Genomic DNA, 54,786 nt, shown 5'->3' with positions numbered 1-54,786 from the left:
CTTGAACCGTTCCAATCGTCTGCGCCCGTTGCACATCCTTCATATCATCCCGGAAAAAGCCCTTTAACCGCAACTGCTCAAAGCCCCAGTCGCCGACAATGTAATCGTACTTATTCAAAATTGGGCTAAAGCGTTCAACGAATTTATCCAAATCAAACGCTTGCCGGTAATCCAGAACGATTTCGAACGGATGCTTATTAACTTCAACGTGGGTCCGGTCAACCCGAAAGCCGTGGTACAAGTTGCGCCGCCGTTCAGCCTGCTGTTCAGCTAACGCGTCAATATGTTCACGATCCACAGTCTGACCCTCCTTTCTCTATTGTGCTGGCCATTGCGACTTTAAGTAGTCGCCAACAACCGTTCTTAAAAATGCTTTAAATAAGATTTCCGTTTGACCACTAATGTTTAGCGTTGGGAAAAACGGAATAAACAGATGGTGATCTAGTAACGCAATCGTATACAGCTGCTGAAAATCAACCAACTGACCTTGAACTAATAACTGGTGGCGTTCTGGTTGCCAAGTCAGGCCTTGATACTGAATATAGCCAAAGACTTTACCCCGGAACCCCATGCCTTGAATCTGATATTTATTTAAAAACGGCCGAACTAATTCCATTTCATAAATGAGCCGCCACAGGTCTCGTCCACTCAGCGTCACACGAATGACGTGCATCGCGTGCGGTAACATCGTATGCAGTTCATTCTCGCTGACCGGCCCCGCCGGTAAATCACGCAAAAAGAGGCCGCCGTTTAGCATCCCCAAGTCGGTCCCCGCATAACTCGTAATTGCTCGCAATCCTAACGCCGTCAATTCGCTTTGATGGTGCCAACGTGGTCGCAACTGTTGCGGCACCTCCGCTAAAATTCGCCGCTGTAAGAGCTGCTCACCAGTCCGTTGCCAACCCACAATCTGTTTCTGATCCGTTGCTAAACTTGGCAACGTACTCGTTGCCACCGTAGTCGCCCGGGCGGTAACCACCCGGTGTTCCTTTAATTGTAGCTGGATTTCACCGACATACTGACCATACTTTCCCGCGGCCGCGACGAGCACCCCGTGATCCGTTTCACCATTAACTAACAGGTGGTGGGTATGGCTCCCAATGATCACGTCAATGGATGGGAAATGCTTTGCCAGCCACCGATCAGTTGGTAACCCGAGGTGGGACATCACAACTAACACATCGTACTGCTCTGCGTAGTGCGCTAACAACCGGGGTAAGGCCGTTTTAACACTTGCTGGCGTCCAGCCATTCAACGGATACGTCGCGGTAAAGGGCGCGGTAAACGCAAGCAGTAACACCCGGGTCCCCTGCGGCGTGGTGATCAGCTTACCAGTTTGAGCCCAACGCGGCACCGCATTGGTTTGGGTATCGCAAAGGTTCCCCAGCACCACGTCAAAATTAGCGTTTTGATAAAGCTGATTTAACGCCTGGTGCGATAACCCCAAGCCCTCATTATTGCCAATTGTCACCGCATCATAATAAATTTGATTAAGCATCTCAACGTTGGCGCGTCCCAGCGTCGCTTCAGACAACGGGTGCGCTCGATCGACTGCGTCACCAAGATCAACCGTCAGGACCGTCGCGCCTTGGCGTTGTTGCGCCGCCCGCTGTGCTAACAGGTAGCGTTTAATTCGCGGCCAGTTTTCGAAATGCGAGTGAATATCATTCGTGTGTAAAATCGTTAGCGTTTCTACGTTTGCTTCAACCATCCCGTTGCCCCTATTCTTAATCTTTGTTAATCCTAAAGCATTCCGCGAAGCCGGTCAAGCACCGCTCAGTGCCGTTTGGCAAAGTCAGTCGCCTTGCCTTCGACCATCTGTTCAATTTCAGCCAGTGAAAACGGCGTGCCAAACGGTAGCGGGTGGTCCAAATACGCGACTTCCGGCATATCCACCCCGACATTAATGTTTTCCTTCACGTTAACCGCGTAATGATGAATGTGGCCGTGCAAGTTAATAATCTGCTTAACGATGCCCATCATCATCGGGTAATGGGTCAAATAGTATTGGCGATGATCATACTTGATCAACACGCCCACGTCATGGAATTCAAACTTGGGCTGACCGTTCAGTTGCGGATCATGCGCAGCTAAATACTTGAAAAACGCCCGCGAATCGTGATTACCCTTAATAAAAATAATTTTACCGTTCAGTTGACTTAAAATCGCGCAGACGCGTTCATACGATAACTTGGCTGGGCGTGTAAAGTAGAGCGCCACGTCACCTAGGTGGTAAACCGTATCGCGGTCAGTCACCCGCGCGTTCCAATGGTCAATAATCGTTTGATTCATCGTTTCAACGTCTGGAAACGGCCGGGGCGCAAAGTCGTGGCTCCCCAGTAGGTCGGCATGGTAAAAATGCGTATCAGAAGTGAAATATTGCATGGTTTAACCTCATTTAATCCTGAATTCAAGTTAACTAATATTGTACTCTTTCGCCGCTCAAAAGACACACTTCACGTTCATTCAGTTGCTCGCGGTTCACCCGTTTCCTCAAGGTCGGGGCGTCGTTGAGCCTTGAACTGAACACTAAAAAAACGGTTAGCTGGTTGCACGCACCAGCTAACCGTTTTTAGTCATCCACTCCTCAACCACCGACCACGAACAAATTATGCGGCAGTTGCGGTTCTAGTTATTTTCATCGACTTCTTCCAACGTTTTAATTCGATCGCGGGCCACCTTAATGCCGTACATGACGGCCACCCAGATAACCGAAGCAATTAACGCAACCAAGGTCTCCATCTTCAAGCACAGCACCACGGCAACGAACGCCAAAAAGGCCAAAATCAAGTAATCCGAAAACGGGTATAGGGGCAATTTAAACTTAACGTTAGGCCGCGCCCCCACCTGCTTGCGGTACTTCATGTGGGCCAACACGATGGCACCCCAGATGAAGATGAAACAAGTCGTTGACACACTCGCAATCAGTGAAAAGACTTTGCCAGGCATCAACAAGTTCAAAATAACGGCTAATCCAATAACCAGCGTTGAGAACCAGAGCGCATTTCTCGGCACTTGGCGCGACGACAAATGGCCCATCTTCTGAGCAAAGCGCCCCTTGCCGCCGTACGTCAGTGAAAACAGCATCCGTCCCGTACTAAACAGCGCACTATTACAGCTAGAAGCCGCCGCCGTTAATACGACGAAGTTAATGATTGCCGCCGCGGAACGAATTCCCAAGTTCGTAAAGACCTGCACGAACGGGCTGTGGGCCGCTGAAAAGTAGCGCCACGGATACATGCACATCAAGAAGAACAGCGAACCCACGTAAAATAAGATGATCCGCACCGGAATATCATTAATGGCCTTCGGAATCACCGTTTTCGGGTTGGCCGTTTCAGAAGCCGTCATCCCGACCATTTCAATCCCAATAAAACTGAACAGGACCATTTGAAACGATAAGATTAACCCTTTAAGACCGTGGGGCATAAAGCCGCCGTAGTTCACCAAGTTGTGCACCCCGGCGTGACCGACCGGCGTTTTAACACTGAACAACACCATGCCGATTCCGACTGCAATCAACGCAATGATCGCCGCAATCTTAATAATCGCAAACCAAAATTCCGTTTCACCAAACGCTGACACGTTAATAGAGTTCAGGGCTAACAACAAAATCAAGATAACTAGCCCCGGTAACCATTGCGGCAACTTCGGCCACCAGAATTGCATGTACTCACCAGCCGCCGTGATCTCAGCCATGGCAATCGTTATCCAACAAACCCAGTATGTCCAGCCGGCAACAAACCCCGTCCGGTCACCCAAGTATTTCTTGATAAAATCAATATACGAATGTGTATTTAAATCTGACAGTAATAATTCACCGAGCGCCCGCATCAAAAGGAAACAGACGAGCCCGGTCAGTAAATAGGCCAAAATAATCGAAGGCCCTGCGAGGTGAATGGACTGACCGGCCCCCAAAAACAGACCAGTCCCGATGGTTCCACCAATCGCAATCAACTGAACGTGCCGACTTTTTAGGCCCCGCGATAATTGCGGTTGTTCAGTTTTGATATTTTCTTTAGTCATAACAGCACTCCCCTTGCGATTCATTATACCGGCGCATACGGATGCGTTCAAAAGGGTGCGCTTTGTGTTTTGTCACCATTGGTATAGTCCATTGATAAAGGGGAACCTAAAAGTCTAGCTAGACCGGGGTTCACGGATACGCCCCCACCGCGGCTTACGTTCAGTTCAGTGGATGTTCACCCAACCAACCGGTTTAACATGAATCTGATGAAGCTAACTCAAATTTAGATGAACAAGTTTCATTTTAACGTGGCGATAGGTACCGCTGCCATTAACCCGATTACGCTGACTCGTCACCCGGAGAATGACAACTTGACGAATTCGCTACTTCGTTATACTATGTACCAGTACTTAGTAATATAAAGTACCGAACAAACTTTGTTGAGAGGTGGCAGCACATGCAAGGCATGACCGAACTACTTAAAGGCGTCTTAGAGGGCGCGGTTTTACAGCTGATTCACGACCGGGGTGAAACTTACGGTTACGAAATCACCCAAACGCTAAATCAACTTGGCTTTGAAGATATCGTTGAGGGAACCGTTTATACGTTGCTCCTACGGCTAGAGCGCAAGGGGCTCGTTAACGTGGAAAAGCGCAAATCGCAACTGGGGCCCGCCCGTAAATTTTATCGGCTGACTGCGACCGGCGAGACGGCCCGCTCAGCATTTTGGCAAAAATGGGCCTTCTTAGTCACCCAGCTCGCAAACCTAAAACCAACTAACGAACCCGACGTTACCAATAAGGAGGCATAAATTGATGAACTTATTCGATCAACTGACCGGCCATGATATGACCCGGCAACAACGCGCTTTTCAAACTAAAATTGATCAGTTACCCGCAGATTATCAACAAACTTGGCAGCAAATTAACGCCCAGATTTGGCAATTCAGTGACTTTTCCGGCCGTAACCTGTACCCAATTCTTGAGGGGCTCGTTGATCTATTTACCGAAAGCGCCGCTGAAGGGCTAACCGTGACGGCCGTCACCGGTTCTGATCTAACTGCCTTTTTAACGGAAGTCGCCCACGTCACCGGTGCTAGTAATTACCGTGACCGGCTGCGCCAACAACTCAATCAATCAATTGCCAAGCAATTAGGAAAGTGAGGTCTATCATGGGACTAACCAAAGCATTCCAAGAAAAGCGCACTTGGCGCCAACTTCAAAAACGCGCAGGGGCCCTGCCCCGCGACTACCGCATCGTCTATCAAGCCATTCAACGATACTTGTTAAAAATCGCCCCAACCGCAGTCACAACTGATATGACAACGCTAGCCGACCTCCTAGCACTATTCGAAGCCGGTGCGCAACGGGGTCAAAGTGTCCTGCAAATTACGGGGCAGGACGTGGCCAAATTTGCCGATGGGCTAATTACGAGCGATGCGGACCTTGCTTTCGAGCAACGGGCCAATGCGCAGGTCGCCCAGGCCATTCAGCACCATTTCAGTTCCCGTTCCAAATCTTGATGACCATCAAAAACGGCAACTTAACCGAAGAACTCAGTTTGAGCTCACCGGTCAAGTTGCCGTTTTAATTAATGTTTCCGTTAATGCTCCGGATGACCGACGCGTTCGACATCGCGTGCAATCATCAATTCTTCATCCGTCGGAATGAGAACGAACCGGATTTTGGCATCCGCCGTACTTAAATCCCGTTCAACCCCGCTCACGCGGTTCTTATGTGGATCAAGCTGAACCCCAAAGTAACTGAGCTTATCAGCAATCCGCTGACGCATCCGGGCATCACGTTCACCAATACCAGCCGTAATCACGATGGCATCCGCGCCCTGCATTTCGGCCAGGTAAGCTCCCACGTACTTAACAATCCGATTGACAAAAATATCAATGGCGAGCTGTGCTTGCGGATCATCGTCGCAGCGCTGTTCAAGTTCTTCCATGTCCGCCGAACCCGCGATTCCCAATAAACCTGAACGGGTGTTCAGAATCTTCAGCATCTCATCAGGGTCCGTTAAGTGCAGCTTCTTCATCAGATATACCAGTAACGACGGATCCACGTCCCCCGAACGGGTTGCCATGGTGATTCCTGAAACTGGCGTAAAGCCCATCGAGGTATCTAAACTTTGACCGTTTTGAATCGCGGTAATCGAACTGCCCGCCCCAAGGTGCAACGTAATTAAACGTAACTCCGATAACGGCTTACCTAAAAGTTTGGCAGCCCGCATGGCCACGTACCGGTGACTCGTACCGTGGGCGCCAAACTTGCGAGCCCCGTACTGCTCATAATAAGCGTACGGTAACGAATACAAGTAGTTCACTGGTGGCATGGTTGCGTGAAACGACGTATCAAAGACTGCCACCGCCGGAACGTTGGGTAAAACCTTCTTAAACGCCCGAATACCAACCGCATTAGCCGGATTATGCAACGGGGCGTATTCCGCCAAATCCTCAATTTGTTGCAGGACGTGATCCGTAATCAGGACCGAGTCATGAAAAATTTCGCCCCCCGCAACAACCCGGTGACCAACGCCCGTAATTTCATCATACCGTTCAATAATGTGAAGCTTAATTAATTCATCTAAAATAATGTTAACCGCAGTCAGGTGATCCGGCACCGTTTCAGTCTCCCGATACTTATGATCAAGACCGTAACGAATGTGGACCGGTGACTCGTTAAAACCAATTCTCTCAATTGCCCCGCTCGCAATCACTTGCTCCTGCGGCATTTTAAATAATTTAAACTTTAACGTGGAACTACCCGCGTTAATTGCAATTGTTTTCCCCATTATGCCAAGCTCCTAACGACTAATATTCTGGCTAACCCACGCATCAATCTGGGCGGTAAAGGCTTCAAAGGCCTGCGTGTCTTCAAACGACGGAAATTCACCTAACAGGACTTTTCCGGCCTGACGCGCTTTAGCACCCCGTTTTTGCAGGACAACGATTGATTTCTGCGACTTTGCATCTAAAAATAGGTTAGCGGGCAAGTTTAAGAGTCCTTGAAGATAAGCTGCCGAACTCATCCATTTCAAGAGCCCCTGCGCCTCTTGGGATTTAAAAATCGTGGTTGGGACTAAGAAAACACCCCACCCGCCAGGCTGCAAGTGGTGCATTGCCTGTTCCATCATCAGATGGTGCACGTAGGAATGGCCGTTGGTCGCCCGCGTTTGAAACTGGGTCACCCGTTCGTCCAACGGATAGTAGCCAACCGGCAAATCGCCAATGGCAATCGTCGTTTTGGGCATCAACAACGGATCAATTGCATCTTGATGAAACAGCTCAACCGCGGACCGCTGTAAATCCATGCTCATCGCGGCAATCGCCAGTTGATTATCATCGTTATCAACGCCGTAACCCTTGAGCGCTTGCTTGCGGGTTGGTTGCAACTGATTGATGACGGTTGTCAGTAAATTACCCGTTCCAACCGCCACGTCTAAAATCGAGAGCGGTTGATCAGGGCCAACCAGCTTAGCAACTAAATACGCCGTTAACAACCCAATCGAGTCCGGCGTCATTTGATGGTTCGGGTCGACGCGGTCGTTATGGATGGCCTTCAGGAGCGCTAACTGCAACGCCCGCCGAATTGTTTCAGCATCCGTCTGTTGCACGTTCACCTGCTGATACAGCTTCTGTAAGCTTGCAACCGCTGCTTGATCCGGCTGACCATTTTCGACGTGGACCGCTTGACTAAGGAGGTTATCCCCAGTTTCAATCAACGCATCGACGTAGGAAACGGATAATTGTTTCATTAGTATGGTTACTGATTGATCTAAGACGTGAAAGAACGCCTCAGTTTCTGTTTGTGCCAGAATGCTCACCCCTTCGAAATTTCTTGAATCCTGCTATATCTTACCGATTTTAGCAAGTAAGTTCAAGTTTCGACCCGCCGCGCCAATGCGCGCACGCGGTTTAGGATGCTAATACTGGTGAAGGTACGCGTTACGATCCGGGGCACTTGCACCGTAGTCCAGCTAGGATGACTCGGCTTGCTGACTAGCCGTGGTTGGTGGCGGTGGCGTCGTCTGTTGGGCACCTGATGGCGGCATCGTTCCTGCTTCTAGACCATTCGCTGCCGGTTGTGATTGGTTCGCCGGCCGGTGCGGACGACTCGGCTTTTTAGGGGCCGGTGGTTGGTAAGCCGGGTACGGATTATCGTACGACTTTAAAATCAACTGGTATAATTCTTGACGTTCTTGAAACCGTTGGTAGCGGGTCGTCTCAAACGCCCCGGCAATCAGCAAAAAGCTAACCACGGAGATGAGCAGACTCCCCCTGCGCCGGCGCATTATGTGCCCTCCTTGGTCCGGGGAAGCAGTAGCCGGGCTTTAAAATTCTGACCATCGTGTGTTGACATACCGATGCTACCATCTGATTTGGCACTAAAGCCATAAATATGATCAATTAACACCACTGCAGCACGACTACCACTGACCAGACTCAAATTGCCGTTATAATCCACCAACCAATATTTCTCTTTTGTCAACGTGTTCGTCAATCGAATATGCGGGTCAAGATCCTTTGTAGCCTCGTCTCCCCGTTGCTTCTCGTAACTATACGTAAAATGGTGATCCGGATTTTCAATTTCTCGTAACGCTAAGTACCACTCAACTGCAGGAATGGTTTGTCGCTCATTTCGCTTCATGAGCCACTGGCCTTCGTGGAGCAAGCTCAAAACTACCAGGCTCACCAACAAGGCTAAGAGCACCTCAATAATCGTAAATCCCGGGCGCCTAACCATCGGCTTGACCAGTCAGCATTCGTAAGCGATGCTGTTCATACTGGGTGCGTTTTTGGACAATTTTTCGAACAGTTCGTCGTTCACTACGGACCATTAATATTTCAAGGCCCTCCACACCGAATAACCCGGTGCACAATAAACTCAGCGCAACTAAGCTTTCCATTAGCACAAACCCGTGATGACGCTGACTTTTACACATAGCGGTAAGCCCCCCATCCCATCAAAACAGTCAAATGGTGCCATTCATTAACGGACTGCTTTTTTATATTTAGTCGAAACGGCCGACTATGTCCATTTCGCCCCAATTTAACAATCGTTGGTGGTTGCTGCTTTATCTTGGGCTTTAAATTAGCTGGCCAGTATAACGTTTCCGTAGCGGGGGTTCGGTGATCATTCGCCCGAAAGATGACCCGGGTGGGCGTAAACTCGACCTCCTGTGACTGCCCCATCGCCGCAATTAATACCCGGCGCTCCCACATTGCTCGAAATTGGTGCCAAAATTGAGCTTCGGACATAGCCGGTGCGGGGGAAATGCGTATATTAGTAATCAAAAGCACCGTACTGATTAAGCCCAGCGCAACGATTGTTTCAACCAGGGTCACCATCCCGCTATGCCGACGCATTGGCTACGTTCTGTTGCGCCGCACCATCCGGCCACTTAATTACGAGCCTGTTTTTTTGCGCCGCCTTCTGCTGATCAGCCGTCAAGTAGCCGGCGTTTACCAGGTTCGCGATTTTTTCCTGATCGTCGCCACCCTTTAACGTTTCCCCCTTATCCAACTCGTACAATTCGGCCTGGCCCTTAATCACCCGGGCGAGCGCTTCGTCGGATTTATGGTTTGCCACCTGTCGATTATTCGATAAGTTGGGCATGACAATCAGCATTAGGACCGAAATGATTAGCAACACGACGACCATCTCAATCAGTGTCTCTAAAACTCATATAATCGATGAATAAAATTGCCGTAATCCCTTTTGTATCGAGGATTACGGCAATTTTGATTTAGCGGGCGCTTGTTTGGGCTAGATCCTTGTATAACTCACGACGGGCGGTAAAAATGCTTACTCGTTTGCCATCAATTTCTCTGCCGGTTATATCTCTTGCCGAGGCATGGCGGCAAAACTCTTCAGCAAGCTCTTTTATGCTATCGGTCAATTCTTTTTTTAAACCGTTAAAATCGGCTTCATAATCATCATCAGGCGATACCCCGGCGAGCCAGCTTGATAGTACCGCTTTGGCAACTATTCCCGCTTTGTCGGCCTCACCAGCTAAAGCCTGTGAATTCGTGTTTCGGACTTTTGCGACATTGGCGATAAAAGTACGATACTTAACCACAGCATAGCGGGCTACTTTGGCAGCTTCGCAAACCATCTTTTGACCTTCTTCGTCAAAAGCAACGGCTGGGTCTAAGGTGATGTCGTCGCGATACTCAGCAACCGGCCTTCTTGACATGACGTTACCGTCACTGACTAGTGCCATGGTCGTTAACTGCACGGTCTTGCCTTTAAGCACACCTAACTCATAAATCTTTTGCAGATTTTGAATTACCCCCGGGCTCGGTACTTCGGTATCGGCCTTGCCTATCAGGGCTTCATCTAGGCTTAGTATGAGCGGCCGGTTGAGTGTCTCTTTAGTCTGTATCTTCGGTACCATAGCATTGAACCGCTTGCTATACCGCCAGAAGGTCATCGGCTCGATAAGGGCATTTAGACTGCCAAACATTGGGATGCTAGCACTAAAGATGGTTGGCTTGCCATCGTTGCCCCACTCGATGTGTAAGATACGGGTACCAGTCGTGTACAGTGCGGCTAAGTTATCCGGAACCTCACGCTTGCGACGTTGCTTGATATACGCGCTTGCCGTGTCATAAGACCAAACGGGTGTTTCCTCCCCCGCGTCGCCCAATACAAGGTTCAGCATCAAGGTTTCAAACAGGTTTTCGCCCTCGATGAAGGTTGGCTTTATCTGGTACAACCAACCCATGTTAGCCGCAAATTTTTCGTCCATTGTAATTTTGGTCTTGTCGGTCGTGCCAGAATAGCCTTGGTAAGTAATAATCCAGCGAATCAGGCTAGGCAGCGGTAACTCGTCCTTGTGTTCCTTTGAACGCGGGGAGAAAAGATCCACACTGTTCCCTGATTCACTGATGGTGCGGTCAATCTGGCGCACGGCAACCTTTCCGGAACCCGACTCAATCCGCTTTTTAGCTGGCACCAGCTTGTCATACTCGGCGGCGGTTACTTGATAGAACGGGCGTTCGCCGAAGAAATCGAAGCGGTCGATGTTAGCTGATAAGTAATCATTAACGGCTTCCGGAAACACTTTACCTTCATAGATATCGCGCCAATCTTCATAGCTCATGCGATGGGTATCTAAAGCAGTATGCAGGATTGCCAGCAGTAGCCGTAGCATCGCAAAATCTTGCGTTGCCATATCGCCCGCCAGCCTGTATCTGGCCGCGTTAGCAAACAAACCTTCAAGTGATACTGTCTCCTGCTTCATCGTCTTTACGTCAAAAGCTTCAAGCCACGGTTCCGTCACTAAATTAAAACTTCTTTTCATTTTTATCTCCCCCATTAGACCAACTTGCGGCCCAAATCATCTAAAAATTCGACACTGTCTTTAGCAATCGCTTGATACTCTGGTACAAACATTTCTGGTTGTAGGTCTTCCTCATGGTTAGTCGGGTAAAATTCGCCGTCGTCTTCATGGTCGTAATCGCGTAAAGCGTCAGCCACGCCGCTAATCAACTCTGCCTTGGTCATCTTAGTATCTGGTAAAAGGTTGATGCCAATGCGAACCGATTCGTCGTCAATGTTTGGTACATCAACCGTGATAATCACTTGGTCGTAGCCCATGTTTTCGGTGTCAAAATCAATGGTCTGGCCTAAGGCTTTGAAGCTGTGGGTTAAGGTTAAAATAATTTCATCAGTAGTCATGTTGTTTTCCTCCTCGATTTTAACTAGATCATCTAAAACTTGTCCGGCAGTCTTGCCAGTTGCTAGGCTCAACGCCCAAAGCACTTTTGAGTTGATTGAAAATGCGTCTTTATCGTTTGCTCGCTGTAAGGTGGTTGCCTGTACACCGCTAACCACGCTTACCCGGTTGCGATTCAAATTCATTTTGCTTAAGTATGTGTCTAATAATTTTTCCATCTTTTATTTCCTCCCGCTTTCTTTCTACACTTATAATATACCACGATTGACTATATATATCAACACAATTTGTACACAAATTTAAAAATGTTTTGTCTATAAATAAAAAAGACGCCCGATAAAGGGCGTCACCCCCACATACGTGGGGAAAATTATAAATTTCCCAATTTTTAACACAACAGTAATTGGGTCACCCCGGCATACGCCGGGAATACGCTTTTATCGTACCGTACTATGATATCGGTTTCAACCATCAATAAAAATTTTTATACAAAAAAATAACCCACACCAGCCGCTAAGCCAGTGTGGGTAAAAAATTACTTGATTCTGATTTTGTCGCCCGGGTGAATCACGGTATCAATCGTCGCCCCGTTTAGCTTGGTGAGATTAGCGATGGTTGTGTGGTAGCGTTGAGCGATTACCCACCATGAATCACCCGACTTGACCTTGTAGTACACCTTAGCGACACTACTTTTTACATAGGCCAGAGTATTCGACTTCGGACCGGTTGCCATGTAAGCATAGCCACCCGATCGTGGTTGACGTGCCCACCGATATCCGCCCTGAATAATGGCTTGGTCAGTCTTAATTGTTGAGCCTGCCGGTAACACTGCAATCACGCTAGCGCCTGTAGAAGCACCTGTATGAAGCTTGACAGCCGTCTTAAGTGTGTAAGTCTTAGTTTCCTTGACCCACTTAGGTCCCGCCGGCTTAGACTTTGAGACGGGCTTACTTGATTTAGTTGCCTTAGCATACTTATCCCAGGCGGACTTGTCACCGTAAAACACATCAAAGTCAAGGTTGCCATTCCAGCCCGGTAACCGTCCAGTACTAGTATATTGGAACATTACCGCTGTCTTCCAGTTCTTCAAGCTACCATATAAGTCTCGTGGTTGATAGCCATTCACAACGTTGTAGTTGTTATACTGAGCAATCCATAACCCATAGTTGGCCTTGACCACGGATGACCAATCCAATGAGTTCTCACAGCTAACCCCCGTATAAAGCACTGATCGGACACCAGTCTGTTGATAAACGTAATCTAACCATTGCTTCGCTAAGCCGACGCCTGTTTGGTTTTGAATGGTTGAACCTGTCGTGTTTTCAAAATCAAGAACCAGCATTGCTTTACCGATATATGGCTTAACAACCGTTAAGAAATAATCAGCCTGCTGCTTAATATCCGAGTCGTTTCGAATAAAGTGGTACACGCCTAGCTTCTTGCCTGCTGACAAAGTCTGCTTTACGTGTCCATTAAATTCTGGGTTAGTATAATCAATACCCTCGGTTGCTTTCACCAACACAAAGTCGCCTGTAACTTTTCCCACATTCATACCAGCCTGATAACTGGCTACATCAAATCCATTTAAGCTCATTATTTTGCACCTCCATTAAACATGGTGGCAAGCGATTTAGCTAACTCATTGCCACCTACACTAACCGCGCCAGCAATCACACCATCAACTAAACCAGCTACCCACTTAATATCGCCATTCGCTACACCAATAAAGACGCCAATAACCGCCCCAATACCAATTGCCAGCATTGGCAGGTACCGATTGTTAACCTTCGTTTGCTTGATAGCCCATACTACCACAAACGTCACAACTGCGATTGCCGCAATCGTGGTACCGTTAATAAATTGGATTAATTCCATCATTATTTATCACGCTTTCTATAATAGTCAATTATTTCTTGCTTCTTATTATTTTCCCTTTTTAAAGCCTCATTTTCCTTTTTTAACTTGGTTTCAGAATCGCTGCTAGCAGCCTTGTTACTGTTCCAAATCGTTAAGATCGCAACGAAAATTGAACCCGCTGTGGTAATTAAGGCCACGATAACAGCATCGCTCACCCCTAATCATCCCCAATTACAATTTCAAAAATGGTTGATCCTAAAACAAACATGGCATACATACTTTCAAAACTTACATAACGTTGCATTTCAAAATCATGAACACCAAACGCTATCATGAAAAATAACCAGACAAACGTAAGTAATCCAGTCATTAATGGCTTGTAATAATGTGTACGCAAGTTCCACAAAGAATACACCAGAGCAAGCGTTCCAACCACCGCCAGCATAAAAATCATAGGTGGATCATCAAGCACATCAAGCAGCGTTGGCTTTGGTGGCTCAAATGCAAATGTGTTGCGCTTAATAATAAAGTAAATTCCTAAGCCATATGTTTCCATCGCTTTCCAAAACCAGAATCTATTTTTGGCTAAATGTTCAAACATCACATCACACTTCCATTCATGATGTCGGAAATTCTTTATTGAGAATAGTTTTTACTGCAGCTTTTACATCTTCATAACCGACTGATCCGATAGGCTTATCTGTGAAATCGGACTGGTCGAGAGTTGAATTTACTGTAATGTAACTGCCGGTATTGCTTAAATTTGAGTACGCAGTTACTCGAACCGGCGCATCGTTTTGAACGAAAAATTGATAGTTGGTATATGTCAAGTGGGGCAAAAAATCAGGAAGCTTAGCAGTAGCCAACGTAAATAGTTCTCGCTTTGAAAGGTCGTCAAGCGTAGATCCTTCAGCTAAATCTTCTGGATAAACGGTAATATTTGCCGTTACGGTCAATCGGTTTTCTACTTCACCACGGATACCTGCAATTACAGAAGTCGTATTACCTGCTCCATCGATACTATAAGAAATGCTAGTGTTTAATAAGTCCATTTTTATTCCCCTTTTCCATATGCTTTATCAAACTGATCAAATACCAATGCGTATACTAAAGCTGTTTGCCCTTCCAGCTCGTATGGATAGTCCTCAAGTGCATGATATAAAGCTTTCATTCGTGCAGAATATGAACTAATTTCAATACTTACTGGTTCATTCACTAATTGATCAAACTCTTTTTGAGCTTCATCCATGGTGTAGTCATCTTTCAGAATTAGCGTCTTTTTGTCTTCCTTATAAACAAAATCCCCATCTTTATCCGTTTTAAAGAAATTCTTTTGGGTTGCTAATTGATCAGCATTAAATTGCTTGTTAAGCTTCTCAAGGCGATCAATTAACCATGTCCGCCCAAGCGAAGCTCGACCTTTAAGCTTGAACTCCCCTAAAGTATTTCCAATAGTTACCAGTTGTCCATTTGTAAACGTTACTTCTTCTTTTCTTGCTGTCATAATTGACTATACCTCTTTCATTTGTTTGACTTCAGTTTCTAATTCAGTTATACGATCCCGATAGTTACGAATCAAGGGGATAAGAGCTAGTGCGACCCGGTCATACTGAATACCATGGACATCCCCTTTGTCATCATACGCAACAAGCTCATTCAGACCAGCCTCATCCAGATCATCGGCAATCATTCCGAAATAAGTTTCTGGATTTTTAGCAGTAGGATCGAGAGTCTTGTTTAATACCTCTTCTTTGTCTTTCCAGTGTGCAACTGGAACTTCTAGAAGTTTGTCGCCCATTCCAGTTTCAAATGATCGAACAATGTCGGTTTTGTATTTAGCAGCGGAAGTCGACTCAACTAATTCCCCATCGGGGGACATATATGCGTTTGCACCTTTAGATGTTGTATGAGGAGATTTTAGATAGATATGATTACCCATCACAGTGATGTTAGAACCGTTCGTACCGGTCCCTATATAACCGTTATCGCCAACTCTTATAAATGGAGAAAAGCTAGTGTAGCCATCACTATATTTTTGACCCCCAGATATAAATACACCCCGTTCGGCACCACCAATCTTGGTTGGTTTCCACGAGCCATCGGTTGCATGACCTCCAGAAATACCTGCAAACCTTTCTTCCCCAATTGGTAAGGAAGAGAAAGAAACATCATTAGCTCCGTTAGTAACCACAAAATAGTCACGTCCCCAGAAAGTTGCACCGCCCCAAGATGCCCCTGCCACAGCGTTACTGATACGAACGTATGGGGTAGTTTGACGGTCTAAAAATGTCGGTTTGACCATTTGGATTTCCCCACCAGATATGAGTATACGGTTATCATTGTCAGCGACTGACATATACTTGCTGTTAACATTAATATCAATCGCATTATCAGACGAATGGATACGTCCTTTCTGGAACTCAACGTTACCAGTATCTAGACCAATCGTTAAATTAGTGCCTCTAATCGTACCAGCTGTTATATTGTCAGCGTTTAAATTGATTATATTGACGTCGGTACCATTAAGTGTACCAACTTTAATTTTTGTTGCATCGATGTAATCTATCATCGAATCCTTGATAACTGCATTATCAATTGTCGTTTGGCCAGTGATGTGGACGGACTTACCAGTGATAAGCACCGTCCCGCCGCCATCAGCAGACAAGCTCAAAGCTGCCGCTATTTTACCGTCGACCATGACGCGCGCATCAATCCTGTCTTGCAGTTGGGTGATTTGACTATAACCAACCGTATCAGGATGATATGGTCCAATCGTCGATGAAGCGACCAGCATCGGATTGGAAAGCCCGACGTGTCCAGAACCATTAATTTCAAAACTTACGCGCACATATTTCGCTTTTGCATCAGGAAGCACATTCTCAGTAGCAACTGTTTCAAGCTTTGCACCCATATACCTTTCATACTTGGTCGATGATCGATTGTAATTTTCATCTAGAAATTCAACCGCTACAATTGCTTTGGGCACCGTTGACTTATCCGTAACAAGCTGTCCAGAGCAACTGTAAGGAATGCCTTGAACGCATGGAACTGGTTTGGATGTTATCCGTGTCCAAGTACCTTCGGCTGCTGTTGAGTTAAAAACAACGTGATTTGAAAGCTTATCGTACCATACAGCGTTAGAGTAGTAGGCCGCATTTACAGGTACGCTTGGGATCATCCATCCTTCAGCTTTGTTTGCAAATTCAGAATTATAAACTAAATTAGGCTGACCAAGTCCACCAACAACGCTAGTGATTTGATTCGACAGTTGTGTTACTTGACTTTGGTTGGCTTTATCAGCCACTGTCAACTGAATTCCATTTACAGTTTGATTGATTGCACTCATCTCAGTGCTGGTTGCCATAGAGGCAGTATCCAATTGTAGCGAAAGGCCGGCAAAGACGAACGTCATTGACACGCCATCTGGAACTGCACCAGAATTCAATGTGAGCACATCATTACCTTTAGCCAGGAAACGCAAAACATAGCGCTTGTCGTTACTCCCAGGGCTAAGTGTCACGGAACTTCCAGCAACGCTCAATCCAATACCTTCATAAGGGTATGCCGCATTGCTTGTGGGCGTATAGTTTGGTGAGGTATGAACAATACTCAATACATATTGATTTCCTGCCTTGGTTGGAAGCGTGGTAGTCATTTTTTCAACGCTACTGACGCCTTTGTATGCACAAGTGTTGACACCATTTGCATAAGAGATTTTTGCCGCAGATTGCATAACATCGTTTAGCGTCCAATTAGTCATATCATCGGAGATCAGCGTAGAAGCCCACGGCATTGCTTGGTTGAATTGAAGTTGTTGTATAGTCGAATTGAATCCCTCGGCACCACTCTTCAACGACGAAATTGTCTCACTCTGTTTGTCTTGCTTATCCGTTAGCGACTGGATCCCATCGGTCGCGACCTTGAACTTGGTCGTAAGATCTCCTAAATCTCCTTGTGTCTTTGCAACCTTTGCACTCCATTCCTCCAAGTCTTGCCTAACGGTACTCATTTCGGTCGATGTCACTTGCGAAACAGCATCTAATTGAACTGACAGATTCGCAAAAACAAACGTATTAGACACGCTATCTGCAACATTACCGAACTGAAGATAAAGCGTATCGTTTCCTGACGCCACAAATCGAAAGATGTACCGTTTATTGTTAGCACCTGGCTCAAGCGTTACAAAATGGTCTTGATCAGTTCCAAAGTCAATACCTGCCCCCCAGCCAAACCCCGTATCAGTGGCAAAATTTGGACCAGTGAAATCAATTGATACAACATAGCTATTTCCTGCAACAGTCGGTAATGTGGCACTAATACTTTCGATGCCGCCAACACCAAGATAGCTCATCGTATTCGTACCGTTTGAAAACACATTATTTTTGATCGCTTCTTGAGCCGCCGAATTCTTAACCCAGTTATTGATATTTTGCAAGCTTTCGGTAATCAAATTTGGTCGATCATCGGTATTAAGCCGTTGTGTGACCGACGAAAGTTGAGTTTCCAAGCCAGTAGCAGTTGCCGTAATCTGGTTCTGCGCCCATGTCTGCGTGGCGTAGCCAGATAGGCTATTGGTCAAGTCTGACTGCGTCAGTTTTAGTTTTAGCTCACCCTGTGCCGCCTTGAGGTCGATGCCTTGCTGTTCGACGGTATCAGACAGAGTGTCAACAGTTGAGCTGTCAGCTTTGAGTGCCAACCCGTCAGCCGTCTGTTCAGCCAATGATTGAGCCTTTGTGACTCGACCAGACACAGCATCCACGGATTCCGACGTAGCCAAGGTTTTGATTGTGCCAGAATTGTCATCGACAATCTGTTTAAAGCTCGTGTAGTTATCACTCACACCATTAGCAGTGTCCAGTGCTGACTTAGCTTGGTCTAAGGCTGTTGATGCATCATTAGCCGCTGTATCCGCTTGCGATTGCACTGTGACAAAACTGTTAGCCGTAGAAGTTGCTAAGTCTTTCGCCGCCGTGGCCGCATCATTGGCTGCATTGGCAGTCGTAGTTGCAAGGCCAGACGCTTCAACAGCTTGATTAGCATTTTTGACTGCGGTGTTGGCATTTTCGACCGCGGTATCAGCCGCCTGCTTAGCAACACTAACTTTTGCGTCTATCTCACCTGGGTTCAACGTAAGCTGTTCCCAACGCCCGTTTGCCCATTGCTTGATAGTCCACTTGTCAGGATCGCTATTGCTTTGATCGAACCATAGATCACCATCATTTGCACTTGCAGGTTCTTTTGCACCATAGTAGTTTGAACTCTTGCCATTAGCGCTAATAGCTACATTGTCAACGCTTTCTTGAATACGCTGAACCTTGCTATCCAAACTGCTTTGAATATTTGTGTACTGATCAACGATATTCAAATCACCACAAGTAGCCGTATATCCGATACGCTTACCTTTCGCATCGAACTGCTCTTCTAGCTTGATAATGCGAATCTTGCGTTTGAAATTTAACGCTTCATCAATCGCTAGAATCCAGTCTCCGACTTTAGGAGATTCATAATTCGGGTAACCAGCATTTTCTAGGTCATAGATGTTCATAGTCATTGACACGGTATAGGTCGCATCTACCTTGGCTTTTAACGCGGCAATTAAATTACTAGCCACTTTATACCGTTCGTCAACGATTGGGTCCATTTCGAGGTCCCCAAACTTCTTGGCGAGTTCACTGCGGTATTCAACTTCTAACCGGCCTTGGCTTGGGTCTTCGGAATTGTTGAAAGCACCATACCCGCGCGCGTAAGTTACGAAGTCCGAAATTTTCATCTCTTCGGCGAGGTCGCTTAAGTTGATACCCTTGCGAACAAAGCTAGTCAGGTCGCTACCGATTTGCGGGGCGATGTGAACTTTCTCGTTGTGCACTTCAAACTCTTGGTTAGCCTGTGACATGATGTCGTTAAACAGGTCAAGCTTGTTCTTGTAACCCCAGTTTTCCTTTTCAAACGCTGGTACTTCGACGTCATAAGTGTACGTATAACCGGAATCTTGGAAGATTTGACCAAGGTAGAACCGGTACTCATGACTACCGGTGTACTGAGCGTGCAAGGCTGACTTGGCGAAGTCCCAGAAGAACTGCTGCACGGCGTCGAACTGAATCGTGTTGGTTTCGTCGTTCAATTGCTTGTAAGTAACAACGTATTTTTCATCGTCAAAATTCAGCCACCAGCCATAATCCAAGCCAGTTAGTACCTCGTCACCGGTAAAGATTTCACCGCTTAGTGACAGCCCACCATTAACGCTGGTCGTACGGGTAATTGTGGCCTGCCCGAAGTGGGCAGCACCCGCTGTGTCATAAAATTTAATCAAATAATTTCACCTCCTTACATATATAGGTCGCATAAATTCTTGATTTGAATCGTGGCGTCAATCGAGCAAGCAACTTTGTTGGCCGCGCCGGGTTTTAACACAAAGTAGCCCGCGTTGGTCTTGTCGTTGATGTTTTGATTCCCACGCAGGTTATCCATCCCGCTTAGCGTGTACACGTCGCCCACAACCACCGGTGAATTAACTTCCAACAGTTGGCCGTCAACCTTAAGTGTGAACCCGGTATCAGACGCCGCCTTAGCCGTTACGACAAAATAAAAGGGCTGTTCGAGTTGCGAACACGCCACCGTCCCGTTATATGTGATTGCTTGCCCGCTGGTCAGCGTTTGTGAACGGGGCTTGCTCTCGCCATACGGAAGCTTGACTGTTTCAAATTTGAGCTCCCACGAGCTTAGAAGCCCAGCCCCAGTCTTGCCTTTAAAATCGGGAACATTGCTATCTGACCGGTAAACTAAAAACCGCTTGTAGGTCGCCGTACCTGTCGGTAACCGCACGGCCCCAGCTTTATCGCCGGGCCGCTCATACCCGTATATGTCCCCATCGCCAATCATTTGGGTTATATAGTAAGGATCTATGCCCGATAAAAGCCCATTAATCCGTTCCTGAATTCGTTGGTCGTCAGTAATGCTGTCGGCTTGGTAGATTCCGGTAATCTTAACGGTTTTTTTGGCATGACGGCCGCCATAGTCAAGCGACCCATTACGGCCTGCGAGCTCTTTGCTGGTCCGCTCAATGCTTGGGGAAGACTCTTCAAAGGACAGCGTCGTAAACCCCAAATCACTTAGTTTAGTTGACTTAGTATCATCAACGTTCGTCACCAAAACGTCCAAAATTATCCCCTCCTAGCTTTTAAAAAATCTGTTCATGGTGTCGCGCCGGCCTTCTTGACTCTTGACCGACGTGTAAATTTTGTCGCCGACCAACTCGTTATGCACGATGAAGGTTGGCTCAACTCGTTCTTCTGAACTGATGGATTGGGCCATATCGCCTGCCGTGTAGCTGGCCGCCTGCATAGATAAATCGCCAGCGTGCATATCAGACACAACACCCGACACACTACCAGCCAACCTGTCCGCCATGGTAGACACATTTTTTTGGACAGATTCAAACTGGGTCTGTAACCCCTTGTTCAAACCATCCATAATCGCATTACCGGCTGGAATCAATAGCTTAGCATCGTAGCTGATTGGCCCTTTATGTGACCGAATCCAGCCTGCAATACCGCTGACAAAGCTCTTGACGCTGTTAAAAGCACTGACCATCCCTTGACGGAAGCTGTCAATGATTCTTGAGCCGGCATTAAAGAGGCTGAACCAACTTAAACTGCTGAACGTGTTCTTGATGCCAGAAACGACATTAGAAACGAGCGACGTAAAGCCACTCCAAGCACTACGGGCTGAACTAACCATGCCACGAGCCGCCGAACCAATCACCGACTTCATCGAATTCCAAGCGCTGGAAGTGGTAGAACGTAAACTGTTCCAAATTCCACTGGCGGCAGATCTAAGATTTGACCAAGCGCTTCTGGCGGTGCTAGCCGCTGATTCGGCCGGGTTCATGATAAAACTCTTGATTGAATTCCATGCACTGCGTGTGAAGCTCTTGATACCATTCCAAATGCCCGACATAAACGACTTCAAGCCGTTCCACAGGCTTTTAGCGGCACTAACGGTTGAAGAAATCGCATTCTTAATCGCTGATTTAATCGCATTCCAAGCGGTTGCGGCCGCAGACTTAATCCCGTTCCACAATCCCGACATGAAAGACTTAAAGCCATTCCATACGCTTTTGCCGGTTGAAACTAAAGAATTCCAAACGCTGGTAAGAGTGCCTTTAACGTTGTTCCAAGCTGAAACCGCAGTTTTCTTGACTGCTGTCCAAATGCCCGACATAAACGACTTAAAACCGTTCCATAAGCTTTTGGCGTTATTGATGATGTCGTTCCAAATCATGACCGCGTCAGATTTTAGCTGGTTCCAATCGAGCGTAAACGCATCTAAAATCAGTAGCACCGGCCCCATAACGGCATCTTTGAGTAGTCCCCAAATTGATTTGGCCATGGTAATAATGCCGTTCCATGCGGTTGACAATCCCGAACTAATGTTTGTCCAAATATTGTTAATTCCCGTTTGAATCCCAGCCCATAGTCCAGTAAAGAACTCGCCTAATCCATTCCAGATTGAGCTAGCGGTTGTAACGATATTTTGCCAGAGTTGCGATAGCATCGCGGTGATTGACTGCCATGCCGACTGAATTCCAGTAGTGATGCCGGCCCACAAGCCGGTAAAGAAACTGGTCAAGCTGTCCCAAACGGTTTTAACCGTGTTGACAATCGGCGCGAAAATTGGGGCCACTGCAGACCAAGCAGACTGGATCCCGGTAACGATTCCTGACCATAAAGTGGAAAAGAAGCTAGTCAAGCTTCCCCATAAATTTTTAACGGTGCCGACTGGGTCGGTCATCGCGGTTACAAAGTTGGCGATGGAGGTAATCCCATCAGCTAGCGCCTTGACTACTAAGCCAATAGCGCCACCAATTAATTGGAACAGCCCCTGCACCGGTTGCAGTTGCATGAACCCGGATAGCACTTTAACGACGCCGCCAACGATAGCGCTTAGAACCGTAACGACGGTCTTAATTACCGCCCAAACTGCCTTAACGACGGCGACAATTGCTGTCCAAGTTGCGGCGGCGGCCTTAGTTTGCATAAAGCCCTTGACCACAGACGCCACGGTAGTAATCAAACTTTTAACAACACTGATAACGGTGGTGATAACGTTCTTTGCAGTTGTAAACACGCCTTGCCAGTCCACCGACTGTAACGCGGTGCCGAGGGTGTCGCCAATCATCTTAGCTAAGCTATCAATGGCGCTCTTAGAACTACCAGAGCCGCCGGTGATGGTTGACCACAAATTTTTAATGAACCCGACTGCTGCATCAACCGCTGGACCAAACACGCTACTAAAGGCCTTGGCGATTGATGATACTGCATTTCTGAACGTCTCCGACTGGTTGTAAGCCTTGACCAGAATCGCTACGAAGCCTGCTACTGCCGCTAGTCCGATTGTCCACGGGTTAACTAGTGCTTTTGCAAACGTCGGTAAAAGGTTCCCCATACGCTCAAAGAACAGGGACAACCCGTTAGCAACGGTTAAGAAACTGCCAAGCCCGGTCATAGCCGCACCGATAACTGGAGTTAAACCGACGAAACTACGAACGGCCTTGGCCCCGGCGCTTTGTGAAGCTCCGGCCCATTCAAGAGTTTTGTTGATCATATCGACAATGCCGGAATTAACACCGGAAGTGGCCTCCATGGCTTTATTGCGCAATGATTCCCAGTTACCGCCGACTTGCTCAATCTTAGAGCCGAGGTTCTGTTGCATTTCGTCGGCTTGGTCTTGCAGGAACTTGGTTGCAGCCTTAGTTGAGCCACTAGCCTTGTCTTGCGCCTTAGCATAAGCATCCCAGCTAGTGGTGGTACTCCCGCTCTTGTCCTCAACCGACGCTAACAACGGAAGCATGGCTTGCATACCTGCGGTGTTAAACATTGTCTTGAGGGCGGCGGCCTTTTGACTAGAACTCATCCCATCGGTTGCCTTAGCGACCTCACGCAGAATTGTTGGAAATGGCTTCATCTTGCCGCTACTATCGGTAAACGACAATCCGAGGGAATTCATCTCCTCACGGGCCTTTTTAGATGGCGCCTGCATTTGCAGAATCGCATGGTTTAAGTCTTGTGAAGCTCGTTCAGCAGTGAATCCTTTGTTAGTCATCAACCCGATTGCTTCGGACATATCAGCCATGCCAAAACCAGCGTTGGATGCAGTTCCGCCAATCGTGGCGATAGCCTGTTGCATATCGCTAATCGAGGCATTCGACATGTTAGCAGTCGAAGTCAAGATTGCCGCCGCTTGTTGTGGTGACTTAAGCGACTTGCCCCAGACGTTCATCGCCTGTTGGACTACGGACGCAGTATTTTGTAGATCATCACCGGTCGCCGTGGCCGCTTGCGCAATTGCTGGGAATTCCTTAGTGATTGTTTTAATCGACGCCCCGTCTTGGGCCATGGCAACCATTGCGTCCGCGGCGTCCTGCGCGCTCAATGGTAACTCTGCCCCCATACGGTTAGCCATATCAGACAGCTTGCCAATATCTTTAGAAGTGCCTCCAGCGATAACCGCGGCTTTGTTAAGCGACTGTTGAAAACTGCCGTAGCTCTTCATCGCAGAAACACCCATGGCCGTCATAGCAGCACCGGCTACCGTAGTAGTCTTGCCAATACTTGACATAGCTTGGTGAACCCGTTGCGACATGCCAGAGGTTGCCTTTGTGGCGGTTCCAGTAGCTCCTTTTATCTTTTCCATCGCCGCTTGATATGGCGAAATGTTCGCGTCAAACGTCGCCACTACTTGTGCCATTAGCTGTCACCCCCAAATGCTGCTCTAACCTTTTCTAGAATCTTAAGTTTCTTGTGATCCGCACGCGCTCTCCCATGCCGTTTTCCCTTGATAATGGCGTCGCTTTGCTTGTCGATAAGTCGATAGGCTTTCTTCACTACGCCGGCCGGTTTCTTGGCATTTTGAAAGTTCGCTGTATTGACGGCTTGCTCCAAGAGAAAACGCCGGTCGTCAAGTTGCTTTAGCCGTGCCCCATCAAGAATCGCCATCGCCTCCCACTTATACAAAGAAAAGGGCATGTCAGGATTATCCGACATGCCCAGCCTTGCGAAATCTATTAAGAGAGACTCTTCTTCAGTGCGTCCAACGTATCTCTCACCGCTTGCTGCTGAATCTCTTCGGCCTGGTTCTTCGCCTTGCCCGTAACGGCGTACTTGCTTGTCAAGTTCAGCCACTGTTTCGCGGCGCGACGGAAAAAAGCCGAGGTATGCAACTCTTCCTCCAACTGCTTGGTTAAATCATCGAATGCTTTTTCGTCGGCATAATCGTTCAAGAAGTCGGTGATGTCTTCATCGCTGTATTTAGCCGGAACCAGCACCCGTAAGGCGTTATATACTGCCATCGGGTCTTCGTTCACGAACTGCAACCAAAGTTGACTGGCGCCGTCTTCTTGCGTGTCGTTGGTGCTTAATTGCTTGTTTGCGCGGAAGAATGCCCCAAAATCGAACTTCAAATCTAAATCTTTGCCCTTAATCTTTAAACTAATCATCGCTTATCCTCCTATATCGTCTCAGCTCGGCCGGTTGGCTTACCTCGTCTCTGTTTGCTTACTTCTTACAAGCTAGGCTTGGCTTCCTGGCGTAGCGTCAGTGTCGCCCTCTACATCGTCAGTGAATTCACCGGTAGTTTCGCCGGGGCGTTCAAAGGCGTAAAGCTGGTTGAGCGCTGCAACTTGATCATCGGTCAGTGGGAAAGTACCGTCCGTCCCGTCAGCGTTCTTGTCAGTTAACTTACCGATAATGTTTAAGGTCCCGTCAACTTCGACGAAACCGTCTTCATCGGAAACATCAACCGAATCAACAATCCCATAACCGAACATCGCCGGATAAGCCTTGTGGTCGCCCTCGTCAACGGCCACCCGTTTGTCCACGACAACACGCCATACTTTAACCTGCACACCGTCGTGTTTGCCGTCGATGAAAATCTTCATCGTATCGTCGCCCGGTACTTGGTACAGGGTAATTTCAACCGAGTCTTCGTTGGTCGAGGCCGCTAAAACCCGCCCCATCTTCGTTTGTTCGTCGAGGGAATCACCTTCAATGCTTAAATCGCCGGCGGTTTGGTGTGCCGGTAGAATGGCCTTAGACCCAACTGGTTCTTTTACCGATTGGATAAAGTACCAAACGTCCTTGCCACGGAATGGCGTGGACTTAACCATGCTGATACCGTTGTTTACTGGTGTTTCTGCCATTGTTTTTGCCTCCTAAATCGTAATCGTAATTAAAAGCATGGCCCGTTTAATCTCACGACCCATGCTGTCATCAATCATTGTTTGCGTAGTCAAGCTGTCCCACTTAAGCACCTTGCCTAGTGACCACTTGACCTTTTGCACGTACTGCTCGAAATCGAACGGCGGGGTGTCGCCCTCGGCATAAACGTCAATCTGTTGTTCCACTTGGTTTAGCGTGTCAGTCTTGCTCGATACATCTAAATCGGTGTGGACGCTGACATGCACCAAGGGTAATTGGCTGTCGGCCTGTGGTTGCTTGAAAACAACACGGATTCCGTCCGCTGGCAGTTGTGCATAAACTTGCTCGTACCATTCTGCTAGCGTCAACTAAACTTCCCCGCTTTCTTCAAGGCCTGCTTGACTGAATTGTAGAACCAAGGGGTGGACGCCGCTACGCTCGGACGGATAAACGGCTTGGCGGACATCTTGTAGGTGCCAAATTCGTTATAGGAGCTGTATTCAGCCTCTGAACGAATCTCGCCGACAACTCGGTCTTGGTTAGACTCAAGAACCTTAGTGTTGATGTTGTTCTGCATGAACCCCGTGTCCACCCGTGCCAGCCCTTTAGACTTCTGTTGCGCCTTGGCTAGCGTCGACTTCATAGCGTCCTCGGTGTACTTCTGCGCTTCCCTACTTGCAACACCCAATTCGCTGTATAAGTCACCGAGCCCGTCCCAGCGAATGCTTGTACCACTCATTTAGCCACCTCCTGACACGATTAGCACGGTTGACTTGCGGTTGCTGACAGTTTGCCCCACGGTGTAGGCTACCTCACTGTCGACTGGTCGAACCTTGTCGGGCTTGGCAACCTGTCCCTTAAGGTGAACCTCAAAGGACGGCTTTCCTACTAAACCGTAAACTGACAACTTCTGCACGTCGGTAATCGGCACCATTAAGCAAGGTATAATGACCTTTGTTTCCTTGGTGCCCCCGTGCAACTCGTCTTGTGACTGCTCAACGTAAACTAGCTCAATGCGTTCGTTATATCTCATTAGATAAACACCGTCCCCGGGCGGCGCCGTGAGCTTGACTTGCGGTAAGGGTCAAGGGCGTTGGCATAGTTTGACAAGTCGATACTTTCCCAAGTGCTCGAAACGTTGCCCTCGGACCCGCTCTCTTTGCCCTCATCGCCAATTCGGTTGTACATCTTCACCACAATGTCCTTGATCACCCACCCAACAGCGGGCGGGCTTTCGGTTTGAGCGTTGCCGTCTTGGTTGATATATGCAAGTACCCGTTGCTGGGCGTCCTCGATGAGGTCAACCAGTAAAGCGTCCTGCTTATCATCGGTTACGCCAATGCGGAGCTTAAGGCTAGCCAGCACTGCATTTTCCGCCATTAAATCACCCCACTAACTCAAGCAAATCAGCTTTCAGTGCGCTTGACGGGTAGCTGATACCTTGCGCATCTAGATACGACTTGATTTCAGCCACCGTACTACTACTGGTTGGTTTCTGCGGCTCAGTAGCGGAAGCCGCCGCTATTCCCCCGTGCCAGCAGCTCCCACGGTACCCACAACAACCTTGGTGTCGTCGTATAGGTAAGCCGTGTAGTGTTCGTCCGCCGTCATGCGCGTTGTCTTGTGGATGATGTCGCGGTCTGATTCAACCTGTACCGCACGTTTCATCACGAGCTTGAGCGCTGGGCTGGTTTCGTTTACCTTAACGAAGATCATGTCCGTGTCAGCTAATTTCTTGGAGCGCACAATCTGCGCACCTAACACATCAAGGTAAGTGCCACTCACAAGTTGGTTGGCGCCGACTTCAGAACCAATCTTCTTTTCGATTGCGTCCATGCGGATTTGTGCCGCTACCTTTGGACTGACCAGAACAACCACCGTGCCGTCGTCTTCATCGTTGAAGACATCTAAGCCGGCTTGAATGCCGGCCACGTCAGCAGTCACGGTTGCGGTTTGCGTACCAGTTTTAAGCGCGGTTAAGGCGTCGTCATCAACCTTGTTCGCAAGGGATAACCCCAGTTGCTTGGTCGATTCGCCGATTGGGTCACCATAGCCACTAAGCACTGCTTCGTCAGTGATTTCGGTACCCTTAGCGGCTTTCTTAATAGTGGCGTCTTTCATGCTAGTACCCAGCTTGTCCAGCGGAATGGCTGCACCTTCCGCAATGTCGGCCGCGTCACCAATGTAGGTGTACGCTGGGAACTTCAAAGTGCTACCCGGTTGGCCTTGTAAAGTGGTGTCCACTTGTGCCAGTGGTGCAAAGCGCAAGGCTTTCTTAAGTTCGTAAGAGATGATAGGCGCGAGGACTTCTGGGTCTACCAAGTCCGCAAGTTTTGTCATTTCGTCTGCCATTTTAAATTCCTCCTGTTAGATGATTAAATTCGTCCGGATCCTTTGCCCGCAGTCCTGCTTTCTCTGCTAGGGTCATGCGATCAAATTGTTCTTGTGTTACTTTGCCGGAGCCCAAGGCAGAAGCCCCATTAGTCGGTGGCGTGCTTTGTAGCGATTCGTTAACCCGCCGGTTTACTTCATCACCGATAACTGACTTAAGCGACGCAACCACTGCACTAATTGCCTTGGCGTCGCCTAACTTCACGAGCGGTTCGGTCAAGCCCTTTGGCAAGTCGTTATCAATCAACAATGCCGTGGTACTGGAGCTTAGTTCTCGTGCGTTCAGTTCTGCCTCACGGTCATCCAGTGCCTTAATCCGTGCGTCTTCTTCCGCCTTGGCTTTTTCGGTTGCCGACATCTTAGCCAGCTTGGCGCCCTCGTTTTTGGCGTCTTCTAGCTTTTGTTTGGTATCAGCCTCCCACTTAGCCTTAGCGGTTTCAACAGCCTTAGCCGCCCGTTTGTCAGCCTCTGAATCGAGCTGTGATTGTGTGAACGTCGTTTCAGTTGCTTGGCTTTCGGTTTGTTCGCCATTGTCGGTAGTTGTTTGGTTGTTTTCTGTTACTTCTGCCATTGGTATTTCCTCCTGATTTTGCCCAACACAAAAAGACATGTACCCGACCCCAGCCACGCCTTAGCACAGCCACGGTCACACGTCTTTTTCCATCACGCTATTTTAAAGTAAGTAGTTTAGTGACTTGCTTGGGTCAAACAATTATTCGTTAGATTCAGCCGCAAAGCCGGCGATACTTGCCGTGCAAAAAGTAGCCTTGCGGGTCTTGCCGGTCGACTTGCCGTCATACGTGAACTCAATCATAGACGGGCCGACATTTAACTTTGTAGCGTTCTCAAATAGTAGCGTCTTGTCGTTTTTCAGAAACACAATTAAATTACTCATGATCTAATCCTCCTAATCAACCGCTGCCCAAGTACATAAGCAGTTAGGATGAAACGGAATCACCCCGTCTGCCTGCTTAAGCGTGCGAATTTCGCCCTCGTGACTGGCACAGGCACGACAGGCGCCACTGTTGGCCACCCAGACAACGTGCTTGTAACCCTCATCACTGATTTTCTGCAGAGTGACTGCATTCATAACCCGTGAACTCTCTGTCCGCAGGATTCGCCGTGACTGGTAATCGGCCACTTTGAACTTCTTACGCAGTTTGCTAGTTTGCGTCACGGGGTTGTCATGCGTTAGCAGTGCCCGTTTCATCTCCGCTGTCAAATCAGCCCGCAGCTGGTCCTGATTCGCCCAAATTCGGTCGGACCACTTGGCTCCGTCCATGAGCTTGTCAACGATATCACCATAATTGCCACCGCCAGACCCACCACCGTACATATTTTGCACGTTTTTAGCCGTTCTGACGACAATCTCGGATAACTTACCGCCCACATGGTCAACGAGCTTAAACGCGAGAATAGACGCATACACGTAACCGGCATACTGGAGCAAGTCGTCGTTGGTGCTGGCCGGCTTGGTTTTAACCCCCGCTTGCCGTGCGTCCTGATCCACTTGCTGTTTCAGTTGTTGGTTCGCCAGTTGCGAATCGCTGGCATGGTCGTAATCGCCGTTGCCCTCGACGAACGCGTACCAGAACGAAAGAAACAGGGCTAGTGTCGCTGCTACTTCCTTACTAATCCGGCCGTCATGCTTAGTTTGCCGGTCTATCTGGTCCGCTTGCTCCTTGGCTCGTTGCTGGTTCGTCTTCGCCATCGTCTTCACCGCCAATCATGCTGTAATCGCCGGCCCCGCCCAACTCTTCACGTTGTTCATTAAGTAACTCGGTGATTTGCTTAGGGTCGGTGACGTTCGGCAGGAACTGGTATAAGTATTCTTGTGGTAAAGTTGCCCCTGCCTGACCAATCGCCGTAATTTGGCTAATGTCGTCCGTTGGCAGGTTGTCGCGGAACGTAAATCGCATGCCCTGCGGGTTAGTCTTCCAACCACTAGACGCCAAACGTTCAAGGTCGGCCACGATTTGGTAACGTGCATACAAACCTTTCTCAAACATGCGCCGCTTGGTGCTGGCTAACTCAACCGTCCCAAGTACCTTATACTGCATAGCGACCCCAGACGCGTTGCTGGCGAAGTTCTCGTCCGTTAAGTCCGGCGTGTGGCTGAACTTGTGGATGTCGCTTGCTAAACGTTTCTTATATGCCTCGGCGCCCACCACGTCGTACTCCTTGTGGATGTACTTCGCATCGGTACTGGTCTGCGAGCCGTTGACTGTGAACCCTGACTTAAGCAGCATCATGTTGGCATCCTTCATCTCTTTGAGCAATTCCAGCTTGTCCTTGGCTAGCTTCTTCATGGCATCTTCATCGTCGGTATCAACGCCGTTAAAGATTGATGAGCCCTCAAACAGTGTGTCAATATCACCTTGAACTACCAACATGGCATCGTTTAGGTCGGTCATGTAGTTGGCCGTGTCTGACTGGGCGCTGTCGTATAGATCAATTAGCGGAATAACGTTTTCGAAATCTCCCAAACGGAAATTCGAATTGTCGAACTCGACGACTGGAAAAACGTGCATGGCCTCAACTTCCGCCTGCACCATGTTGCCGCGAATATCGGTCGGTTGGTACTTGATATGCTGGCTTTTTGTCCATGTCTCCGGAACATACTTAACCGATAACTGGTCATCGTCGCTGACGACTTCGATTTTGTGATACCGCACGGCCATAATCGGTGCTGGGTCAACTTCCATTGAATAGATTACGAACGTGTCGAGCGGATCTAACCGCACAAGGTGTTCTAGGTTATCCTTGCCACGGTACACATACTCATAAGCGCGGCCATAGCGGGTCATGTCTAGGAATAGGTCGTAGTTCTCGGCGTCCACATCGTTTGCACGGTTGAACTCATCCACTTTGGCATCGTCTGCTGGCAGTTTGACGCTGATTGGGTTCCCAACCGAGTAACTGGTCTGGAAATCAGCGATATACTTGCCAAACGAATGCGTGGCGCGATAATCGGCCTTGCCCTGCTCGATTCTTCGGCTGTCTTGCTCCAGAATGCTTTGGTTGAACCCTTGATAGTAACGGTCCAAGCGCTTAAGCCGTGGTCGTTGGTTCTCGTAGTGGTGCACGATGTATTTCATCACCGCGGCCGGCGTCAGGTTGTCCAAATCGTCTTGGTAAACTAAATTCGCTTTTTCGTTATCTTTAACTCGCATGTTCCACCTCCTATAATCCTAAATTCTTCACGGCTTGCACCCGCTCTTGATAACTCATATACCGCCCGCCACGAATAAACATAAATGGTTCCATGGCGTAACGGAGCGCGTCAATCGCATGGTTAGCGGCGTCTTTTGGCGTGTTTAGCCAATTGCCCTCTTTGTCCTTGTCGTAAACGTAGGTGTTGAACTCTTCAAGCAAGCCCTTAACCCGTGGGTGCACCACATAGCGGTATGACTGCATGAACTGCACACCTTGAATCACGCTGTCCTTGCCCTTGCCCGCTGGGTGTAGGCTTGGCACGCCCCAGACACGCGACAATTCTGTAATCAACCGTTGTTCGGCGCTGTCGGCATATACCGGCAAGCCATAGCCCTTGTGGTTACCGAGCTCATCGGCAATCTGCTGGGTGAGTAAGTGCTGCTTGTAAAACTCATCATAGATATAGACAACACGGTTCTTCTGGTCAATCGCCATGAACTCACCTGCGGTTGGATCATGCTTGAACCCGAAGTCCAGCCCAACCGACTTAGGCAGGCCAGCGATTAAATCCAAACTGAATTCTTTCTGTTCGAAAAGCCCCTCAAACACCAGCCCCTCTGCAATACCCCAATCACCTTTAACGGCCACTCGTGCACGATTAGGGTTGGTTCGGAGCATGTCCTCCAAGCTAACCACGTAATCGCGGTTTAAGTGGTCGTTGTCCTTGTAGGTAGTAGTCAGCCCAACAGAGTTACGCTTTTTACTTTTGTCGTCAAAAAAAACACGCTTGAGCCAGTGAGTGTCACTCCACGGGTTAAACGTGATGATTGTCTGATAATAACCGTCTTCGTCTGGCAGGATGCCCCGCAACGATTCCTCAACGGTTTCAAACGCTGATTCAGATTTGAGCTCGTAGGCTTCTTCGTACCAAGCACGGCATAAAACACCATGGATTGGCTGAATTGACGTGATTTTCAGTGCGTCGTCCATGCCACGGAAGTAAACCTTTTGGCCGGTCGGCTTGTACGTGATTTCCAAGGGATTAGTGGTGTACTTGAACAGCTCGCCAACCCCCATGTCATAAGCAACCTTGCGAATGGTCGAAAAGGTTGAATCACGCTGGGTCGTCGCATACTGACGCACCACCAGCCAGTTAACATACGGGTACACCAGCATGTCAGTAATCACTTTGATTGCCGTTGCATACGACTTGCCCGACCCACGGGAGCCCTTGTAAGCCAAGTAGCGCTTGTGTGAGTTAAACATCGGGTAGTAGGCAGGCGACACAAGCCGCCCTAGATTTAAGTCAACTGTCGCCATTTAGATCACCGCCCTTTGGGAAAGTAACATTCACTTGAACACCCTCGCCGTCGCTTTCTTTGATAACTTGCGCGTTAGCCTCGGCAATATCTGCTTCAGCCTCAGCTTTACGAATCTGAGCATCATTCATTGACCGGTCTAGAATATCCTTGGCAGCACTAAAGCGTACCATCTCGCTACGTGCATCTAACAGCTCACGCATTGTCATAATGGCCTCACTGGTTAGGTCACGCAGCATAAAACGATTATATTCATCCTGTGCTTGTCTAAATATTTCTTTCTGTTTCCATGCTGAAATGGTTGTTCTTGATATGCCGACATTGTTGGCAACTTCTCCTTGATTCATTTCGCCTGAAAACAGCAACATAATGGCCTTTTGCTGCTTTTTAGGTAACGAATAAAAAGTCGTCAATTGTCGGATTTTGTCGGATTTCATTACATACCACCACACCTCCGTTAATTGGAATTAGATTGATAATCCTATTATTTTTCGAGTAAACGAATCCGAATTGCCAGTACCTGTGCATAGGTTTCCATAGCTCTTGCTTGAATACCAATGAGTTGCCGTTGTTCATCAGGAATATCTAAGTTACTGGCAGCCGGCCAAGCTTTAGCAATCTTGTCCGTCAGTTCATCGTATTCAGTGTTTAACTTTTTCAACAATACTTTGTTCATAATAATTACCACCTTTTTATTTTTATCCAAACTAAAAGCGCCATGCTGTTTAGCACGACGCTTCATCCATTTATCTAAGCGGGCATCCATCTCTGCTTCTTGTGGCGTGACGTAGCCATATTTTGTGTTAATCATCTTTGCCATGAGTTGCCTCACTGCTTGAACAGAATGGATATTGTGCCCCGAATAGTTCTAGATTAACTTTTTTCCAATCATTCTCAATAGCCTCGATATCTTCCGTATTCATTGTAGTTCCTCCTCATATGTATCAAAAAACTCCCGCCAATAAGCGAGAGCAGTTTGAAGGATTACTGAGAATACCTGAGGGAGCCAAAGCCCCCTTTCAGTATCTATATACAATACCACAGCGCGCATGTTCCTGCATGCTATCTGGTGGCCGTTTGATTGCGCTGTATGTACTCAACGGATAGACCTTATCGTACTCATCACTATTTCGAAAGGAGGTCATTCTTATGGACGTTCTGCAACTCATTTAGGCTCATGCGTCTATCCGTCAAAGTGCTTGGCAAGGATTTGCACCCTGCATGACGTGTGGTCACATCAGTGTCACCTGAAGCCCGTTACGCGCGTCTGACTATGCGTCTACCTATTCCGCCACAAGCACATAATGATAGGCCTTTACAAGCCAGGGGTGGCTTACCTATCAATCGATACTACTAATATAATCCCCTTTTCCGTGCATTTTCCGGAATCAACTCGGAAACTTGTCGGAATTTACCCGGAATTTACTCGGAGTTTTTTCAATCCTCGTCATAATGCTCAACAACTTCTGGTTCGTACTTCTTAACTAATAAATTTTCGACTTTATCCGGATAAACTTCAGCGAACGTTAATTGTGCCTGCTTAAGGTACTTATTGAACGTTTTATCCGAAATGTTTAACGTTATCATGCACTTAGTCTTCGAGTAGTTCTTGATGTAAAACAGCATCAGCAACTCTGAATATATCTCCGTTTTTTCATCGATAACGATACCCTTAATCACGTTAACTACTAACTTCGCCATGAATTCGGCATTCCATTTATTAACGTGTTTCGCCTCAATAGGATTTCTATAACTGGTACTTTTAGGCATACCGTCCATAGCTGGGCTTTGCAGGTTAAAATTAACCTTACGTGCTCTTAGAAGCCATTTACGATAACCTTTTAAAACTCGTTCTGCTTTAATAGCCGTCCGGTCTTCATCCACACCTTTAAAAATGCTCTCCATCACTGCCACCCCTTGTTTTAACTGTGATATAATCAAACTGTTGAGGTTCAATCGGGGCGGTGCTAGTGATGGCAGCGCTTTTTATTCTGGAATTTTAAGCACTGAATATAATTTGAACTTGCTATTTACCGCTATCCCCCTACTGTCAGAAACTTTAATTGGCGCAAACTGATCATTCCAGCCATCATTGCCGATTTTATACATTTTATATAACTTATTCGCAGCTTCTTCACTCAGGTCTATGGTTAAAAAACAATCACGAATCCTACTCAAGTCAAATCGCCAAAAAGTAAACTGGTATTCGTATTTCATAAAATTGCCTCCTGTGTCAGCGACATTGCGTCTTCTAATAAAGAATCACTCGTATGCCCTAGTGGCTTAGTTCCCAGTACCACATACCCATCTCGTTGCTGGTAGTCAGTGATGTAGATCACGTAAACCGTCAGGCTACGGCCAGTTAACTTACCATCGGTCCACTCGCGCAACAGCAATCGGTCACCGACGCGAAAGTGACGGTCATTCTTACGGATTTCAAAGTTTTTGACACCAGCTAATTGAGCATCCATGTACTTTGGCGCAATCTTTAATTCGTGTATTTTAGAAGATTCCATCTTTAACCTGACTTTCTTCGGGCGCGTATTCCTTTTGAAGCTGAAACAAGATTAGTTCTACTGTTCCCCATTCCAAATGTCCTCGAACCCGACTATGCTTTTCTAAACTGGGACCATACCAAGTGTCTGCCCCTTTATCGCTTTGTTCCTGTAACAATTTATGTGCCTGTGCAAATGTCATAATTAATGCCTCCATTTTTTATATAAAAGATGTAAAACTGAAAATTCGACTAACAAAAAATCCAATGTAATCCATTTTCCGCACTTTTACGTGTGAACGTGTAAAACTCCTCATACCGATTAATAGTTTTAGTTTGATCAGGCGTCAGTTTATTCATTTCACTAAACAGCGTTCGAATACATCTCGATCCAAGTTCACCATCACAATCCGAGTGAAGCAAGAATTCTCCGACTGCATCCGCCTCAATCGAATCATCACGGTCTCGTTGCAACCACCAACTAAACGGATCGCTTGAATCTTTAACATAGTAGTGAAATCCTAATGGTAGAGCTAATTGCGCCCGAAAGCTTTTAAAAGCCCCATAGCCAATTTGAAAGGTATCAGCCTCGGCATCCTCTTGTTCTGCTTCGTACTGATCCGTCATTTTTTGAAACTCGTCACAATCAGCTGCGAATTTCTCCGGATTATCACGATAAGTGAAATCATCTTTATCTGGATAGTTCCATTCTTCTTCTGGATTTGGTAACTGTGTTGCTTTGCTTGAAACAATAACTAAACTCATACTTAATCCTCCTCGAACAGCTGAACCGCCTACTCATCCTCCACTGTGTACCCGTCGAGCCACGCACGGGCCATTAAGCCCTGATATTTTGCATATCTTTGCTGATTAAACTCATAAGTTCCGGGCGTAAGCGCCATCCAGTCTCGCACTTTCTCTGGACGTCGTTCGGAGCAAAGTGCGTCACCTATTGAAACACCATTGTTTTTGCACTTTGCAATCCATCCCGCCACTTCCTTAGGAATCACCGGCAACTCGGCGTACGTTCGCTTAACTTCATCTGGTAAGTCATTAAAATCAACTTCTTTAAATTTTGGATCCATGATATTTTCCTCGTTTCATTTCGTTTTAGTCTTAGTATTAAAAATTAGTCATCAACTTCAAACCAACCTTTTGCGGCTAGTACTCGATAATTAGCATTGCTGTTTTCGCGATTTAACTGGTCTCGGCGCCGCATAGCATTGCCTAATCGGGTATAGGTCTTATAATCCGCATTGCTAATATAACGGCCGCTCGTCTCGAAACACTTGTAAACTTTATCTGGCACTAGTTCTGCCATGTGGGTCATCCTCCGTTCTGTTTAATCCCTTAGTCACGATATCTAGGGCCTCTTGTGCCGACCGCGCGACCCCGTATATCACTGAATCGCCTGCAACATCTCGGGCAAAATTATCTTGTACCTCTCGCCGCTTGCCTTGCTTCGTTTTAACTTCGATGAAGAAGGCCTTACCGTCGCTTTTACGATAGCCGAATACATCCGGGAACCCAGCCTGTGGGCCGGCCCTAAAATATCCTCCATCCTCTTTCTTAACTGCCCCAACGTTCATGCGCCAGACGTGATGCCCAGCCATTTTGAGCGCCGCAATAATGTCACGCTGAATCAGCTGTTCCGGACCCGGCCCGCGTCGCTTAGTATGCTTGCCAGCTCTCCGGGCTTTAGTGTGTCGGTATGCTGGAGCAACCCCCTTGGGGTACTTAACTTTATTCACGTTATCAACTTCCTTGTCTTAGTCGTTCTCAGTTCGCCTGCTCGATAGGCTCGCTCGCGCCTACGCACCCACGATGTCGAGTGACCTAACCGTTGGGCAGTGGCGCGAATGTCAAGCACCTTTTCGTGTGCGCGCCTATCAGCCATCAATCTAATCTCTTTAAACTCACGCGGGCTAGCCTCAACCCACTGCTTATGCCCACCAGTAATCGCCCAGATAGCCTGCATCTCATCATCGCTAGCCGTCAGCACGCTACCACCGTGCCGGTTCTCTACCTCTCTCACCGCCTTCAAAAGCTGGGTATGGTCAATCAAATTCACACCTTCTTAGGCTGTTACTGCTTCGCGCTCAATCATCGGCAAAACGTCCAGTTTCTTGAGTAGCTCATAAATGAATTTGTGGCCCCTCTGGGTCCATTTGGTCTGCATCTTGACATCTGGTCGCCCATCTCGATGCTCGATTGGAATCGGCACCGTATGCGTATATCCGTGACGTTGATACTTGCTGTACAGATACCAGCTACCTGACTGGTTGAATTGAACGCCCGCATCATGCAGCAACTGATTAAATCGCACTGCTGACATACCGTAATTCTTAGCAATCGAAGTAGTCGTAATCAGTCCCGTATTAGCCAAAATTCGGTCATAATAGTCAGCCTTGGGTTGTAACTGCTTAACCTTTTGCTCGGCGAGTTGCCGCCCGGCTCGCTCGTCTTTCAGTTGTGTAGCCAATTTGATAATCGTGTCTGGATCCGTGAGCACTTCTTCAATTTTGGCATCGGTCATGTAGGCACCGTGCTTTCGAATCGTTGGCAGAACCTGCTCATACACCCAATCTTGGAACGGTTCAGCCGTTGGTAACTTGCTCTGGCTAGCCAGCTGATATACTCCGGGTTCAGCAATAACCGTCATTGTCTGAACCCCAGAGGGGGTACCGATTCGTTCCTCCCTCCTGTATTTGCTTTTTACATGATCTCGAATCGCTTTTCGTGTGTTCGTATATCCGATTGCTAATGCCGAATCTTTACCAACGAAATAGGGTTCGTTGTTGATAATTACCGTTCTAACTAAGCTGCCGTTAAAATCAAAACTACTAACTTCATTCATGTTTAAACGCCTCCAATTCGTTCTCGTAGTGTGTGTGCGTAAAACCGGTGCAGTTCGGGCATGGCGCCACCGCCATGACGCCCGCCATAATTTCTGTATGAATGATTTTGGTACCGTTACATAGGTTACACATTCCGAACACCCTCCATATCGTCGAAACTTAGCTGATGGGCTGGGTTTTTGGTCATCAACCGGTCGACGGTCTTTTTGTCATACATCGTTTCTAATTCACGTTTCGTGTTGTTGGTCGTGATGATGGTAGCGTGGCGCGCTTGGTTGGTTTCAAAGTTGCAACGCGCGTTGGCTACCTGATACATCAACGTCTGCAAGTCCTTGTGTACTGGCTTGTAGAATCCTTGTTCGTTTGGTTTTCCACCCTCGGTACCGAAGTCGTCCAGTATCAGCACATCAACGGCTTTCATATCCTTGGTAATGTACATCAAGCGTTCACGTACGTCTGGCGCCTCGTACTTGTCGTTAACCAGCCGGAGCAGTTCGGCGGTTGATACAAACATGCACGTCTGCCCCTGCCGCATAAGCTGGGCCATGATGGCTAATGCTAGTGAAGTCTTACCGGTGCCCCGCTCGCCGCTTAGTACGACATTAAAAGGCTGTTTGGCAAGCTCCCGAGCTATCTTAAACGCCCGATTACCAAGCTCTCGTGCCCGTGATTGGTCCCTTTGCTTGGTTACGTCCCAATCGTCAAACCGAAATCGCAGTGGCACCTCACCGCTCCACACGCTCATGTGGTAGTAGTGGCGCCGGTGTTTGGCCTGCACCGTCCGCTCCGCTTTCTCTAGTGTCAGCTGATCCAATTCTTCCTTGGTTGGCAGCTTGTCGGCGTCAATGCCCTTGGCGTGAATCACCTTAGAAAGCATGGCGGGATTGAACAGCGCCTGTACCGTCTTCATATCGTCGCTCAATCAAACCACCCACCTTGTCTTGGCTGCTGTGGTGTGTTGTTGAGGTACCCTTCAAACTTCGACGCCCTAAACAGCGTATCTGGGCGCAGGTACTTCATCATGTTTTTATCGTGCAACCATTCAAAACACTGGTTATCAATAACCCGCTTAAAATCATCAATGGTGAAGTCTCCATCTTTGTGCCGAGACACAACCAACCGCCGATTAGAATCCGTATGCCTGAAATGTTTCCCAGATTTTTCGTTAAGGTAATCAATTACTGACTGCCAATCGAACTGTGTGGCTTCAGCCACACTATGGTTTGTAGTAGTCTCTGAAGTACTCTCTGGTAATCTATTGGTATTGGTTGACCCATTGTGGGCCGACCCATCGTCCAATTTTGGGTCACTCGTTGGCTCACTTTGGGTCAATGGTTGACCCATACCCAACTTGCCATAATTTATGCGGTACCACTTCGTTTTATCGAATCCAGCCTTGTTGTAATTTCCGGAAATCAAATATTCGTCTTGCTCCAAACTTAAAATTGCACGCTTTAGTGTGTTCATACTCCAAAACGGAAATTGTTTGTGCCAACTTGTATAGCTGTTGTAGATCCATTTATGGCCGTCACGTTCGTTATTTGACCGGATCAGCCAATAATGAAATTGCTGTAAAACAATAGCTTCATTCAAGCCGATTTTATTTGCTAAAGACGGCAATACTTGTAAAGGTGGCTCGCTGATTAGTAGGTTTCCCATGTTGTCTCACGCTCCTAACAAATCGTCGGCACTAACTACGCTGTCCAATCGCTTGGTGGCTCGGCAATACTCGCAGTGTTCGCAACGTTCTGGCTCGATATTGCCAGCGATTACCTGCTGAATGCGTTCCTGCCCGCCTAGCACCTCGCTCATAGCGTTCTTAAGCCGATACTCGGGTAAGTCGATTACTTGCTTGTCGGGCGGCGTCTGCTTGCTTACAGCCACGATATACGGCTTGCACTCCACGCCGAACCGCTGCTTAATCAATTCTTGATATACCGCCATTTGTAGTTGATAGTTATACGCATACACGAACGGCTCGCGCTCTCTAGTGTCTGGGTTCCAGTAACCCTTGTAGATGTCGATTGTCGTCTTCAAGTCGGCGAAGTAGCCGCGTTCAAGGTTCAAGCAATCAATCTTGCCCTTCCACAGGTAGCCGCCAATCTTGCCGGTCACAATCACTTCTTTGTCGCCTTGATAAAGTTGGTTAAAACTTTCGTCCGATTTAAGCGCCTTGATCATCTCGTCCGCTACTTTAAAACTGGCTTTGAGGTGGCCCTTGGTTGGGCCACGGCTTGAAAGTGCCTCGGGATGTTCCGCCTTGAATTGCTCGTGCGCTGCTTTGCTCTCAAAGTAGCTGTGTAGCCAGTTACCAACCAGTAAGGCGGTTGGGTCCCGTACTGGCTGCCACTTGCCGGTAAGCTCAGCCAACGCCTCCGCCTCGCAAGCTAGAAACTTCTTAAACCAGGTCGGCGACATATACTTCTTATCTGTCCAGCGGTCGTAATAATTATTAGGCGTTAAGTTTGTTAAGGTTGTCGAAAATACTTTCTTGGTTGGCTTGGTCGTCGTCTGCTGTTGCTGTGGTAGGTTCTTGATCATCAGTTTTAGCCTCCTTTGCTGGCTCTGTTGGCTTGGCTGGTTCCGCTTTAGGTTCCGGCTTTGTTTCTGGCTCGGGCGCTGGTTTAGGCTCCACTTGCGTCTGGGTTGGCTTATTCTCCGCCAAATCTGCCGTTAGTGAGCGTTTAGCGGGCGTAACGTCCTTTCTACTGTCGTTATCGTATTCGGCGCTGGTGGTGTCGTTTACGGCTTGCACGAAGAGGTCGTTATCCGAGCTAGAGTTAATATAGAACTTCGCCGCACGGTTGATCACAGTTCGCTTGGCCATTTCTTCGGGAAATTCGTTCTGCACTTTCTTGTTCCGCGAATGCCCCCAGCTGGTATCAATGTCTTTCTTGGTCATCACTGTGTAAGTCCGGTCACCGTCGTTGTTTTCAACCCATGCAAAGGCGCCAACGATTGGCTTGTCGAGGTTCTCAAAGCTTGGTTCGAACTCCTTTACTACCAGCCGGCCGTTCTCACCGCCGATTTTGAAGGTATCGTCCTTGTGGATAATCTGGGCGTCAATATCCTTTACGTTCGATAGTCGCTTAACTACGCTGATTGATCCGAAGTAGCTACGCTGCATTACCAGTTGATTCCCATACGGGATAAAGTAGCATTGGTTCTTGGCTGGGCTAAGCCCTTGAATCGCCATGTTCATCAAGGCTTTGATAACTGAACCTTGGTCACACTTGTCAAGCAGGCTTTTTCCTTTTGTTGAATCGCTTAAGGTAAGGTAGGCACTGTTGAGTGCGTTACCCACCGAGTAATCCGGCGGAAGGGAAAGCCCCTCGTTCTGCTTCATATCTACGATATTTTGGTTTACTGTCGCTACTAATTCGTTACTCATGCCGTCCCTCCTAAACTCGGTAGTACCCGAGGCGTTCCATCAACGTTTCTTGGTCTACCAATTTGAGTAGCTCGTCCCACAAGCAGGCCTTGCCGAACGTCTGCACCATTTCAGCCCATGCTGGCGAATCTTCCTTGTCCATCGGCTCGTAGTTGGGCGCGCCTTGGAAAAGAATTGCTGTGCCGTCAATCATCAATTCATAATCGCAAGTGTAGTCGTTGAATTCGGCCTGCATGTCCTTTAACCACTGTTTAGAATCGTTGTAGCTTAGATACTCATCAAACAAATCTGCTTTGTCGTACGAACTCTCGGGCTCTAAGAAGTTTGCCTCATCTTCAACTTCATCTTGTGGCGCATAACCGCGTGTCCAGTAGGTGTACCAAATTTCTTCTGGCTCATCGGGGCCTGCCATCTTCAAGGCATCCTCGGCCTGATTAAGTGCATCAAGTTGTTTTACTAAATCCATTTTGTAATCCTCCTGATTAAATATTTAATTTGTTGTCTAACTCCTAACTTCGGAGTAGAATAGTAATCGAAAATAAAATTCATATCGGTTTTAGCTGTGTAAGTACTGCCAATACTTGAACAGCTTTTTTTGTACCCAAATTTACGAACGCCGGTTCTTTTTATCATGCGATACCTCCTCATCATCGCCAAATAGTTCACGACGCTTAATCCAACCAAATGTCACTAGCCAAGTTATGGTGGCCGATAAGATCGGGTATGCGATGGCATCTGGAATTACAATCATCTAGCTTACCTCCTTCTGCTTTGCCTGTATCATGTAGATACGCTTAATCCCGTCTTTAAAACCCGGTAGCGTGAACGCTTGTTCACTTAACACGTCAATATGGTTCTCAAATTCAACATCGCTGTGCTGTGATCCATCTAAAAACTGATGGTCAACTGCTGTGATATGTCCTAGTGTGCGTCGCATCTTTACACCCCCTTTAACCGCCGGTACTGTCGTTTACCTCATCGATAACCTGTTGAAGATGGTTCATCGGTATGCCGGCATACTCGGCTTGCTCTATCAGTGCGGTAATCTCGGCGCTTATCTCTTCGATATATTCGCGCGGGTACCGCTCAATCACTTGGTTCTGTTCGGGCGTCCGGAACCTTGGTTCGGTCGTGATGGCCGTTTCAAACTCCGGTTCCAGCTTCTCTCGTTCGCCTTGCTCGGTTCGCTGTTTAACCAACGCCGAGAACACATCGTCCTTACGCTTGCGGTCACGTTGGAACGAAATCGTTCCATAACTCTCACTAGCTGCCGTGTAACTCAATCGAAGATCGTTAATCACGTTAGCTAACGTCCAACGCGTTTGCGGGTCTGCTTTCTTTAACCCAGTCACGATTCTTGATATGGTACTTTCTGAGTAGAAGGTTTTTTTAGCAACCTCACTTTGGCTGTACCCATCCTTGCGCTTAAGAACCAGCGCCAACTCTTCACTAAATCTGTTACGCATTTCGTATCCCCCTGAATGTCGCAAGAATAAAATCGATTCTTGCAAGAGATGTTCTATACAATATAGTTAACAATAAGTTTACTTATTAGATGATAATCGGCTAAAAGTCTACAAAAAGTAAACTATTAATGTAAAAAAATATCATCAGGTTTCGAATCTAACGCTGAAGCAATCTTAATTGCAAGTGAATAGCTAACACCATTTTTACCACCACGTTTGCCGCTTTCAATCATTGAATAGTAGCCTCTTGTGATTCCGATTTTTCGAGCTAATTTAGCTTGGGTTATTCCTTTTGATTCGCGAATTCTTTTCAAATCAGTTGCCATGCTGTTCCACTTCCTTTCTTTACTTTATGTTAACATTATAACAACGAATTTACTTTTTGTAAACATTAAAATCTACATTTTGTGAACTTTTTTTATTTTCATTGTGTTTACATTCTGTAAACATTACAATCAAAACTATAAACGAGGTGTGAATTTATGTCTTTAGGAACACGAATACGTGAATTACGAAAAAAACGCAAAATTAATCAGGAACAGCTCGGGAAAATTCTAAGCGTCTCTAAAGCATCTATATCAGGCTATGAGAACGGCACTCGGGAACCTGATACGAAATCTTTAATGAAATTAGCTCAATATTTTGGAGTGACTGTGGATTATCTTTTGGGCGTCGACGCAACTCCTGAATGGGCTACTGCTAAGGATACGCATGACTTACATGAGTTTTTAGACGCCAACGAAGGATCAATGACTTATGATGGCGAGCACTTAACAGAAGACGAAAAACAACAATTGCGCGTGGCGACAGCGACCATTTTCTGGAAGCGCCATCAGCATAAATAAGGGGTTGGTTTGGTGAAAATTGATAATGTGGTTAAAATGATTGTTCAGCGCTACGGGACTGCCGACCCGTTTATAATCGCTGATAAGCTAAATGTGCAGGTTGAATGGTCAACGCTTGGTCCACACCCGCTTGGTAAAACAATCTATGACGGACATAGTCCAATCGTCTTACTAAATAGCCGAATCAAGCATAAACCGATTCGCAACTTTACGATGGGCCACGAATTGGGCCACGTCATCTTGCAAGAAGATTTGGTTGGATACTACACAACTAACCGGCATGGGCACTCAAAACTGGAAACAGAAGCGGATAAATTTTCGGTAGCATTAATGGGGCTACTTTTTATAGAAGACAACAACCGGGTGCCGGGGTCATATCAAGAACTAGCATATCAATACGGGGTGCCGCTAAAGGGGTAAATTTTGGAGGAGATTAAATGAGTACTTTTATAACACTTTTAATTTTGGCTAGCCTTCTGGCGGCCGCTTACTTTTTCGTTCGCTGGCTACTGGGAAAACTTCGTCACACCGGTACGAAGCGCTATCTGCGCAGTATGTGGCTGTCGCTTTTGGCGATGGTCGTACTAACTATGGTTCTTGGGACAGCCTTCCCTGCTGAAAAAACCACGAGCGAAGCCGACACCGCCAAAACTAACACTAGCAAGCGGGCTAGCAGCAAAAAATCAAGTAGCAAAAAGCGAACTGCATCGTCCTATAAAAGCAAAACTAAAGCCAAGAATTCAGCAGACACTAAGCAGTCGAAGGTTAAACACACCGAGAAAAAAGCCAGCAGCAAAGAATCGAAGAAAAAATCTGAATCCCAAAAAAAGACCTACGATTTTAGCAAGATCAAGCTTGGCATGACTAAATCTGAAATCGTTAAAATCATCGGCAAGCCTGATAGCGATATATCCGGTAACTTATCATACGGTGATGATTACTTGGCACTAAACGACGACGGCAAACTATTTAGCGGGTCGCCAGATTCAATCCAGAAACAAATCGACGCCAAAAACAAGGCTAAAAAAGAATCGTCCAGCAATAAGGCCGACCAGCTAAAATCATTCGCTAAGGCTTTTGGTCAAAAAGACGTGCAGACCTTGCAAAAGTATGTCGGTTCGGCTTACTCATCAACTGAAACTCCAGACGGCATGGCTTACGGCTGGAAGACCGACTACGGCATGCTGTACCGGCTAGATGATAGCAGTACGGGTATTACTCACGTATATAAAGACGGTTTGGGTGACAAAGGCACCGAACTTTACGCGGGCCAAACTATCAAAACTAAACCTAAGTACTACTACCATACGGTTTACTAAGGAGGTAACTAAAATGGGAATGTTCTCAAAAAAGAAAGAAATGTTTATCACGACAGAGCGCACGCCGGCGGGTTATGAATCGCTTGGCCTTGTCACGGGCATCGGCGCAGACTCTAGCAAAAAAAGACTTTGCCACTGCTAAAGAAGCTATACAAAAAGCTGCTACCGAGTTAGGAGCGACAGCGATTGCAAACTTTAAATTGTCTACCACCTCAAGCTATGTTGGTTCGGACAAATTAATCGCCTATGGCGAGGCAATCAAACCGAAATAGCACGGCAAACCCGGCAACGGGTTTTCTTTTACAGCTTAACCGAACAGACGTTCACAGGAGGGAAAATATGGAGAAACGAGTTGGAATCTATGTACGGGTGTCCACCGAGTGGCAAGCCGATGAAGGCTACTCAATCGGTGAGCAAACCGACAAACTAAAGAAATTTTGCGAAATCAAGGAGTGGAACGTGTATAAGGTCTACACCGACGGCGGGTTCTCGGGATCTAACCTAAAACGCCCCGGTGTGGAGATGCTGATACACGACATCAAGGCACACGAAATCGACACGGTACTGGTTTATAAACTCGACCGGCTGTCACGGTCACAAAAAGACACCCTGTATCTTATCGAAGACGTCTTCAACGCTAACAGCGTGGCCTTCATCAGCTTAAACGAGAATTTTGACACCTCCACCCCATTTGGTAAAGCGATGATAGGTATCTTATCTGTCTTTGCACAACTGGAACGCGAGCAAATCACCGAACGTATGCAAATGGGCCGGATTGGGCGCGCCAAGGCCGGCTACTACAACGGTGGTGGCAGTCCTATTTTTGGCTACGATTACGTGGACGGTATGCTTAAAATCAACCCGCTTCAGAGTCAAGTCGTGAAAGAAATGTTTGAAGACTACAAGGCGGGTGTGTCCCTTAACGGCCTGACAAGAAAGCTTAACTTGGAAGGCCACATCGGCAAAGAGACCGCGTGGAGTTACAGAACCGTTAGATACGTTTTGGATAATTCAACTTACACCGGCAAAGTTAGCTATAAAGGGGTTGATTATGATGGACTACAAACGCCTATCATCTCGCAAGAACTTTTTGACACGGTGCAAAAAGAACTAAAGCGGCGTCAAACGGTAGCGGCTGCCAAATTTAACAACCCACGGCCGTTTAGATCTAAGTACATGCTTAGCGGCCTTTTACGCTGTGGAAAGTGCGGAAACGTTTTTGAAACTCGAAAAAGTATGGTCAAAGACAATTCACGTCTTAGCAGTCGCGTAAGGTATGCTTGTCGGTCAAGGCATCCTAGCCACTCTACTCCGGACGCGCAGCATGTAGTCAAACCTTGCACATCATCGACTTATTCGGCTATAGAACTGGAGGACAAGGTGTTGGCACGCATCGGTCAGCTTGCTAAGCACCCAGAACGTGTACGTAAGCTGTTTGAAGGCAACTCACATAAGATTAACCCGCAACCGCTAAAAGACCGCCAAAAACAAATCGACGGCCAAATTGAGCGGTTTATGAACTTGTACGGCATTGGCGGTATCTCGATGGATGCTCTGAACTCACGAATCCAGAAGCTGAATGACGAGAAAGAAAAATTAGCCCAAAAACTCCGCTCGGTTAATCGAGATGTGAGCGCGCCCGTGACTGCGATGCAAAAAGCCCTCGATAAAGCACCCGCCGTCATCGCCAGCGCCGACTATCAAGAACAAACTAAGTTGGTCCGCACCTTGATAAAAAAGATAGTGCTCAACGATAATCGTATGCTCATAGAATGGAATTTGAAATGGTAGCTTTTTGCTGGAATTCTTGCGAGTTTTAGAGATGACCATTTCGATCAGCGTAAACCCTTTATGCATCGTCGTTGTCGTTGGCTTTAAAACGCGTTTCATTAACGTTGTCATTTTAATAACTCCCCCATTGTTTGATACATCGGTAGTAACATGTTTAAATACAAGCCGATAACGCTCCCGGCAATAATGACGAAAAGTGTTGGCTGAATCCAGCCAATCATCCGATTTAGTTCATTAATCAAGCGCTCGTATTGAATGGCAGCCAGATAAAGCAGCGCTTGGCCTAGTTCCGGCTGCGCGTCCGCCTTTTGGATTAAAACCGCCAGCTCCGCGGGTAATAGTGGATCACTTTGGACAATGTCGCGCAAGGCAACGCCCGCTAATAACTGCTGCTCAACGAACTGACCCTGCTGATGCAGTAACGCTTGCGGCTTAAACTGGCGGCTCACCTCACAGATTCCCCGTAGTCCGAGGCCACTGCTTAAGAGCATCCCCGTGTTAAACGTTAAATAGTAGTGACAATACAACCGGGCTAAGCGGCCAATGACTGGTAGCCGAACCAGCCATAAAAAGCGGCGGCGGACTGGTAAGCGATAAAGGTAGTAGCTTAGGGCCCCGCCGGCCACCACTGCTAACCCACCAAGCCCCAACAGTCCTAGCTGCAGGGCTGCGGTATTTGGACTGGGTGCAGCTGGCGTCGGTTCCATCTGCCCAAAATTAGGTAAAATGGCAACCTTGATCACGGCCATGATCAATCCTAAAATCACAATTAAGATCAGCGGGTATTGTAGTAACCGCCGGACCTGCTTCACTTGCTTGACGCGCGTTCGCATCAGTTGACTAGCCTTAATTAACGTCGCCATGAGTTGGCCGTGGGTTTCAGCAATCAATAGTTGATAATATAAATCTACGGCAACGTACGGTTGCAGGGCGTCCGCCAAGCCTTCCCCGGCAGCCAACTGCTGACAAGCCGGCTTTAAACACTGAAAGGCCGTCCCCCGAACGTCAATCACAAATTGCAACGCGTCTCGTAACGAAAACCCGTTCTTCAATAAATCGGCTAACGTCTCAAACAGCGTTGCCTGGGCCTCAACTTTCAATCGTTTAGGCTTCCTTAAGCTTCGTCGCCGTGGCAGGCGTAAAACGCCCAGCTGCCAATTGTTCATCGATCAATCGCCCCCATTGCGGTGTCATCAACCGCGCCGCATTCGAATGAAGTGGCTGCGGCATTTCCAATACGTCAAATAGCGTCCCCATCCGCCCGTCCGTCAACGGCACTAAGCGTTGGTAACTCGCAGCCGTCAACGCTTCCTGAAGCGTCTCCACTGGGACCCCGAGTTGCGCCAACCGGGCTGCAATGCCGTAAACTCCGCGGGCGTGAATCGTACTCAACACCAAGTGCCCGCTCAGTGCCGCCTGAACCGCAATTTGGGCGGTTTGCGCGTCCCGAATTTCACCAATCATAAACACGTCCGGATGGTGGCGCAGTCCCACCTTTAATAACGCCGGGTAAGTCATCTCGGCGAGCGGATTAACTTGCAACTGTAAAAATTCTGGTTCATATATTTCAACTGGATCTTCAATCGTCATCACCAGTTGCTGACCGCTCAATTGGCGAACGAGGTCGTACATCGTCGACGTCTTCCCCGAGCCCATCGGCCCCGCAAATAGGATCAAGCCGCTCCGGTTTAAGCACGCCGCTAATTGTTGGCGTTGCGCCGGCACCACGTAGTTTAGGCCGCTCACTTTAGCTTCGTAGAGCAACCGAATGACCAGCGATTCCCGGTCTAAAAAGTCGCCAACCGCCGAAATCCGCAAGTTGAGCGTTTGCGGCCCAATGGTGACGGTCATTGCACCTAGCTGGGGCCGGCGGTGATCACTAATTGCCATGTTACTGTTGTACTTAATGTGGTTGATCAACTGTTGCGCATTGACGGCCGTTAGCGTTTCAACCGCGCGTAATTGACCACCCGCCTGCCAACAAATTTGATAGCCTTCCGAACTCGGGAGCCAATACACGTCGCTTGCGCGTGCGTCCATGGCCGCTTCTAAAATGGTGTTTAACTGTGCTTCAATCGTCATTGAAATCCCCCTTTCACCTATTACTTGCGCTGAAAGGGCAGTTTTCCGTTAATTTAGGCAAAAAAAATGAGACCGTGACAGTAGTCATAGTCTCTTGGGTGTTGCCTCATGTTAATCGCCGAAACGTGCCCCAAAAATCAGCCGGCTCCGCTCACCAGCTAACCGCCTTTTGGCACCCGCTTGTTTTAATTTGGCAAGTTTCCTTAAAATTTAGTCCGTTGTGACTTGGTCAGCCGCGGCAATTTCAGCATAGGTTGGAATGGACGGTTGGGCCCCCAACTTTTGAACTGCCAAGGACGACGCCCGGTTCGATAACCGCACCGCTTCAGCTAAATTACTAAAGTCCGGCTTTAAAACTGAACTTAACGCGCCGATAAACGTATCTCCCGCCGCCGTCGTGTCCACCGCGCGCACCCGGTACGCCGGGACAAAACCATGTTCTTGACCGCGCATCCAAAACGCACCCTTGCTCCCAACGGTAATGATAACGTTGGCAACACCGAGCGCCTGCAACTTATGAGCACCTTCAACCATGCTGGCCTCATCGGTGACGTGCACCCCGGTCAGCGTTTCCGTCTCCGTTTCATTCGGGACGATTAAGTCGGTCACCGCTAACAATTCAGCTGGAACTGCCGTTGTAGCGGGCGCCGGGTTCAAAATTGTCCGGCAGTTGGCTGCGTGCGCAAGTTCAAACCCATGAATAGTGGCAGCGAGCGGTGTTTCGAACTGTGCCACTAAGAAATCACTCGCCGCAATGACTTGCTTCGCCGCGTCCACGTCAGCGGGCGTGACCTGTTGATTGGTTCCCCCATCAATTAAAATCCGGTTTTCACTGCTCTGATCCAGTAAAATAAACGCAGTACCGGTATTGGCCGCGTTACTATGTTGAACGTATTGATCATCAACGCCACTGTCCGTTAGCTGGCGCACCATGAAGTTCCCTTCACGATCCTGGCCGACCTTCCCAATAAACGTCGTTTCAGCACCAGCCCGGGAAGCGGCAATCGCTTGATTGGCGCCCTTGCCGCCACCAGCGACACTCTTCCCCGCTAGCGGTAACGTCTCACCCGGTTTGGGAAACCGTTTAAAGCGTAAAATCGTATCAACATTTAAACTTCCTAATACGGTTACTTTATTCATAAGTTTTCGTCCCTTCAGTCTTTCCACTGGTTCAATTTTAGCAAATCCCCCCGGGGGCTGCACCCGTTTTAGCCCAATAATTTCCTAAGAATTCATTTTTTTAATAAAAGCCCGCTTAACCGCTAGCCTAAAAAAAAGCCCGCCGACCGCAATGCGATCAACGGACCCGTTTAGGTCAACTTAGTCTTCGTCTGGATAGTTAGCCGCTTCGTAAACTTCTGAAACGTCGTCGTTATCTTCTAATTCGTCGATTAAGTGTTGTAATTTATCCACTTTATCAGCGGGCACGTCGGTCAAGTTTTCTGGAATCATGGTCAATTCGGCCGTTTCCAACTTGTAACCGTTAGCTTCCAAGGCATCCCGAACCGCAGCCAATTGCTTTGGATCCGTATAAATTTCGAATGCTTCGTCGCTAGATTGAAGATCGTCACCACCAGCATCCAACACGTCCATTAACATCGTGTCTTCGTCGGTATCGAGGTCTTCCCGTTTGATAACGATGTAACCCTTACGGTCAAACATGTAACTAACGGCACCGGTTGCGGCTAACGAGCCCCCAGAGTGGGTGAACGCTGAACGAACCGCAGCGGCCGTCCGGTTTTTGTTATCGGTCAATGCGTGAACCAGAACGGCAATCCCACCAGGACCGTAGCCTTCGTAGGTCACTTCTTCGTAGTTTTCCGCACCGGAGCCACTACCTTTATCAACCGCCCGTTTAATATTGTCTTTAGGCATGTTGGCAGCTTTGGCCTTATCCATTACTAACCGCAATTGAGCGTTAGAATCTGGATCAGGACCCCCGGCTTTAACAGCCATGTAAAGTTCACGGGAAATCTTTTGGAAAATCTTCCCACGTTTAGCATCTTGGGCGTTTTTACGTCCCTGAATGTTATGCCATTTTGAATGTCCTGACATGTGTGACTCCTTCTTTCTTTTTATATAGTCGATTGATGATAAAACATACGCTAAGTATAATAGCAAAAAAAACGAGTAATTTCAAGGCTTAGGCCCGAGGATCCGAAAAGATGGTAACCGGTTCCCTGCCAGTCCTAGGGCCGTAAGTAAGCGTAGCCCTGTTCCTGAAGTTCAATGATCCGAACGACCCCCGCGGGCACCACTTGAACCGTTGCTGGTAATTGTTGCGCCGTCAAGTGATGGCTGGCTAACGCGTTGGCACACGCGTCCACCTCAACCTGCGGTAACTGCGTTAATAACGGTTGCCACGCACCAGTTATCAAACTAGTAATCGCCGGACCATTAACGACCACCACGACGGTACTGGTCGGGCGCGCTTTCAGGAAATTTTTAACGTTACCGATGGCTAAAGCAACTTTAGCAACTTCGTCAACGTGCACAACGATTTGGCTCATGCCGGCGTCCCTTCTAACCATTTAATTTCGAGTCCGCGCAGATAATGATAACTTTCCAGCATATTCCGACAAGTGGCGTCGGTTGCATCCGGCACCTCGTAAATCATCGAGGCACCCGGATTCAGTAACGGCAAGACCCGGTTCCAATCAACCCGACCGCGACCAAGCGGCAAGCTATCATGCTGTTGTCCCATTGAATCCACTAAATGATAATGCTGAATGAGTGGCCGCAGCCGTTTCAGTGTCAGCGCGGTTAAGTCCATATCGCCGTGCAGTCCAATGAAGACGTGGCTAACATCACAGACGAGTGGCCACTGGTGCTGAATAATTTGTTCGTCCAGTTGCGGATCCCCGTACATGAAGCTAGGGGTGATCCCGTTTTCAATCATGACCCGACCATGGCCGGCCGCAATCAACTGATCCAACCGGTTAAACACGGTCTCCCTAGCGGCGGCTAAGGACGGATACTCACTAATCAACTGCTGCGTCTCCTGACCACCATAGCCCCCGTGAACCAAAAGTTTGGCGCCCGTCTCATAAGCCAAGTCAATCAACTGGTCTGTTGAGCGTTGTAAAAATTGATACGCTTCCGGTTGCCGCACCGGGTCCAAAAGCTGATCTAGATGCCGCCCTTGATACTGCATTGGGTGGTGAATAATCACGTTGGGCGTCACGGAGCGCTGAACAAAGGTCACCGCCTGCTTAAACTTCTTAAACGCTTCCCCCTCTAGATCCGTGGCCTGCGTATAAAATTCAAAAAATTCGGGCCGGTACCGCAGGCGATCAAGTAACTGTTCGGTCGCTGCCCCGGCTTTTAATCCCAAGCGAACCTTCCCCGGACGATCTGGTAACTCTAATTTTGCCATGCTTGCCATCCTTTCAAACGGTTCGAACGAAAAAGGTTCAGAACCAGTGTTCTGAACCTAGTATACCGCGAAACGATTTTGCTCGCAGTAGCAATTCAATTAACCTAAGCGAATTAATCTTCGACCTTAGTTGAGTCACGACGGACGATCCCGTATGGTAACGTAACGGTCTTTTCGTCCAATTCCTTATCATTCATTAACTTCGTCAGCATCCGCATCGCAACCGCACCAATATCATACAGTGGTTGCGTAATCGACGTAATGGCTGGGCGGGTAATCTGGGTAATAATCGTGTTATTGCTGGTAATCACTTCCAAATCATCCGGTACCTTTACGCCCGATTCAACGCTAGCGTTAATGATACCAGCAGCCATTTCATCGTCACCAACGAAAACGGCGGTTGCGCCACTATCCGCAATCACCGGTTGTAACTTCGTACCGGCATCGTAGGAATAACCTGCTTCGTAAACCAAACTATCATCGTATGGTAATTTAGCTTTATTCAGGGCGCGCTTATAACCGGTTAGCCGGTATTCGGCGTTAATTGATTGGGATAAAGAACCTAAAGCTAACGCAATCTTAGTGTGACCGCGGTTAATCAAGTTCGTAACCGCCTCTTCAACGGCCGCTGCGTAATCGATATTAACACTCGGTGTATCACCTTGTGGATCAACCGTCCCAGCTAACACGACCGGCGCCTTCGCCCGCTTAAATTCTGCCCGTAGTTTATCATCAATGTGGTTCCCCATGAAAATAACCCCATCGACTTGCTTAGCCATCAACGTGTTCAACACGTTCACTTCTTGTTCACCAGCATCATCACTATTAGTTAGGATAATGTTGTACTTGTACATCATCGCAATGTCGTCAATTCCGCGGGCCAACGAAGCGAAGTAAATGTTGGTCACGTCTGGAATAATCACCCCAACCGTTGTTGAGCGCTTACTTGCTAAGCCCCGCGCAACTGCGTTTGGCCGGTAATCCAACCGTTCAATAACGGCTAAAACCTTTTTACGGGTGGCCGGCTTAACGTTTGGGTTCCCGTTGACAACCCGTGAAACCGTCGCCATTGAAACTGCCGCTTCCCGCGCGACATCATAAATCGTAACTGTCTGTTTTTCCATGTAAAATAGCCCTTTCTTACCTGATATCATATGTTTTCATTCGTTTTCATGCAACATCACCCAATATAGCAAAATTACGGTCCCGTTGCAACTTAAGAAAGCATTTGAAATCGCTTTCATGAAAATAATAACCTACTTGTTTTCAAAAAGCAAGATTTAACAACGCTTCAGCCGATTTTTTCATTTTTCGGATTCACAGCTTTTTTTAAGAAAGAGCGCTATACTGGTATATATAACCAATTAAGGAGTGATTCAAGTGGCAGATGCTACGAAACTAGAACAAGTCCGTCAGTGGACCGCGGAACACCAGCTGGACGTAACTTACGTCAGCAATTTTCACACGATTTCATATTTAACGGGGTTTGAAAGCAACCCCTACGAGCGGACCCTCGCCCTCTTCATTTTCGCCGATGCCGATCCGTTCCTCTTTGCACCCGCACTCGAAGTCGAAGCCATTAAAGACATGGGCTGGCCGTACCAAGTATTCGGCTACATGGACCACGAAGATCCCTACGCCCTGATTGCCGAACACGTTCGTGCTAGTTGCGCCCACCCAACAAAGTGGGCCTTAGAAGAAGGTAACCTGACTCTTGACCGCTTCCAAGCACTCAAGGCCCAATTTCCTGAGGCCCAGTTCACGCAGGACCTCTCACCCTACATCCAACAATTACGGCTCGTTAAAACGCCGGACGAATTAAAGAAGTTAGACATTGCTGGGCAGTGGGCGGATTTCGCATTTGAACAAGGATTTGCTGCCGTTAAGGCTGGGCGGACCGAACAACAAATTGCGGCCGAATTACAATACGCTTTAATGAAAAAGGGCATTATGGAAATGAGCTTTGGAACACTCGTTCAAGCCGGCGAACACGCTGCTAATCCCCACGGCGCCACTAACGAAACTAAGGTTAAACCAAACGAATTAGTGCTGTTTGACCTCGGTGTCATGTACGAAGGCTACGCTTCCGACGCTTCCCGGACGATTGCTTATGGTCAGCCAACCGCTAAGCAAAAAGAAATTTACGACGTTTGTCTGGAAGCCCAGTTAACGACCCAGGCGGCCGTTAAGCCAGGAATGGCGGCCGAAGACGTTGATAAAATTGCCCGTGACATTATCACTAAAGCGGGCTATGGCGAATACTTTATTCACCGTTTAGGCCACGGGATCGGTCAAACTGACCACGAATTTCCATCAATGATGGCCGGCAATAAGATGCCATTAGTTGAAGGTATGTGCTTCTCCATCGAACCCGGCATCTACATCCCAGGCGTTGCCGGTGTGCGCATTGAAGACTGCGGGGTTGTTACCAAGGACGGCTTCAAGCCATTCACCCACACCCCTAAGGAACTTAAAATCTTAGACTAACCTCTAAAAAGACAGCAACGCTCCCGACCGAAAATTCAGTCGGGAGCGTTTTTGTTAACCTTTTTGGCTGATTGAAACGTGTTCGGACCAGCTGACCTCTGCGC

The 54,786-nt window shown here is 47.7% G+C and carries 71 protein-coding genes and 1 pseudogene (1 of these 72 only partly in view); 9 read left to right on the top strand and 63 right to left on the bottom strand.

What is annotated here, in order from left to right:
• From FFM79_RS03875 to FFM79_RS03860, 4 genes are all read right to left on the bottom strand, one after another.
• A protein-coding gene (locus FFM79_RS03875; RefSeq protein WP_137642150.1) for a YutD family protein crosses the window boundary here: on the bottom strand, nucleotides 1-298 show its start. The gene continues 314 nt to the left of window position 1, outside the view; the window shows 298 of its 612 coding nt (coding positions 1-298); the start codon lies at nucleotides 296-298; its stop codon lies beyond the left edge, outside the window.
• A gap of 18 nt (nucleotides 299-316) precedes the next feature.
• Nucleotides 317-1,711: a bifunctional metallophosphatase/5'-nucleotidase gene (locus FFM79_RS03870; protein ID WP_137642149.1), complete on the bottom strand. Its 1,395-nt coding sequence runs from the start codon at nucleotides 1,709-1,711 to the stop codon at nucleotides 317-319.
• A gap of 65 nt (nucleotides 1,712-1,776) precedes the next feature.
• The gene (locus FFM79_RS03865) at nucleotides 1,777-2,385 is read right to left on the bottom strand and encodes a metallophosphoesterase (protein ID WP_137642148.1); all 609 of its coding nucleotides are present in this window, start codon (nucleotides 2,383-2,385) and stop codon (nucleotides 1,777-1,779) included.
• Between the two features lie 243 nt (nucleotides 2,386-2,628).
• Nucleotides 2,629-4,026, bottom strand: coding sequence for an amino acid permease (locus FFM79_RS03860; protein WP_137642147.1), 1,398 nt, complete (start codon nucleotides 4,024-4,026; stop codon nucleotides 2,629-2,631).
• 398 nt (nucleotides 4,027-4,424) lie between these two features.
• Here FFM79_RS03860 and FFM79_RS03855 point away from each other — a divergent pair, with 398 nt between their 5' ends.
• From FFM79_RS03855 to FFM79_RS03845, 3 genes are read left to right on the top strand one after another with little or no spacing between them, the layout of a single operon-like run.
• Entirely contained in the window at nucleotides 4,425-4,778 is a 354-nt protein-coding gene (locus FFM79_RS03855) for a PadR family transcriptional regulator (RefSeq protein ID WP_137642146.1), read from the top strand.
• A 4-nt stretch (nucleotides 4,779-4,782) separates the two neighbouring features.
• Nucleotides 4,783-5,130 carry a DUF1048 domain-containing protein gene (locus tag FFM79_RS03850; RefSeq protein WP_137642145.1) on the top strand — a complete coding sequence of 116 codons (348 nt, stop codon included), beginning with the start codon at nucleotides 4,783-4,785 and terminating at the stop codon, nucleotides 5,128-5,130.
• Between the two features lie 8 nt (nucleotides 5,131-5,138).
• Complete coding sequence (locus tag FFM79_RS03845; protein WP_137642144.1) at nucleotides 5,139-5,489, top strand: DUF1048 domain-containing protein; 351 nt, start codon at nucleotides 5,139-5,141, stop codon at nucleotides 5,487-5,489.
• 80 nt (nucleotides 5,490-5,569) lie between these two features.
• Here the strand turns inward: FFM79_RS03845 and FFM79_RS03840 are convergent, their stop codons facing one another.
• The 52 genes and pseudogenes from FFM79_RS03840 to FFM79_RS03590 form a co-directional block, all read right to left on the bottom strand.
• Complete coding sequence (locus tag FFM79_RS03840) at nucleotides 5,570-6,766, bottom strand: acetate/propionate family kinase (RefSeq protein ID WP_137642143.1); 1,197 nt, start codon at nucleotides 6,764-6,766, stop codon at nucleotides 5,570-5,572.
• 12 nt (nucleotides 6,767-6,778) lie between these two features.
• Entirely contained in the window at nucleotides 6,779-7,789 is a 1,011-nt protein-coding gene (locus FFM79_RS03835) for a class I SAM-dependent methyltransferase (protein WP_137642166.1), read from the bottom strand.
• Nucleotides 7,790-7,951: 162 nt separating this feature from the next.
• On the bottom strand, nucleotides 7,952-8,266 hold the full coding sequence (locus FFM79_RS03830; protein ID WP_137642142.1) for a hypothetical protein: 315 nt from the start codon (nucleotides 8,264-8,266) through the stop codon (nucleotides 7,952-7,954).
• A complete protein-coding gene (locus FFM79_RS03825) occupies nucleotides 8,266-8,622 on the bottom strand; it encodes a hypothetical protein (RefSeq protein ID WP_170177365.1) in 357 nt (118 codons plus the stop codon). The genes FFM79_RS03830 and FFM79_RS03825 overlap by 1 nt, the downstream gene beginning before the upstream one ends.
• A gap of 88 nt (nucleotides 8,623-8,710) precedes the next feature.
• Entirely contained in the window at nucleotides 8,711-8,917 is a 207-nt protein-coding gene (locus FFM79_RS03820) for a hypothetical protein (protein WP_137642140.1), read from the bottom strand.
• Entirely contained in the window at nucleotides 8,910-9,341 is a 432-nt protein-coding gene (locus FFM79_RS03815) for a type II secretion system protein (RefSeq protein WP_137642139.1), read from the bottom strand. Before FFM79_RS03815 ends, FFM79_RS03820 begins: the two co-directional genes overlap by 8 nt.
• Nucleotides 9,328-9,636, bottom strand: a complete 309-nt coding sequence (locus FFM79_RS03810) for a competence protein ComGC (protein ID WP_263854450.1) — start codon at nucleotides 9,634-9,636, stop codon at nucleotides 9,328-9,330. The genes FFM79_RS03815 and FFM79_RS03810 overlap by 14 nt, the downstream gene beginning before the upstream one ends.
• Nucleotides 9,637-9,721: 85 nt before the next feature.
• Entirely contained in the window at nucleotides 9,722-11,281 is a 1,560-nt protein-coding gene (locus tag FFM79_RS03805) for a type I-E CRISPR-associated protein Cse1/CasA (protein ID WP_170177364.1), read from the bottom strand.
• A 14-nt stretch (nucleotides 11,282-11,295) separates the two neighbouring features.
• On the bottom strand, nucleotides 11,296-11,874 hold the full coding sequence (locus tag FFM79_RS03800) for a hypothetical protein (RefSeq protein WP_137642137.1): 579 nt from the start codon (nucleotides 11,872-11,874) through the stop codon (nucleotides 11,296-11,298).
• Between the two features lie 317 nt (nucleotides 11,875-12,191).
• Nucleotides 12,192-13,250 carry a LysM peptidoglycan-binding domain-containing protein gene (locus tag FFM79_RS12705; RefSeq protein WP_225424371.1) on the bottom strand — a complete coding sequence of 353 codons (1,059 nt, stop codon included), beginning with the start codon at nucleotides 13,248-13,250 and terminating at the stop codon, nucleotides 12,192-12,194.
• On the bottom strand, nucleotides 13,250-13,534 hold the full coding sequence (locus FFM79_RS03790; protein WP_137642136.1) for a holin: 285 nt from the start codon (nucleotides 13,532-13,534) through the stop codon (nucleotides 13,250-13,252). The genes FFM79_RS12705 and FFM79_RS03790 overlap by 1 nt, the downstream gene beginning before the upstream one ends.
• Nucleotides 13,534-13,728 carry a hypothetical protein gene (locus FFM79_RS03785; RefSeq protein ID WP_137642135.1) on the bottom strand — a complete coding sequence of 65 codons (195 nt, stop codon included), beginning with the start codon at nucleotides 13,726-13,728 and terminating at the stop codon, nucleotides 13,534-13,536. The genes FFM79_RS03790 and FFM79_RS03785 overlap by 1 nt, the downstream gene beginning before the upstream one ends.
• A 2-nt stretch (nucleotides 13,729-13,730) precedes the next feature.
• Complete coding sequence (locus FFM79_RS03780; protein ID WP_137642134.1) at nucleotides 13,731-14,114, bottom strand: hypothetical protein; 384 nt, start codon at nucleotides 14,112-14,114, stop codon at nucleotides 13,731-13,733.
• A gap of 16 nt (nucleotides 14,115-14,130) precedes the next feature.
• On the bottom strand, nucleotides 14,131-14,565 hold the full coding sequence (locus FFM79_RS03775) for a hypothetical protein (RefSeq protein ID WP_137642133.1): 435 nt from the start codon (nucleotides 14,563-14,565) through the stop codon (nucleotides 14,131-14,133).
• 2 nt (nucleotides 14,566-14,567) lie between these two features.
• Complete coding sequence (locus FFM79_RS03770; protein WP_137642132.1) at nucleotides 14,568-15,017, bottom strand: DUF1617 family protein; 450 nt, start codon at nucleotides 15,015-15,017, stop codon at nucleotides 14,568-14,570.
• Between the two features lie 6 nt (nucleotides 15,018-15,023).
• Entirely contained in the window at nucleotides 15,024-19,823 is a 4,800-nt protein-coding gene (locus tag FFM79_RS12700; protein ID WP_137642131.1) for a phage tail protein, read from the bottom strand.
• 14 nt (nucleotides 19,824-19,837) lie between these two features.
• Nucleotides 19,838-20,671 (bottom strand): phage tail domain-containing protein, encoded by an 834-nt coding sequence (locus tag FFM79_RS03760; RefSeq protein WP_137642130.1) that lies wholly within the window; start codon nucleotides 20,669-20,671, stop codon nucleotides 19,838-19,840.
• Nucleotides 20,672-20,683: 12 nt separating this feature from the next.
• Nucleotides 20,684-24,259: a phage tail tape measure protein gene (locus FFM79_RS03755; protein ID WP_137642129.1), complete on the bottom strand. Its 3,576-nt coding sequence runs from the start codon at nucleotides 24,257-24,259 to the stop codon at nucleotides 20,684-20,686.
• On the bottom strand, nucleotides 24,259-24,507 hold the full coding sequence (locus FFM79_RS12695) for a hypothetical protein (protein WP_225424370.1): 249 nt from the start codon (nucleotides 24,505-24,507) through the stop codon (nucleotides 24,259-24,261). The genes FFM79_RS03755 and FFM79_RS12695 overlap by 1 nt, the downstream gene beginning before the upstream one ends.
• 68 nt (nucleotides 24,508-24,575) lie before the next feature.
• The gene (locus tag FFM79_RS03745) at nucleotides 24,576-25,007 is read right to left on the bottom strand and encodes a tail assembly chaperone (RefSeq protein WP_137642127.1); all 432 of its coding nucleotides are present in this window, start codon (nucleotides 25,005-25,007) and stop codon (nucleotides 24,576-24,578) included.
• A 72-nt stretch (nucleotides 25,008-25,079) separates the two neighbouring features.
• Nucleotides 25,080-25,709, bottom strand: a complete 630-nt coding sequence (locus FFM79_RS03740; protein ID WP_137642126.1) for a phage major tail protein, TP901-1 family — start codon at nucleotides 25,707-25,709, stop codon at nucleotides 25,080-25,082.
• A gap of 12 nt (nucleotides 25,710-25,721) precedes the next feature.
• Entirely contained in the window at nucleotides 25,722-26,075 is a 354-nt protein-coding gene (locus tag FFM79_RS03735) for a hypothetical protein (protein ID WP_137642125.1), read from the bottom strand.
• On the bottom strand, nucleotides 26,072-26,446 hold the full coding sequence (locus FFM79_RS03730; RefSeq protein ID WP_137642124.1) for an HK97-gp10 family putative phage morphogenesis protein: 375 nt from the start codon (nucleotides 26,444-26,446) through the stop codon (nucleotides 26,072-26,074). Before FFM79_RS03730 ends, FFM79_RS03735 begins: the two co-directional genes overlap by 4 nt.
• Nucleotides 26,447-26,740, bottom strand: a complete 294-nt coding sequence (locus FFM79_RS03725; RefSeq protein ID WP_137642123.1) for a hypothetical protein — start codon at nucleotides 26,738-26,740, stop codon at nucleotides 26,447-26,449.
• Nucleotides 26,740-27,087: a phage head-tail connector protein gene (locus FFM79_RS03720; RefSeq protein WP_137642122.1), complete on the bottom strand. Its 348-nt coding sequence runs from the start codon at nucleotides 27,085-27,087 to the stop codon at nucleotides 26,740-26,742. Before FFM79_RS03720 ends, FFM79_RS03725 begins: the two co-directional genes overlap by 1 nt.
• Nucleotides 27,088-27,091: 4 nt before the next feature.
• Nucleotides 27,092-27,205, bottom strand: a pseudogene (locus tag FFM79_RS12690) (HeH/LEM domain-containing protein); the annotation flags it as partial.
• Nucleotides 27,206-27,228: 23 nt separating this feature from the next.
• A complete protein-coding gene (locus FFM79_RS03710) occupies nucleotides 27,229-28,059 on the bottom strand; it encodes a N4-gp56 family major capsid protein (protein WP_137642121.1) in 831 nt (276 codons plus the stop codon).
• 1 nt (nucleotide 28,060) lies between these two features.
• Complete coding sequence (locus FFM79_RS03705; RefSeq protein ID WP_137642120.1) at nucleotides 28,061-28,669, bottom strand: DUF4355 domain-containing protein; 609 nt, start codon at nucleotides 28,667-28,669, stop codon at nucleotides 28,061-28,063.
• A gap of 141 nt (nucleotides 28,670-28,810) precedes the next feature.
• A complete protein-coding gene (locus FFM79_RS03700) occupies nucleotides 28,811-28,993 on the bottom strand; it encodes a hypothetical protein (RefSeq protein ID WP_137642119.1) in 183 nt (60 codons plus the stop codon).
• 12 nt (nucleotides 28,994-29,005) lie between these two features.
• The gene (locus tag FFM79_RS03695; protein ID WP_225424369.1) at nucleotides 29,006-29,809 is read right to left on the bottom strand and encodes a structural protein; all 804 of its coding nucleotides are present in this window, start codon (nucleotides 29,807-29,809) and stop codon (nucleotides 29,006-29,008) included.
• Nucleotides 29,748-31,271, bottom strand: a complete 1,524-nt coding sequence (locus FFM79_RS03690; protein WP_137642118.1) for a phage portal protein — start codon at nucleotides 31,269-31,271, stop codon at nucleotides 29,748-29,750. Before FFM79_RS03690 ends, FFM79_RS03695 begins: the two co-directional genes overlap by 62 nt.
• 10 nt (nucleotides 31,272-31,281) lie before the next feature.
• Nucleotides 31,282-32,574, bottom strand: coding sequence for a PBSX family phage terminase large subunit (locus FFM79_RS03685; RefSeq protein ID WP_137642117.1), 1,293 nt, complete (start codon nucleotides 32,572-32,574; stop codon nucleotides 31,282-31,284).
• Nucleotides 32,561-33,010, bottom strand: a complete 450-nt coding sequence (locus FFM79_RS03680; protein WP_137642116.1) for a phBC6A51 family helix-turn-helix protein — start codon at nucleotides 33,008-33,010, stop codon at nucleotides 32,561-32,563. Before FFM79_RS03680 ends, FFM79_RS03685 begins: the two co-directional genes overlap by 14 nt.
• Nucleotides 33,011-33,057: 47 nt before the next feature.
• Nucleotides 33,058-33,249: a crAss001_48 related protein gene (locus FFM79_RS12840; RefSeq protein ID WP_021356157.1), complete on the bottom strand. Its 192-nt coding sequence runs from the start codon at nucleotides 33,247-33,249 to the stop codon at nucleotides 33,058-33,060.
• A 761-nt stretch (nucleotides 33,250-34,010) separates the two neighbouring features.
• Nucleotides 34,011-34,478, bottom strand: a complete 468-nt coding sequence (locus tag FFM79_RS03670) for an ArpU family phage packaging/lysis transcriptional regulator (RefSeq protein WP_137642114.1) — start codon at nucleotides 34,476-34,478, stop codon at nucleotides 34,011-34,013.
• Between the two features lie 81 nt (nucleotides 34,479-34,559).
• Nucleotides 34,560-34,790: a hypothetical protein gene (locus FFM79_RS03665; RefSeq protein ID WP_137642113.1), complete on the bottom strand. Its 231-nt coding sequence runs from the start codon at nucleotides 34,788-34,790 to the stop codon at nucleotides 34,560-34,562.
• Nucleotides 34,787-35,089, bottom strand: coding sequence for a DUF3850 domain-containing protein (locus tag FFM79_RS03660; protein ID WP_137642112.1), 303 nt, complete (start codon nucleotides 35,087-35,089; stop codon nucleotides 34,787-34,789). Before FFM79_RS03660 ends, FFM79_RS03665 begins: the two co-directional genes overlap by 4 nt.
• Complete coding sequence (locus FFM79_RS03655; protein WP_137642111.1) at nucleotides 35,076-35,270, bottom strand: hypothetical protein; 195 nt, start codon at nucleotides 35,268-35,270, stop codon at nucleotides 35,076-35,078. Before FFM79_RS03655 ends, FFM79_RS03660 begins: the two co-directional genes overlap by 14 nt.
• A gap of 49 nt (nucleotides 35,271-35,319) precedes the next feature.
• Nucleotides 35,320-35,832, bottom strand: coding sequence for a hypothetical protein (locus tag FFM79_RS03650; RefSeq protein ID WP_137642110.1), 513 nt, complete (start codon nucleotides 35,830-35,832; stop codon nucleotides 35,320-35,322).
• 29 nt (nucleotides 35,833-35,861) lie between these two features.
• Entirely contained in the window at nucleotides 35,862-36,152 is a 291-nt protein-coding gene (locus FFM79_RS03645) for a DUF1642 domain-containing protein (RefSeq protein WP_137642109.1), read from the bottom strand.
• 44 nt (nucleotides 36,153-36,196) lie between these two features.
• A complete protein-coding gene (locus FFM79_RS03640) occupies nucleotides 36,197-36,388 on the bottom strand; it encodes a hypothetical protein (protein ID WP_137642108.1) in 192 nt (63 codons plus the stop codon).
• Nucleotides 36,366-36,818 carry a VRR-NUC domain-containing protein gene (locus tag FFM79_RS12870; protein WP_503826020.1) on the bottom strand — a complete coding sequence of 151 codons (453 nt, stop codon included), beginning with the start codon at nucleotides 36,816-36,818 and terminating at the stop codon, nucleotides 36,366-36,368. The genes FFM79_RS03640 and FFM79_RS12870 overlap by 23 nt, the downstream gene beginning before the upstream one ends.
• 326 nt (nucleotides 36,819-37,144) lie before the next feature.
• A complete protein-coding gene (locus FFM79_RS03630; RefSeq protein ID WP_137642107.1) occupies nucleotides 37,145-37,924 on the bottom strand; it encodes a phage antirepressor in 780 nt (259 codons plus the stop codon).
• Nucleotides 37,925-38,049: 125 nt separating this feature from the next.
• Nucleotides 38,050-38,847, bottom strand: coding sequence for an ATP-binding protein (locus FFM79_RS03625; protein ID WP_225424368.1), 798 nt, complete (start codon nucleotides 38,845-38,847; stop codon nucleotides 38,050-38,052).
• On the bottom strand, nucleotides 38,844-39,584 hold the full coding sequence (locus tag FFM79_RS03620) for a conserved phage C-terminal domain-containing protein (protein WP_137642106.1): 741 nt from the start codon (nucleotides 39,582-39,584) through the stop codon (nucleotides 38,844-38,846). Before FFM79_RS03620 ends, FFM79_RS03625 begins: the two co-directional genes overlap by 4 nt.
• A 6-nt stretch (nucleotides 39,585-39,590) precedes the next feature.
• A complete protein-coding gene (locus FFM79_RS03615; protein WP_137642105.1) occupies nucleotides 39,591-40,466 on the bottom strand; it encodes a PD-(D/E)XK nuclease-like domain-containing protein in 876 nt (291 codons plus the stop codon).
• The gene (locus FFM79_RS03610) at nucleotides 40,378-41,316 is read right to left on the bottom strand and encodes a recombinase RecT (protein ID WP_137642104.1); all 939 of its coding nucleotides are present in this window, start codon (nucleotides 41,314-41,316) and stop codon (nucleotides 40,378-40,380) included. Before FFM79_RS03610 ends, FFM79_RS03615 begins: the two co-directional genes overlap by 89 nt.
• A gap of 10 nt (nucleotides 41,317-41,326) precedes the next feature.
• On the bottom strand, nucleotides 41,327-41,782 hold the full coding sequence (locus tag FFM79_RS03605; protein ID WP_137642103.1) for a recombination system host exonuclease inhibitor: 456 nt from the start codon (nucleotides 41,780-41,782) through the stop codon (nucleotides 41,327-41,329).
• A gap of 141 nt (nucleotides 41,783-41,923) precedes the next feature.
• Nucleotides 41,924-42,067 (bottom strand): hypothetical protein, encoded by a 144-nt coding sequence (locus tag FFM79_RS12590; protein ID WP_170177363.1) that lies wholly within the window; start codon nucleotides 42,065-42,067, stop codon nucleotides 41,924-41,926.
• Nucleotides 42,068-42,253 (bottom strand): hypothetical protein, encoded by a 186-nt coding sequence (locus FFM79_RS03600; RefSeq protein WP_137642102.1) that lies wholly within the window; start codon nucleotides 42,251-42,253, stop codon nucleotides 42,068-42,070.
• 13 nt (nucleotides 42,254-42,266) lie between these two features.
• A complete protein-coding gene (locus FFM79_RS03595; RefSeq protein ID WP_137642101.1) occupies nucleotides 42,267-42,782 on the bottom strand; it encodes a helix-turn-helix domain-containing protein in 516 nt (171 codons plus the stop codon).
• Between the two features lie 125 nt (nucleotides 42,783-42,907).
• Complete coding sequence (locus FFM79_RS03590) at nucleotides 42,908-43,108, bottom strand: helix-turn-helix transcriptional regulator (protein WP_137642100.1); 201 nt, start codon at nucleotides 43,106-43,108, stop codon at nucleotides 42,908-42,910.
• A gap of 156 nt (nucleotides 43,109-43,264) precedes the next feature.
• Between FFM79_RS03590 and FFM79_RS03585 the strand changes: the two genes are divergently transcribed.
• From FFM79_RS03585 to FFM79_RS03570, 5 genes are all read left to right on the top strand, one after another.
• Nucleotides 43,265-43,627, top strand: coding sequence for a helix-turn-helix domain-containing protein (locus FFM79_RS03585; protein ID WP_137642099.1), 363 nt, complete (start codon nucleotides 43,265-43,267; stop codon nucleotides 43,625-43,627).
• A 12-nt stretch (nucleotides 43,628-43,639) separates the two neighbouring features.
• The gene (locus tag FFM79_RS03580; RefSeq protein WP_225424367.1) at nucleotides 43,640-44,047 is read left to right on the top strand and encodes an ImmA/IrrE family metallo-endopeptidase; all 408 of its coding nucleotides are present in this window, start codon (nucleotides 43,640-43,642) and stop codon (nucleotides 44,045-44,047) included.
• 17 nt (nucleotides 44,048-44,064) lie between these two features.
• On the top strand, nucleotides 44,065-44,946 hold the full coding sequence (locus FFM79_RS03575; protein ID WP_137642097.1) for a hypothetical protein: 882 nt from the start codon (nucleotides 44,065-44,067) through the stop codon (nucleotides 44,944-44,946).
• Nucleotides 44,947-44,959: 13 nt separating this feature from the next.
• Nucleotides 44,960-45,088: a hypothetical protein gene (locus FFM79_RS12795; RefSeq protein WP_263854449.1), complete on the top strand. Its 129-nt coding sequence runs from the start codon at nucleotides 44,960-44,962 to the stop codon at nucleotides 45,086-45,088.
• Nucleotides 45,089-45,285: 197 nt separating this feature from the next.
• Nucleotides 45,286-46,737, top strand: coding sequence for a recombinase family protein (locus FFM79_RS03570; RefSeq protein WP_137642096.1), 1,452 nt, complete (start codon nucleotides 45,286-45,288; stop codon nucleotides 46,735-46,737).
• Nucleotides 46,738-46,844: 107 nt separating this feature from the next.
• On the opposite strand, the gene FFM79_RS03565 is transcribed toward FFM79_RS03570, so the two are convergent.
• The 7 genes from FFM79_RS03565 to ccpA form a co-directional block, all read right to left on the bottom strand.
• Nucleotides 46,845-47,837: a type II secretion system F family protein gene (locus FFM79_RS03565; RefSeq protein WP_225424366.1), complete on the bottom strand. Its 993-nt coding sequence runs from the start codon at nucleotides 47,835-47,837 to the stop codon at nucleotides 46,845-46,847.
• A 4-nt stretch (nucleotides 47,838-47,841) separates the two neighbouring features.
• Nucleotides 47,842-48,819 carry a competence type IV pilus ATPase ComGA gene (comGA, locus tag FFM79_RS03560; RefSeq protein ID WP_137642094.1) on the bottom strand — a complete coding sequence of 326 codons (978 nt, stop codon included), beginning with the start codon at nucleotides 48,817-48,819 and terminating at the stop codon, nucleotides 47,842-47,844.
• Between the two features lie 210 nt (nucleotides 48,820-49,029).
• A complete protein-coding gene (rbsK, locus tag FFM79_RS03555; RefSeq protein ID WP_137642093.1) occupies nucleotides 49,030-49,959 on the bottom strand; it encodes a ribokinase in 930 nt (309 codons plus the stop codon).
• A gap of 180 nt (nucleotides 49,960-50,139) precedes the next feature.
• Complete coding sequence (locus tag FFM79_RS03550) at nucleotides 50,140-50,874, bottom strand: YebC/PmpR family DNA-binding transcriptional regulator (protein ID WP_137642092.1); 735 nt, start codon at nucleotides 50,872-50,874, stop codon at nucleotides 50,140-50,142.
• A gap of 134 nt (nucleotides 50,875-51,008) precedes the next feature.
• Nucleotides 51,009-51,329, bottom strand: coding sequence for a DsrE family protein (locus tag FFM79_RS03545; RefSeq protein ID WP_137642091.1), 321 nt, complete (start codon nucleotides 51,327-51,329; stop codon nucleotides 51,009-51,011).
• The gene (locus tag FFM79_RS03540) at nucleotides 51,326-52,195 is read right to left on the bottom strand and encodes a sugar phosphate isomerase/epimerase family protein (protein WP_137642090.1); all 870 of its coding nucleotides are present in this window, start codon (nucleotides 52,193-52,195) and stop codon (nucleotides 51,326-51,328) included. The genes FFM79_RS03545 and FFM79_RS03540 overlap by 4 nt, the downstream gene beginning before the upstream one ends.
• Before the next feature lie 113 nt (nucleotides 52,196-52,308).
• A complete protein-coding gene (ccpA, locus tag FFM79_RS03535; protein ID WP_137642089.1) occupies nucleotides 52,309-53,319 on the bottom strand; it encodes a catabolite control protein A in 1,011 nt (336 codons plus the stop codon).
• A gap of 256 nt (nucleotides 53,320-53,575) precedes the next feature.
• On the opposite strand from ccpA, the gene FFM79_RS03530 reads away from it, so the two are divergent.
• Nucleotides 53,576-54,682: a M24 family metallopeptidase gene (locus FFM79_RS03530; RefSeq protein WP_137642088.1), complete on the top strand. Its 1,107-nt coding sequence runs from the start codon at nucleotides 53,576-53,578 to the stop codon at nucleotides 54,680-54,682.
• Nucleotides 54,683-54,786: the final 104 nt, after the last annotated feature.

This window comes from Lactiplantibacillus modestisalitolerans, assembly GCF_005405425.1.
GTDB classification, from domain to species: domain Bacteria; phylum Bacillota; class Bacilli; order Lactobacillales; family Lactobacillaceae; genus Lactiplantibacillus; species Lactiplantibacillus modestisalitolerans.
Note: the sequence above shows the minus strand (reverse complement) of the source record. Positions and strands in the feature narration are given on the sequence as shown.

Bases quoted from the DNA above. Each gene is read 5' to 3' on its own strand.
- FFM79_RS03870 (WP_137642149.1), bottom strand. From the start codon at position 1,711: ATGGTTGAAGCAAACGTAGAAACGCTAACGATTTTACACACGAATGAT.
- FFM79_RS03865 (WP_137642148.1), bottom strand. From the start codon at position 2,385: ATGCAATATTTCACTTCTGATACGCATTTTTACCATGCCGACCTACTG.
- FFM79_RS03860 (WP_137642147.1), bottom strand. From the start codon at position 4,026: ATGACTAAAGAAAATATCAAAACTGAACAACCGCAATTATCGCGGGGC.
- FFM79_RS03855 (WP_137642146.1), top strand. From the start codon at position 4,425: ATGCAAGGCATGACCGAACTACTTAAAGGCGTCTTAGAGGGCGCGGTT.
- FFM79_RS03850 (WP_137642145.1), top strand. From the start codon at position 4,783: ATGAACTTATTCGATCAACTGACCGGCCATGATATGACCCGGCAACAA.
- FFM79_RS03845 (WP_137642144.1), top strand. From the start codon at position 5,139: ATGGGACTAACCAAAGCATTCCAAGAAAAGCGCACTTGGCGCCAACTT.
- FFM79_RS03840 (WP_137642143.1), bottom strand. From the start codon at position 6,766: ATGGGGAAAACAATTGCAATTAACGCGGGTAGTTCCACGTTAAAGTTT.
- FFM79_RS03830 (WP_137642142.1), bottom strand. From the start codon at position 8,266: ATGCGCCGGCGCAGGGGGAGTCTGCTCATCTCCGTGGTTAGCTTTTTG.
- FFM79_RS03825 (WP_170177365.1), bottom strand. From the start codon at position 8,622: ATGAAGCGAAATGAGCGACAAACCATTCCTGCAGTTGAGTGGTACTTA.
- FFM79_RS03820 (WP_137642140.1), bottom strand. From the start codon at position 8,917: ATGTGTAAAAGTCAGCGTCATCACGGGTTTGTGCTAATGGAAAGCTTA.
- FFM79_RS03815 (WP_137642139.1), bottom strand. From the start codon at position 9,341: ATGCGTCGGCATAGCGGGATGGTGACCCTGGTTGAAACAATCGTTGCG.
- FFM79_RS03810 (WP_263854450.1), bottom strand. From the start codon at position 9,636: ATGGTCGTCGTGTTGCTAATCATTTCGGTCCTAATGCTGATTGTCATG.
- FFM79_RS03805 (WP_170177364.1), bottom strand. From the start codon at position 11,281: ATGAAAAGAAGTTTTAATTTAGTGACGGAACCGTGGCTTGAAGCTTTT.
- FFM79_RS03800 (WP_137642137.1), bottom strand. From the start codon at position 11,874: ATGGAAAAATTATTAGACACATACTTAAGCAAAATGAATTTGAATCGC.
- FFM79_RS12705 (WP_225424371.1), bottom strand. From the start codon at position 13,250: ATGAGCTTAAATGGATTTGATGTAGCCAGTTATCAGGCTGGTATGAAT.
- FFM79_RS03790 (WP_137642136.1), bottom strand. From the start codon at position 13,534: ATGATGGAATTAATCCAATTTATTAACGGTACCACGATTGCGGCAATC.
- FFM79_RS03780 (WP_137642134.1), bottom strand. From the start codon at position 14,114: ATGTTTGAACATTTAGCCAAAAATAGATTCTGGTTTTGGAAAGCGATG.
- FFM79_RS03775 (WP_137642133.1), bottom strand. From the start codon at position 14,565: ATGGACTTATTAAACACTAGCATTTCTTATAGTATCGATGGAGCAGGT.
- FFM79_RS03770 (WP_137642132.1), bottom strand. From the start codon at position 15,017: ATGACAGCAAGAAAAGAAGAAGTAACGTTTACAAATGGACAACTGGTA.
- FFM79_RS03755 (WP_137642129.1), bottom strand. From the start codon at position 24,259: ATGGCACAAGTAGTGGCGACGTTTGACGCGAACATTTCGCCATATCAA.
- FFM79_RS12695 (WP_225424370.1), bottom strand. From the start codon at position 24,507: ATGGCGATTCTTGATGGGGCACGGCTAAAGCAACTTGACGACCGGCGT.
- FFM79_RS03745 (WP_137642127.1), bottom strand. From the start codon at position 25,007: ATGATTAGTTTAAAGATTAAGGGCAAAGATTTAGATTTGAAGTTCGAT.
- FFM79_RS03740 (WP_137642126.1), bottom strand. From the start codon at position 25,709: ATGGCAGAAACACCAGTAAACAACGGTATCAGCATGGTTAAGTCCACG.
- FFM79_RS03730 (WP_137642124.1), bottom strand. From the start codon at position 26,446: ATGAGTGGTACAAGCATTCGCTGGGACGGGCTCGGTGACTTATACAGC.
- FFM79_RS03725 (WP_137642123.1), bottom strand. From the start codon at position 26,740: ATGAGATATAACGAACGCATTGAGCTAGTTTACGTTGAGCAGTCACAA.
- FFM79_RS03720 (WP_137642122.1), bottom strand. From the start codon at position 27,087: ATGGCGGAAAATGCAGTGCTGGCTAGCCTTAAGCTCCGCATTGGCGTA.
- FFM79_RS03710 (WP_137642121.1), bottom strand. From the start codon at position 28,059: ATGGCAGACGAAATGACAAAACTTGCGGACTTGGTAGACCCAGAAGTC.
- FFM79_RS03705 (WP_137642120.1), bottom strand. From the start codon at position 28,669: ATGGCAGAAGTAACAGAAAACAACCAAACAACTACCGACAATGGCGAA.
- FFM79_RS03700 (WP_137642119.1), bottom strand. From the start codon at position 28,993: ATGAGTAATTTAATTGTGTTTCTGAAAAACGACAAGACGCTACTATTT.
- FFM79_RS03695 (WP_225424369.1), bottom strand. From the start codon at position 29,809: ATGGCGAAGACGAACCAGCAACGAGCCAAGGAGCAAGCGGACCAGATA.
- FFM79_RS03690 (WP_137642118.1), bottom strand. From the start codon at position 31,271: ATGCGAGTTAAAGATAACGAAAAAGCGAATTTAGTTTACCAAGACGAT.
- FFM79_RS03685 (WP_137642117.1), bottom strand. From the start codon at position 32,574: ATGGCGACAGTTGACTTAAATCTAGGGCGGCTTGTGTCGCCTGCCTAC.
- FFM79_RS03680 (WP_137642116.1), bottom strand. From the start codon at position 33,010: ATGAAATCCGACAAAATCCGACAATTGACGACTTTTTATTCGTTACCT.
- FFM79_RS12840 (WP_021356157.1), bottom strand. From the start codon at position 33,249: ATGAACAAAGTATTGTTGAAAAAGTTAAACACTGAATACGATGAACTG.
- FFM79_RS03670 (WP_137642114.1), bottom strand. From the start codon at position 34,478: ATGGAGAGCATTTTTAAAGGTGTGGATGAAGACCGGACGGCTATTAAA.
- FFM79_RS03665 (WP_137642113.1), bottom strand. From the start codon at position 34,790: ATGAAATACGAATACCAGTTTACTTTTTGGCGATTTGACTTGAGTAGG.
- FFM79_RS03660 (WP_137642112.1), bottom strand. From the start codon at position 35,089: ATGGAATCTTCTAAAATACACGAATTAAAGATTGCGCCAAAGTACATG.
- FFM79_RS03655 (WP_137642111.1), bottom strand. From the start codon at position 35,270: ATGACATTTGCACAGGCACATAAATTGTTACAGGAACAAAGCGATAAA.
- FFM79_RS03650 (WP_137642110.1), bottom strand. From the start codon at position 35,832: ATGAGTTTAGTTATTGTTTCAAGCAAAGCAACACAGTTACCAAATCCA.
- FFM79_RS03645 (WP_137642109.1), bottom strand. From the start codon at position 36,152: ATGGATCCAAAATTTAAAGAAGTTGATTTTAATGACTTACCAGATGAA.
- FFM79_RS03640 (WP_137642108.1), bottom strand. From the start codon at position 36,388: ATGGCAGAACTAGTGCCAGATAAAGTTTACAAGTGTTTCGAGACGAGC.
- FFM79_RS03630 (WP_137642107.1), bottom strand. From the start codon at position 37,924: ATGAATGAAGTTAGTAGTTTTGATTTTAACGGCAGCTTAGTTAGAACG.
- FFM79_RS03620 (WP_137642106.1), bottom strand. From the start codon at position 39,584: ATGGGAAACCTACTAATCAGCGAGCCACCTTTACAAGTATTGCCGTCT.
- FFM79_RS03615 (WP_137642105.1), bottom strand. From the start codon at position 40,466: ATGATCAAGAACCTACCACAGCAACAGCAGACGACGACCAAGCCAACC.
- FFM79_RS03610 (WP_137642104.1), bottom strand. From the start codon at position 41,316: ATGAGTAACGAATTAGTAGCGACAGTAAACCAAAATATCGTAGATATG.
- FFM79_RS03605 (WP_137642103.1), bottom strand. From the start codon at position 41,782: ATGGATTTAGTAAAACAACTTGATGCACTTAATCAGGCCGAGGATGCC.
- FFM79_RS12590 (WP_170177363.1), bottom strand. From the start codon at position 42,067: ATGATTGTAATTCCAGATGCCATCGCATACCCGATCTTATCGGCCACC.
- FFM79_RS03600 (WP_137642102.1), bottom strand. From the start codon at position 42,253: ATGCGACGCACACTAGGACATATCACAGCAGTTGACCATCAGTTTTTA.
- FFM79_RS03595 (WP_137642101.1), bottom strand. From the start codon at position 42,782: ATGCGTAACAGATTTAGTGAAGAGTTGGCGCTGGTTCTTAAGCGCAAG.
- FFM79_RS03590 (WP_137642100.1), bottom strand. From the start codon at position 43,108: ATGGCAACTGATTTGAAAAGAATTCGCGAATCAAAAGGAATAACCCAA.
- FFM79_RS03585 (WP_137642099.1), top strand. From the start codon at position 43,265: ATGTCTTTAGGAACACGAATACGTGAATTACGAAAAAAACGCAAAATT.
- FFM79_RS03575 (WP_137642097.1), top strand. From the start codon at position 44,065: ATGAGTACTTTTATAACACTTTTAATTTTGGCTAGCCTTCTGGCGGCC.
- FFM79_RS12795 (WP_263854449.1), top strand. From the start codon at position 44,960: ATGGGAATGTTCTCAAAAAAGAAAGAAATGTTTATCACGACAGAGCGC.
- FFM79_RS03570 (WP_137642096.1), top strand. From the start codon at position 45,286: ATGGAGAAACGAGTTGGAATCTATGTACGGGTGTCCACCGAGTGGCAA.
- comGA (WP_137642094.1), bottom strand. From the start codon at position 48,819: ATGACGATTGAAGCACAGTTAAACACCATTTTAGAAGCGGCCATGGAC.
- rbsK (WP_137642093.1), bottom strand. From the start codon at position 49,959: ATGAATAAAGTAACCGTATTAGGAAGTTTAAATGTTGATACGATTTTA.
- FFM79_RS03550 (WP_137642092.1), bottom strand. From the start codon at position 50,874: ATGTCAGGACATTCAAAATGGCATAACATTCAGGGACGTAAAAACGCC.
- FFM79_RS03545 (WP_137642091.1), bottom strand. From the start codon at position 51,329: ATGAGCCAAATCGTTGTGCACGTTGACGAAGTTGCTAAAGTTGCTTTA.
- FFM79_RS03540 (WP_137642090.1), bottom strand. From the start codon at position 52,195: ATGGCAAAATTAGAGTTACCAGATCGTCCGGGGAAGGTTCGCTTGGGA.
- ccpA (WP_137642089.1), bottom strand. From the start codon at position 53,319: ATGGAAAAACAGACAGTTACGATTTATGATGTCGCGCGGGAAGCGGCA.